Genomic DNA, 54,352 nt, shown 5'->3' with positions numbered 1-54,352 from the left:
CGCCGAGGAGCACACCTTCCACTAGGCGCCACAGGTACGCGCAGACCACTGCGGCACCACCCGACAGCCCGCCGACATCCCCCATCGGCGGGCTGTCGGTCGTCTGTAGGAGGCTTGTCGGTGGCGCCTGGTCTAGTGAGGGCCATGACGCGATCACACACCAACGCCGTCGAGGTCCGGGGCCTCGTGAAGCACTTCGGCGACACCAAGGCCCTCGACGGGGTCGACCTGGACGTACGGGAGGGCACCGTCCTCGGCGTGCTCGGCCCGAACGGCGCCGGGAAGACCACCCTCGTCCGCTGCCTCTCCACCCTCCTCGTCCCGGACGCCGGGACCGCCACCGTCGCCGGGTACGACGTGGTGAAGCACCCCCGCCAGCTGCGCCGCACCATAGGGCTCACCGGTCAGTACGCCTCGGTCGACGAGAAGCTGTCCGGCTGGGAGAACCTGTACATGATCGGGCGGCTGCTCGACCTCTCCCGCGCCGACGCCCGCCGCCGGTCCGACGAGATGCTGGAGCGCTTCTCCCTCACCGACGCCGCCAAGCGGCCCGCCATGACCTACTCCGGCGGCATGCGGCGCCGACTCGACCTGGCCGCCTCGATGATCGGCCGGCCGGCCGTCCTCTACCTGGACGAGCCGACCACCGGCCTCGACCCCCGCACCCGCAACGAGGTGTGGGACGAGGTCCAGCGAATGGTCTCCGAGGGCGTCACCGTCCTCCTCACCACCCAGTACATGGAGGAGGCGGAGCAGCTCGCGAGCGAGCTGACCGTCATCGACAAGGGCAAGGTCATCGCCAAGGGCGGGGTCGACGAGCTCAAGGCCAAGGTCGGCGGCCGGACCCTGAAGGTCCGCCCGGTGGACCCGGACCAGCTGCCGGCGATGGCCGCCGCGCTCCGCGAGACCGGTCTCGACGGTGTCGCCGGCTCGACCGTCGTCCCCGACGACGGCGCGCTGTACGTGCCGATCCTCACCGACCAGCAGCTGACCGCCGTCGTGGCCCTGCTCGGCGCACGCGGCTTCGGCATCGCCCACATCGGCACCCATCTGCCCAGCCTGGACGAGGTGTTCCTGGCGATCACGGGCGAGAAGACCGCCGTTTCCGACGAGATCAACGAGGAGGTCGCGGCGTGAGCACGACCACGGTCACCAAGTCCCCCGTCGGCACCCCGAGTCCGGCTGCGGCGCGGCGCGCGCCCTCGGCCGAGGGCCGGATCGGCCTGCGGGCCAACCTGCGCCACATCGGCGCTCTGGCCCGTCGCAACGCGCTCCAGATCAAGCAGGACCCGGAGTCGATGTTCGACGCCGTACTGATGCCGATCATCTTCATCCTGCTCTTCGTGTACGTCTTCGGCGGCGCCATCTCGGGCAAGGGCAACAACGAGGTCTACGTGAACTACGTGACCCCGGGCCTGATGGCGATGATGGGCATGAACATCTCGATGGCCGTCGGCGTCGGCATCAACGACGACTTCAAGAAGGGGGTCATGGACCGGTTCCGGACGATGCCGATCGCCCGGTCCTCCGTCCTGATCGCGAAGATCGTCGTCGAGGTCGGCCGGATGCTGATCGCCACCACGATCCTGCTCGGCATGGGCTTCCTGCTCGGCCTGGAGATCCACACCTCGTTCTTCCACCTGCTCGCCGCCATCGGCCTGTCGATGGTCTTCGGAGCGTCGCTGATGTGGATCTTCATCCTGCTCGGTCTCACCATGAAGACCGCCCAGGCCGTCCAGGGCATGGCCATGCTGGTCCTGATGCCGCTGCAGTTCGGTTCCTCGATCTTCGCCCCGCCGACGTCGATGCCCGACTGGCTGAAGGCCTTCACCGACTACAACCCGCTGTCGAACCTCGCCGACGCCGCCCGGAACCTGATCAACGGCGGCCCGGTCGCCCACTCCGTGTGGATGACCCTCGGCTGGGCGCTGGCGATCACGGTCGTCACGGCCCCTCTGGCGGTGGCCAAGTTCCGCAAGAAGACCTGAGTCCGCCACAGGGGTCCCCGCGGGGATCCCCACGGGGGTTCAGGACTCGGCGCGCTCACTGATCGCGTCGGCGGCGCGACCGAGCAGGGCGGCGGCCTCCTCCAGGGAGAGGCCGCCGCCTTCGGCATGCGCCGCCTCGAACGCGTCCTCGCCGAGCACGGACCGGGTCAGCTCCGTCGCCCGCGTCAGGTTCTCCGCTTCGAGCGGCGACAGCAGGTGCCCCGGCGGGGCCAGGCCCTCCCGGGCGCCGAGCAGCACCGCACCGGTCCGCGCCCCCGGCCCGCCGAGACCGGCGAGCGCCCAGGCGGCCCCGGTCAGATGGACCGAGGGCATCTGCGGGGCGACCATCATCGAGAGGGAGCCCAGGGAGCGTTCGTACGCCTCCCTGGTGAAGGCGAGCGCGGAGGCGTACCGCTTGTCCACGTTGTCCAGCCAGCCCAGGCTGCCGAGGGTGAAGCCCTCGAAGATCGAGAGGGTCTCGGAACCGAACTCCTGTCGCAGCGCCTGCAGATGCTCCCGGGCCTCGGCGGTGCGCCCGCTGCGGCCCAGTGCCAGGCCGAGGAACAGCCGGGCGCCCAGCAGCGGTTCATGCCCCAGGGTGGTTCCGCCGTCGACGATCTCGCGGAGGATCGCCTCGCCCTCGTCGATCCGCCCGGTCTCGACGAGCACGCTCGCGTAGCGGGCCCGCAGCAGGGCCATCTGCGACTGGGCGCCGATCCGTTCCGCGCAGCCGATGGCGGCGGCATAGTCCTCGGCCGCGCCGCCGAACTCGAGCCGGCGCTCACGGGCCTCCGCGCGGGAGGACAGCGCCTCTGCCGCACCCCAGGCGTCACCGAGGCGTTCGAAGATCTCCAGACTCTCGTCGGCGTCCGCGCCGGCCTGGTCGGCCCAGTCGGCCCGGTTGGCGAGCATGTTGGCGCGCAGCTGGAGGGCGTTGCCGAGTTCCCAGTCGTAGCCGTGGCGGCGGCAGGCTTCGACGGTCGTGTCGAGCAGTTCGCGCAACCGGCCCGCCTCGCCGATGAGGAGGACCGCGAAGACGGCGAAGGAGCCGGGCAGTCGGCAGGTCTGGGGCAGGCCGGGGGTGTAGACGGCGGTCATCTCACGAAGCCGGCGCACCCCCTCCGGGCTGGTCCACCGTCCTGTCTCGTGGTCCATGTTGAGGAGTTCGACGAGCCGCACCCCGCGCCGGGCCTCCCAGCGCTGCTCCTCGGAGAGCGGTGGCGGCGTGGCCGTGCACGTCTCGTGCAGCGGTACGACGGGGGCGGCGGGCGCCGCGAACGGGTCGGGTCCGAGGGCGGCGGCGGCCCGCGCCCAGTGCAGGGCGTCGGTTCTCAGGTCGCGCATCTGCCAGTACCAGAGCAGGGAGTGGACCAGGACGAGCGTCTCGTCCTCGTCGCGGGCGGCGACAGCCCGGCGCAGGGCGGTACGGAGGTTGCCGTAATCGGCTCCGAGACGCGCCATGGCGGCGACCTGCCCCGCGCCGCGCAACTCCGGGTCGGTGGTACGGGCGAGTTCCCGGTAGTACGTGAGATGCCGCCGCTCGGTCGCGGCCCGCTCCCCGGACTCCTCCAGACGCTCCCCCGCATACTCCGCCACCGTCTCCAGCAGCCGGAACCGCATCCCCTCACCGTCCCGCCCCGGCCCCGCCACCACCAGCGACTTGTCGACCAGAGCACCAAGGAGATCCAGCACCTCCGGACCACCACCGTCCGCGCACACCGCCTCCGCCGCCGACAGATCCGCCCCACCCGTGAACACCGCCAACCGCCGCAGCACCACCCGCTCCGGCCCCTCCAGCAGATCCCACGACCAGTCCACCACCGCCCGCAGAGTCTGCTGACGCGGCAACACCGTCCGCGCCCCCGACGTCAACAACCGGAACCGGTCGTCGAGACGCTCCGCGATCTGCCGCACCGACAACAACCGCAACCGCGCCGCCGCCAGCTCGATCGCCAACGGCAACCCGTCCAGACGACGACACACCTCCTCCGCCGCCCCCACGTCCTCCGCCACCACGAACCCAGGACGCGCCGCCCCACCCCGCTCACCCAACAACCGCAACGCCATCCCCATCGGCAACGGCCCCAACGGCCGCACCACCTCCCCCGGCACCCCCAACGGCTCCCGACTCGTCGCCAGGACCCGCAGGTCCGGGCAGCGGGCGAGGAGGGCCTCGGCGAGTGCGGCGGCGGCCGCCACGAGGTGCTCGCAGTTGTCGAGGAGCAGCAGCATCCGCCGCCCCGCGCAGTGCTCGACGAGCCGGGCGAGCGGGTCGTCCCCGGCCCGCAGCTCCTCGGCTCCGGCGCCACGCAGCACCGTCTCCCGGGCGCCGACGGCCGCGAGGACGGCCTCGACCACCGCCTCCGGGTCGGTGACGGCCGCAAGTTCGGCGACCCAGACGCCGTCCGGCCATGCCCCGTCGGCGGCCCCGCGCTCGGCCGCCTCCTGGGAGAGCCGGGTCTTCCCGGCGCCCCCGGGTCCGAGCAGGGTGACGAGCCGGGCCGTGCGCAGGTCGTCCCGGAGGGCGGCGATCTCCTCGCCGCGCCCGACGAAGCTGGTGAGCCGCGCGCGCAGGTTGCCGCGGACGGGGGTCGTCTTCCCCGTCGCCGGAGCCTCCTCCTGCGCGTGCTTCGGGGCGGGAGTGCGCTCGGGCGTCTTCGGGCCCGCGAGCAGCTCCGCGTGGAGGGTGCGCAGGGCGGGCGACGGGTCCGTACCGAGGCGGTTGGCGAGCGCACGCCGGACCGCCTCGTACGCGGCGAGGGCCTCGGCGGCGCGCCCGGTGTCCCGCAGGGCGCGGATCCGCAGTGCCTGGAGGGTCTCGTCGAGGGGGTGCGCGGCGCAGAGGGCGGTCAGTTCGGGGAGGGCCGTGGGTGCCTCGCCGAGCCCGAGGGCCGCGTCGAGCCTGGCCCGGCGGACGTCGAGACGGCGGGCCTCCCAGCGGGGGGCCTCCGTGTCCCGGTCCGGCAGGTCGGCGAGGGCGGGCCCGCGCCAGAGCCCGAGGGCCTCGTCGAGGAGGGCGGCGGCACGGGCCGGGTCCCCGGTGCCGAGCGCGGCGACGCCCTCGACGGCGAGCCGCTCGAAGCGGCGGGCGTCCACGTCCTCGGGCCGGGCGTCGAGCCGGTAGCCGCCCTCGGCGGAGACGATCCGGTCCCGGCCGACGGCCTTGCGGAGCCGTCCGACGAGGGCCTGGAGCGCGGCGACCGCGTCGGCGGGCGGCTCGTCGCCGTGCCACACCTCGTCGACGAGCTCCGGTACGGGCACGGTCCGGCCGGCCCGCAGGGCGAGGACGGTGAGCAGGGCGCGGACCCGCGGACCGCCGACGGCCACGTCGGAGCCGTCGGGCGTGCGGGCGAGGGTCGGGCCGAGGACGGAATAGTGCACGGGCCCATTCTCCGTGAGTGGGTCCCCGACTCCGGAACTCCCCCCGCCGCCCGGTACGTTTCCCGCACATCGGGCTCGCGCACCGGGCCCGTACGCCGGGCCCTGTCCGGACTCCGTCAGTCCTCCGTCCTTGGGAGCTTCCGCGATGACCACGGCCACCACCCGGCGCCACGAGCGGCGGATCAGCCCCGTCTTCCTGGCGATCCTCGCCGTCATGGCCGTCACCGGCTGGGCGGTGTGGACGGACTTCGCCGCCTCGCCCGGCCTGGCGATCTTCCTCTTCGTGACCTCGGCGTGGGTGGTGTCGCTCTGTCTGCACGAGTACGCGCACGCCCGTACGGCGCTGCACGGCGGTGACATCACGGTCGGCGCGAAGGGCTATCTGACCCTGAACCCGCTCGCGTACACCCATGCCGTCCTCAGCATCATCCTGCCGGTGCTGTTCGTGATCATGGGCGGGATCGGTCTGCCGGGTGGCGCGGTCTTCATCGAGCAGGGCCGGATCAAGGGCCGCTGGAAGCACAGCCTGATCTCGGCGGCGGGCCCGCTGGCGAACGTGCTGTTCGCGCTCGTCTGCACGGCCCCGTTCTGGCTGGACGCGCTCGACGGGGTACCGCTCGCGTTCCAGTTCGCGCTGGCCTTCCTTGCGTTCCTCCAGGTGACCGCGGCGCTCCTGAACCTCCTGCCGGTGCCGGGCCTGGACGGGTACGGCGTGGTGGAGCCCTGGCTGTCGTACAAGGTGAAGCGGCAGATCGAGCCGTACGCGCCGTACGGCTTCTTCATCGTGATCGCGCTGCTGTTCGTGCCGGCGATCAACAACGGCTTCTTCGACGCGATCGACGCGCTGATGCGGTCGCTCGGGGTGCCGGAGCTCTCGCGCTACTGCGGCTCACAGCTGTTCCGCTTCTGGCAGGACGCGCCCGAGTTCTGCCAGGTCTGAGCCCCTACGCCTCGACGGCGTCCGCCGCGGCGGCCTTCTCGACCTTCGCGCGGCGGATGTAGTACCAGGCCATGTTGGAGGACAGGCCGGCGAGCAGGACCCAGACGACGCCGAGGAAACTGCCCTCGACGAAGGAGACGACGGCCGCGGCGACGGCGAGGGCGCAGACCACGAGGGCGTAGAGGGCGAGGCGGGGCATGGGGGTCGGCTCCTGTCCGGGTACGGCTGCTGTGCCCGTCCAGTGTCCCCCATGCCCACCGCCCTGCCGGGACCGGCTCGGACGTCCTGTCTCGAACCGGACCGGACGTCCTGCCCGGGACCGGCTCAGACGTCGGTGACGCGGAGCCCGGCGTGGGCCTTGTAGCGGCGGTTGACCGAGATCAGGTTGGCGACGAGCGACTCGACCTGGTGGGCGTTGCGCAGCCGGCCGGCGAAGACACCGCGCATGCCGGGGATGCGGCCGGCGAGGGCCTGGACGAGCTCGACGTCGGCGCGCTCCTCGCCGAGGACCATCACGTCCGTGTCGATCTCCTCCAGGGAGGTGTCCTGGAGGAGGACGGCGGAGAGGTGGTGGAAGGCGGCGGCGACCCGGGAGTCCGGGAGGAGCGCGGCGGCCTGCTCGGCGGCGGAGCCCTCCTCGGGCTTGAGGGCGTAGGCGCCCTGCTTGTCGAAGCCGAGCGGGTTGACGCAGTCCACGACGAGCTTGCCGGCCAGGTCGTCGCGCAGGGACTCCAGGGTCTTGGCGTGGCCGTCCCACGGCACGGCGACGATCACGATGTCGCTGCGGCGGGCGCACTCGGCGTTGTCGGCGCCCTCGACGCCGTGGCCGATCTCCTCGGCGGCCGCCTGGGCCCGGTCGGCGGCGCGCGAGCCGATGATCACCTTCTGGCCGGCCTTGGCGAGCCGGTAGGCGAGGCCGCGGCCCTGGTCGCCGGTACCGCCGAGGACGCCGACGACGAGGCCGGAGACGTCGGGAAGGTCCCACGGGTCCTTGGGCGCGGCCTTGGGGGCGGGGGTGCTGGGAGTCGAGGAAGTCATGGCCCCGACATTACCGACCGGTCGGGGCCGCCGGGCCGCTCCCGTACGGGTGGATCCCCCGCAACCGGCCGCGCGCGGGCCGCGGTCTGGTGCAGGATGCGGGCCCATGGATGCCGTACGGGTCGCGTTGCTGCGGGAAGTGCTCGCCGGGACGGAATGGCCGCGGGCGGCCCGCCGGTTCGCGGGCGCGCTCCGGTCCTCGGTCGTTCCGCACCGGGGCGGGCTGCTGCTGGTCGGCACGGAGGAGTACGAGCCCTGGCACCTGGCGGCGCATCTGGTCGACGAGTCGGCCTGGTCGGGGATCCCGGAGCTGGCGCCGACCCTGGTACGGCACCGGGTGCGGCCGGGCGATCCGGCCCATCTGGCGGTCGGGCTCGGCCGGCTGGAGGTGGCGGGGCGGGGGGCGACGCTGCTGATGGTGGCACCGGAGCGGCCGGACGCGGGCGTGCTCCAGCGGGTCCACGACGCCCGGCGGGCGGGGGCGACGGTGCTGTCGCTCGACGGGGGCGACGAGGAGGTGCGGGGGCTCGCGCACGAGACGCTCACGGTGGCGGAGGGGGCGGAGGTGGACCTGGACACGGTGCAGCACCTGGTGAGCGCGGCGGCCGGCGAGAACAGCCTGCCGTCACCACGCGGAACCCGCCGCTTCCGCGACCGCCTCTCGGACCTCGCGGACCGCCTGACGGCACCGCCCCCGGCGCGCTGGTAGCGCGGACGCACCGGCGGGAGCCGATGGGTCCCGGCAGATGCGGGTAGGTCCCCGGCAGGCCCCAGCCTGTCCTGGCACGGCAGGTCCCGGCAGGTCCCGACTTCCCGCCCCCGACCCCCGCCCCCGGACCCGGCCCCGGCCTCCGCCCCCGGCGGTAAATCGTTTGCCTCCGGCAGTGGGCCGCCGGAGCATGGCCCCTCGTGTCTCCTGCCCTCGCGAAGCTTTCCGCGCTCCTGCCCGATCCGGCGCCGTGGCGTGCCTCCCGTGACTTCCGGCTCCTGTGGATCCAGGGGCTCGTCACGTACTTCAGCAGCGCGATGGCGATGATCGCCCTGCCGCTGCAGATCAAGGATCTGACGGGTTCGCCGCTCGCCGTCGGCGCGATGGGCGCGGTCGAGCTGGTGCCGCTCGTGGTGTTCGGACTGTACGGCGGGGCGCTCGCCGACGCGGTCGACCGGCGGAAGGTGATCCTCCTGACCGAGGCGGGTCTGGGTCTGTTCGCCGGGATCCTGCTGGTCAACGCACTGCTCCCGGACCCGATGCTCTGGCCGCTGTACGTGGTCGCGGCCGGTGTCTCGGCGCTCGCGGGGCTCCAGCGTCCGGCCCTGGACTCGCTGATGGCCCGGATCGTGCCGCACGAGCACCAGACGGCGGCGGCCGCGCTGAACTCGCTGCGCTGGCAGATGGGCTCGATCGCGGGCCCGGCGCTCGCGGGCCTGGTCGTGGCGTTCGCGGGCCACGCGCCCGCGTACGGGGTGACGATCGTCGGCTTCGCCGCCTCGGTGCTGCTGTGCCGCCGGCTCTCCCCCGCGCCGCCCGCGCACGACGCGGAGAAGCCCTCGTTGCGGGGCATCGCGGAGGGCGCGCGGTACGCCTGGTCGCGGCCGGTGCTGCTCGGCACGTACGCGATCGACCTCGCGGCGATGTTCTTCGCCTTCCCGAACACGATCTTCCCGTTCCTCGCGGACGAGCTGGACGCGGACTGGTCGCTGGGCCTGATGTACGCGGCGGGTTCGGTCGGCTCCCTGGTGCTCGGGCTGACCAGCGGCTGGACGTCGAAGGTGCGTCGGCACGGGCTGCTCGTGGTCGCGGGCGCCGCCGGCTGGGGTCTGGCGATCGCGGCGGCCGGCTGGTTCGGGAACGTCTGGCCGGTCCTGCTCTGTCTGGCCTTCGCCGGGGCCGGGGACATGCTGAGCGGTCTGGGCCGGGCGACCATCTGGAACCAGACGATCCCGGAGGAGCTGCGCGGCCGGCTGGCCGGCATCGAGGTGCTCTCCTACAGCGTCGGCCCGCAGCTGGGCCAGGTCAGGGCGGGCGCGATGGCGGGCTGGACCGGCACCCGGTCGGCCGTCTGGACGGGTGGTGTGGCCTGCGTCGCCTCGGTGGGCCTGCTCTGCCTCGCGCTGCCGAAGCTCCTCACGTACGACTCCGAGACCGACGAGGACTCGCTGCGCCGCAAGGCCCAGCAGGAGGCGGCACAGAAGGAGGCGGCCGGGACCGTGTGAGCGGTCCCGGCCGGGTCCCCGTGTGTCCAGGGCCGCTGGACAGGCGCTAGTCCGGGGGCTCCTGCGCCTCCGGCTTCCCCGCCTTGTCGTGCCAGCGCGGGTCGGTCTCCCACTCCAGGTTCCGCTCGCGGGCGGTCTCCATCGCGTGGGAGGCCTCCTCGCGGGTGGCGTACGGGCCGAAGCGGTTCTTGGCCGGGCACTCGGGGCCCTCTTCGACCTTCTTGTGCTCCAGGCAGTAGTACCACTCGCCCGGTTTGCCCACGGTGCGCTTCTTGAACAAAGCCATCGTCGTCGGCTCCTTCCTCCGAGACCATGCTGCCCCAGACCCGGTCGTTAGACTCGCTGGCATGTCTGGCCAGTCGCTTCTCGTACCGGGGGAGCTCTCCCCCCATCGTTCCGTTCCGGGCTCCATCCGCCGTCCCGAGTACGTCGGGAAGCCCGCCCCGACCCCGTACAGCGGGCCCGAGGTGCAGGACTCCGACACCATCGAACGGATGCGGATCGCCGGCCGCATCGCGGCTCAGGCGATGGAGGAGGCCGCCAAGCACATCGCCCCGGGTGTCACCACCGACGAGCTCGACCGGGTCGCGCACGAGTTCATGTGCGACCACGGCGCCTACCCCTCGACCCTCGGCTACCGCGGGTTCCCGAAGTCGCTGTGCGCCTCGGTCAACGAGGTCATCTGTCACGGCATCCCGGACTCCACCGTCCTGCGGGACGGCGACATCGTGAACCTCGACGTCACGGCGTACATCAACGGCGTCCACGGCGACAACAACGCCACCTACCTCTGCGGTGACGTCGACGAGGAGTCGCGACTCCTCGTCGAGCGGACCCGGGAGTCCCTGAACCGGGCCATCAAGGCCGTGAAGCCGGGCCGCCAGATCAACATCATCGGGCGGGTCATCGAGTCGTACGCCAAGCGCTTCGGCTACGGCGTCGTCCGTGACTTCACCGGGCACGGCATCAACTCGTCCTTCCACTCCGGCCTGATCGTCCCGCACTACGACTCGCCCCACCACACCACCGAGATCAAGACCGGCATGACCTTCACCATCGAGCCGATGCTGACGCTCGGCACCCACGACTACGACATGTGGGACGACGGCTGGACGGTCGTGACCAAGGACCGGAAGCGGACGGCACAGTTCGAGCACACGCTCGTGGTGACGGAGACCGGGGCGGAGATCCTCACGCTTCCCTGACTCCCGCCGAATCCCACGGATCTCCCGCGTTGGCCCGCGTGCTCAAGTGGGTAGCTCTTTTACCGACAGGACGTCGGGAACCAGTTGACTTAGGTAAGCCTAACTTGGCAGGATCGTCACTGGTTCCCGTCCCATCGGTCACGGAGGCACGCCTTGGACACGCCCTTCTCCACGCTCATCCGTACGGCTTCGCACGAGCAGCACACGGAGGCGGAGACGTCGTCCTTCATGGGCGACCTCCTGGGCGGACGTCTGGCCGTCGACGCCTACGCCCGCTACACCGAGCAGCTCTGGTTCGTGTACCGGGCCCTGGAGGACGGCGCGGAGGCGCTGCGCGAGGACCCGGTCGCCGGGCCCTTCATACAGACCGAGCTGTTCCGCACGACCGCCCTGGAGCAGGACCTCGCCCATCTGCGGGGCCCCGACTGGCGCGCCGGGGTCTCCCCGCTGCCCGCGACCGTCGCGTACGCCGAGCGGGTCGCCGAGTGTGCCCGTGAATGGCCCGCGGGGTACGTGGCCCACCACTACACGCGCTACCTGGGCGACCTGTCGGGCGGCCAGATCATCCGCGACAAGGCGGAGCGCACCTGGGGCTTCGCGCGCAAGGGCGACGGCGTCCGCTTCTACGTGTTCGACGCGATCTCCAACCCGGCCGCGTTCAAGCGGGGGTACCGGGAGCTGCTCGACGGGGTGAACGCCGACGACCTGGAGAAGCAGCGGATCGTCGACGAGTGCAAGCGCGCGTTCGCCTTCAACAGCGCGGTCTTCCACCAGCTGGGCGGGGAGTTCCCGCTCACCGCGTGAGACCTCCCGAAGCGGGCCTCGGCGCGTGAGCGTTCCCGACGGGGACCTCGGCGCGTGAGCGTTCCCGACGGGGACCTCCTTGTTCCCGAAGGGGACCGCCCCGCGCTCAGCGCGTGAGCGTTCCCTCCAGGCGGACCCGTCCGCCGAGTTCCACGATGCCGTCAGGGCCGGGGGCAGTGAGCAGCTGCGAACCCCGGCCCTGCGTGATGTTCAGGGCCCGTCCCAGCTCCGCCGTGAGCAGCAGGGCCGCCGCGCCGGTCGCCTCGTCCTCGTCGATGCCGTCGCCGCGCCCGGGGAACGCGCGCGCCCTGATCCGGCCCGCGGCCTCCTCCTCCCAGGCCCAGGCGTAGATCCACTCGCCCGGCTCGGGCACCTCCAGGGCCTCCACCTCGGCGGCGGAGCCGTACTGGCGCAGGGTCCGCGGCGGCGCCCACTCGGCGCGCGCCTCGATCCAGGTGAACTCCCCGTCGCCGCGCACCCACACCTCGCCCGCGGGCGGACGGATGACCTCCAGGTCGAGCAGCCAGGCGGCGCCGACCAGCGGGTATCCGGCGAACGGCAGCCGCAGCCCGGGGGTGTAGATGTCGACGATCCCGCGCTCCGGGTCGTCCACGAACACCGTCTCGCTGAAGCCCAGCTCCTTGGCGAGCGCCTGCCGGGAGGCCTCGTCGGGGTGGTCACGGGTGTCCCGTACGACTCCGAGGGCGTTGCCGTACCGGCCGTCGCCCGCGCAGAAGACCCGGAGGACGTCGATGTCGGGGCCGGCGCTGTGCTCGGTCGTGTTCATGGCGGAAATTGAACCATTTCACGATGCGCCGGCAGGGCCGCACCCGCGAATCGGGTGCGGCCCTGCCTCTTTCGGGGGGGGCGCGGGACGGTTCAGGACCTGCTCAGGACTCCGCGGCCCGGCGGCGCACGGCGACGACGACGGCCGCGCCCGCGGCGGCGAGGGCGCCCGAGGCGCCGAGCAGGAGGCCGGTGGGGGCGCCCGATCCGGTCGCGGCGAGCGCGCCGGAGCCGCCCGCGGAGCCGGCGCCGCCGACCGTGCCGCCGCCTCCGACGGTTCCGCCGCCGCCCGTGGTGGACGATCCGCCGGCCTCGCCGCCGCCGGTGGTGCCGGAGCCGCCCGAGCCGGTGGTCGAGGGGAGCGTGGCGTCCTCGTCGAGCGAGAGGGTCAGGGTCAGCGGGTCCATGACGGTGCCGGTCGGGTAGCCGCCCTGGCCGCCGGGAGCGGAGAAGGTGGCGGAGCCGGCCGCCGTCAGCTTCGCCGGGACGTTCGCGAGGGTGACGACGCCGTCGTGCGCCGTCCAGTCGGACCGGGACAGGTCGAGGTCGGCGAAGGCAACGTCGTTCTCGGTGCCCCGGGCGCTGGTGACGTCGGCGGTCAGGGTGCCGGTGGAGCCGGTCGCCTTCACCTTCACGTCGCCGACGGTCCAGTCGATGCCGTGCGCGGCGCAGACGAAGGCGAGCCTGCCGGAGAAGGCCGCCTCGGCCTTGCGTGCGTCGGCGTCGAGGTCGGCCTTGACGAAGCCGAACTCGTAGGCCGAGCCCTGCTTCCTCGCACCGCCCGAGGGGGTGACGGAGCCGCCGCACATCTCGCCGACGTACTTCTGCCAGCTCTGCTTCACACCCCACGTCAGCATGCCGTTCACGATCCCGGACGGGTCGCCGGTCGGCGCCGTGGCGGTCGGGTCGGTCGTGGTGGGGGCGGTGGTGGCGGGGCCGGTGGGCTGCGTGCCGGTCGGGGCCGGGCCGGTGGGCGCGGTGGTGGTCGGGGCCGGGCCGGTGGGCGCCGTCGTGGTCGGGGCGGTCGTCGGGGCCGTGGTGGTCGGGGCCGTGGTCGGCGGAGCGGTGGGGGGCGTGGTCGGGGGCGCGGTGGTCGGGGGCGCGGTGGTCGGCGCGCCGCCCGCCTTCACCGTGAGGGTGGCGGCGTCGAGGTCGTCGCCCTCCTTGTAGAAGCCCGCGAACGCCGCCGCGCCGTCCTTCGTCAGCTTCGCCGGTATGTCCTTGAACGTCATGACGCCGCCCGCGCCCTGGCTCGGCCGGACGCCGGTCATGTCGAGCGCGGCGACGGCGATGTCCGAGCGGGTGGAGACGGAGCCGTCCTTCTCCTTGGTGACGACGTCGGCGGTGATCTCGCCGGTCGGCGCGGCCGTGCCCTTCGTCGACAGCCTGACGTCCGAGAACCGGATGTCGAGCGCGCCCTGGTGGGCCTCGAAGCGGACGCCGCCCTTGAAGGAGTTGGCGGTGGCGTGGGTACCCGTGTCGTACGTGCCGGTGCCGTCGACGAAGGTGAAGACGCCGTTGTCCGCCGCCTGCCTCGCGCCTCCCTCCAGGGTGGTCTTCCCGTGGGCGAAGCCCCCGGCCAGGTAGGTGCGGAAGGACTGCTTGATGCCCCAGTCCAGTGTGCCGTCGCTCAGCGTCATCGGGGGCGCGGCGTCGGCCGCGGCGGGCAGGGCGAGGGCTACGGCGCCCGTGCCGAGGGCGGCTGCCGTGGCGACGGCGGCGGCCAGCGTGACGGAACGGTGACGCAAGGGGGTGGCCATGACGGGGTTCTCCTAGAGGGACTTGGGGCGCGGGGGGGGGCGGGGCGCAAGGGGGGTGCGCGGGGGATTTCAGGCCGAGGGAGTGCGGGTGGGAGTACTGCCGCTACGGCCACGGCGTACGGCGACGAAGACCGCGACTGCGGCGGCGAGCAGCGCACCTGCCCCGATCGCGACGTACAGCCCGGTGGGGGACGAGGAGGGTTCGGAGGCCGCCGCGGGAGCGGGTGCGGCTGACGTGGAAGGAGTGGCGGGGGCCGCCGGGGTGGGCTTCGCGTCGCTGCCGAGGTCAGGGAGCGCGGGCAGCCGGGCCTTGGTGTCGACGGCGACGGCCAGGGACACCGGGTCCATCGCGGTCCCGGCCTTGTACATGCCGCCGAAGGCCTTGGCGCCGCCCTCGGTGAGGGTGGCGGGGGCCTCGATGACGGCGGCGAGGCCGTTCTTCGGGGTGAGGCCGCGGGCGGTGAAGGTGACGAGGGGGACGGCCTTCTCGGTCCGGCCCGCGCTGGTGACATCGGCGCCGAGGGTGCCGGTGCCGCCGCTCACCTTCACGGTGACCTTTCCGAGGGTGAGGTCGAGGTGGGCGCCGGTGAAGCGGACGCTGCCCGCGAAGGCGGCGTCGAGGGTGCCCTTCCTCGGGTCGTACGTGCCCTGGCCGTCGGGGAAGCGGAAGAGCGCGCCGCCGTCCTGGGCGCCGTCGGCGAGGGTCCACGTGCCCTGGGAGATGGATCCGGTGACGTACTCGCGGAAGGTGCGGCGCACGCCCCAGTCGACGGCGGCGGCGCGGAGGCTTCCGGCGGCCGGGGCCGACGGGGTCGAACTCGCCGTGGCGGAAGGCGCCTCGGAAGGGGCGCCGGTGGACTCGGTGGTGGGCGTGGCGCTCGGTGTGGCCTTCCGCGGCGAGCGGACGTCGACGGTGAGGCTGACGGGGTCGAGCGAGGTACCGGCCGGGTAGTAGCCGGCGAAGGCGGTGGCGCCCTGGGCGGTGAGCCTGGCGGGCACGCCGGCGAGGGAGACGGGGCTGCCTCCGCCGCGCATGTCGATGCCGCCGACGTCGAGCGTGGCGAGCGGCACCCGGGAGGAGACGGTCGTCCGGCCGCTGCCCTTGGCCTTGCTCGCCATGTCGGCGTAGAGGGTGCCGCTTCCGCCCTGGATCCGGATCCGGGGGCGGCTGATGGTGAGGTCGAGCTCGTTGCTGCCGTCCGCCTTGCGGTGGCCGGTGAAGTGGACGCCACCGGAGAAGGCGGCTTCGAAGACGCCGGTCTCCGGGTCGTACGAGCCCTGCGCGGAGTGGAAGCGGAACTGGCTGCCGCCGACCGTGGCGGCTCCGCCGGTGAGGCCCCAATCGCCTTGGGCGATGGGCCCGGTGACGTAGCTCTGGAAGGAGGACTTGATGCCCCAGTCGAGCCGACCGCCCTGCACCGTGCGGCTCTCCGCGTGGGCGGCGCTGGCCGGGACGAGGGCGGCGAGCAGGGCCGCGAACAGGGTCACGGCGAGCGCGCGGGCGGGTCTGGACAGCAGCATGGAACCCCTCCGAGGGCTAGCAAGTGAGGTAAGGCTAACCTAAGCTACATCCAGCCTCGGTCGGAATCCCCCCGGCGCGAAGCCGATGAACCAGAACCACGGCAGTACGAAGCGGAACGAACGACAGGACGGTGTCCGGTGCGCAGAACTCGCCTCGCGGGAGCGCTGACAGCAGTGCTCGCCCTCGCCTTCATGGCGACCGGCTGCGGTGACGGAGGCGGAAACGGAACCGGCACCGGGGCCGCCCCGGCGAGCGCGCCCGCCGCAGCCCCCGACCGGGTCGAGCCGCTCGCCGACCCGGTCGGGCCCCGACTCCCCGTCACCGTCCCCTCGGCCGACGGCCGCACGGTCACCGTCACCTCCACCGACCGGATCGTGCCGCTCAGCGGCTCCCTCAGCGAGATCGTCTTCACCCTCGGCCTCGGCAGGAAGGTCGTCGCCCGGGACATCACCGCCACCTTCGAACAGGCCGGGAAACTCCCGGTGGTGACCCGCGCCCACGACGTCTCCGCCGAGAGCGTGCTCTCCCTCAAACCCACCCTCGTCCTCGCCGAGGGCACCACAGGCCCGGCCGAGGCCATCGCCCAGATCCGGGACGCGGGCATCCCGCTCGTCGTCGTGAAGCCCGCCAAGGCACTCGCCGACGTCGGCACCCGCATCGACGCGGTCGCCGCGGCCCTCGGCGTACGGGAGTCCGGAGCCGCGCTCGGGAAGCGCACCCAGGAGCGGATCGACGCCGTACGGAAGGAGATTCCGGCCCGCGAGGAGAAGCCGCGGGTGGCCTTCCTGTACGTACGCGGCACCGCCGCCGTCTATCTGCTCGGCGGGGCCGAGTCCGGCGCGAGCTCGCTCCTCGAAGCCGCCGGAGCGATCGACGCGGGCAAGGAATCCGGCCTGACCAAGGACTTCACCCCGATCACCAGCGAGGCCCTGGCGAAGGCCGCGCCCGACGCGATCCTCGTCATGAGCAAGGGACTCGACTCCGTCGGCGGGATCGACGGCCTGGTGAAGATCCCCGGCGTCGCCGAGACCCCGGCCGGCGCCGACCGCCGGGTCGTCACCGTCGACGACGGCGTCCTCCTCAACTACGGCCCGCGCACCGACCGGGTACTGAAGTCCCTGGTCGGCCAGTTGTACGGGGCGAAGAAGTGACGGCACTCCAGGAGACCCCACCGGCCCTCGGCAAGGACCCTTCGCCGCAGGCGCCTCCCGTCGCGCCGCCACGTACCGCCGCCCTCCTCACCGCCGGCCTCCTCGGCGTCCTGCTCCTCCTCGCCCTGCTCTCCGCCGGGATCGGGGCGTACGAGATCCCGCTCGGTGACGTCCTCACCTCCGCGCAGCACCGGATCGGGCTCGGCGGACACGCCCTCGACCGCACGGCCGAGAGCGTCCTGTGGAACATCCGGCTCCCCCGGGTCGTCCTCGCCGTCCTCGTCGGCGCCTCGCTCGGCTGCGCGGGCGCCCTGATGCAGGGCGTGTTCGGCAATCCGCTCGCGGAGCCGGGCGTCATCGGCATCTCGGCGGGCGCGGCCGTCGGCGCGGTCGGCGCGATCGCGCTGGGGCTCACCTTCCTCGGCAACTGGACCGTGACGGTCTGCGCGTTCGTCGCCGGGCTCGCGACCGTGCTCCTCGTGTACGCGATGTCCCGCTCCGGCGGCCGTACGGAGGTGGTGACACTGATCCTCACCGGTATCGCCGTGAACGCCTTCGCGGGCGCTCTCATCGGCCTCTTCCTCTTCTTCGCCGACAACGCGCAGGTCACCCAGATCACCTTCTGGCAGCTCGGCTCGCTCGCCCAGGCCACCTGGCCCAAGGTCCTCGCCGTACTGCCGTGCGCGCTCCTCGGCCTCGCCGTCGCCCCCTTCTACGCCCGCCGGCTCGACCTGCTCGCCCTCGGCGAGCGGCCCGCCCGCCATCTCGGCGTGGACGTGGAGCGGCTGCGGGTCGCCCTGATCCTGGTGGTGGCGCTGCTCACGGCGGCGGCGGTCGCGGTGGCCGGCATCATCACCTTCGTCGGTCTGCTCGTCCCGCATCTGCTGCGGATGGCGAACGGCCCCGGGCACCGCTTCCTGGTGCCGGGCAGCGCGCTCGGCGGCGCGGTCGTCCTCGCGGCCGGCGACCTCGCGGCCCGTACGGTCGCGGCCCCGGCCGAACTTCCCCTGGGCGTCCTCACCGCCCTCCTCGGCAGCCCGTTCTTCTTCTGGCTGCTGCGCAGGACCCGTCGCAGGCAAGGTGGTTGGGCATGACATCCGTACGCCTCCGGGGACTGCTCCCCGCACTCGCACACCGGCGCACGCGCGCAATGCCCTCCCCCGCCGCGCCCGGCGATCCGGTCGCCGAGGCCGTCGCCGTACGGGTCGAGCGCGGCGGCCGGACCGTGCTCGACGGGGTCGGGATCGGGGTGCGGGCCGGAGAGGTGCTCGCCCTGGTGGGGCCCAACGGGGCCGGGAAGTCGACGCTGCTCGCCGCGCTCGCCGCCGATCTCGCGCCGAGCGCCGGAGAGATACGGATCGGGGGGCGGTCGGCGGCCGGCTGGACGCCCGGGGAACTCGCCCTGCGGCGGTCGGTGCTGCCGCAGGACGCGGCCCTCTCCTTCCCCTTCGCCGTCGCCGACGTGGTGCGGATGGGCCGGGCCCCGTGGGCGGGCACCGAGCGGGAGGACGAGGACGAGGCGGCCGTCGCCGAGGCGATGGCGGCCACGGAGGTCGGAGCCTTCGCCGAGCGTCCGTTCTCCGCGCTGTCGGGAGGCGAGCGGGCCCGGGTCGCGCTGGCCCGGGTCCTGGCCCAGCGGACCGGTCTCCTGCTGCTCGACGAACCGACGGCCGCCCTCGACCTGCGCCACCAGGAACTGGTCCTGCGGGTCTGCCGGGAGCGCGCGGCAGCCGGGGACGCGGTGGTGGTCGTCCTGCACGACCTCGGGCTCGCGGCGGCCCACGCGGACCGGGTCGGGGTGCTGCACGAGGGCCGGATCGCGGTGGCGGGGCCGCCTTCGGACGTCCTCGAAGCGGAATTGCTGAGCCGGGTCTACCGGCAGCCGGTGGAAGTGTTCCCGCACCCCCGGACCGGCGTGCCCCTGGTCGTACCCAGGCGTACTCACGAGTAAGAGGAATGCGGACAATTCCCCTTCCTTGACCTGCCCTTGACCACCCCATGAGAACCCCATGAAGCCCCTGTGATCCCGCCGTGTCCGGTCCGCCGGACCTGAGAGCTGAATCACTGGACGGCCGGGTATGGCTGAGGTAAGCCTCGGTTAAGTTAGGTCCGCCTCAGTCCCCGTCCCCGCGTTTCTGGAGTCCCCATGCGAGCCGTTCGCCTCTCCGTCGTCACCGCCGCAGCGACCGCTGCGGCCCTGGCCGCCGTCACGGGCTGCACCGAGAAGAGCGACGCCAAGGCGGACGACGGCGCGGTCACCGTCGTCGCCAAGGACGACTCCTGCGAGGTCTCGAAGAAGGAGTTCCCGGCCGGTCACCTGAAGCTGGCCGTCGAGAACCGCGGCTCCAAGGTCACCGAGGTCTACGTCCTCTACCCGGACGACCGGATCGTCACCGAGCGCGAGAACATCGGCCCCGGCACCAAGGCCACCATCACCGCCGAGATCAAGGCCGGTGACTACGCGATCGCCTGCAAGCCCGGCATGGTCGGCGACGGCATCCGCCAGCAGGTCAAGGCCACCGGCGGGGCCGCGGGCACCAAGCGCTCCCCCGAGATGGACGCGGCCGTCGCCTCCTACCGCCAGTACGTCCAGGCGCAGGCCGACGCGACCCTCCCCAAGGTGAAGGTCTTCACCGACGCCGTCCGCGCCGATGACATCGAGGCCGCCAAGAAGGCCTACGCCGAGTCCCGCATCGGCTGGGAGCGCACCGAGCCGGTCGCCGAGTCCTTCGGCGACATCGACCCCAAGGTCGACGTCCGCGAGGACGGCCTGGAGGCCGGCCAGGACCCGGCGAAGGACTGGACCGGCTGGCACCGCCTGGAGAAGGCCCTCTGGAAGGACAAGAAGCTCGGCCCCGCCGAGAAGACCCTCGCCGACACCCTGGACAAGGACCTCGCGGACTGGGTGAAGCGGGTCGGCAAGGCCGAGATCACCCCGACCTCGATGGCCAACGGCGCCAAGGAGCTCCTCGACGAGGTCGCCACCGGCAAGGTCACCGGCGAGGAGGAGCGTTACTCCCACACCGACCTCGTCGACTTCAAGGCCAACGTCGAGGGCGCGCAGAAGTCCTTCGACCTGCTCCGGCCGGTCGCCACGAAGAACGACCCGAAGCTCGTCGGCGAACTGGACAAGCAGTTCGCCGCGCTGAGCGCGCTGCTCGACAAGTACCGCACGGACAAGACCAGCTACGTCTTCACCTCGTACGACAAGGTCACCCCGGCCGAGCGCAAGGAGCTGTCGGACGGCGTCAACGCGCTGGCCGAGCCGCTCTCCAAGCTCGCCGCCGCCGTCGTCAAGTAATCGTCTAGCCAACAGGGACGGAGAGACGGACATGTCCGAGGAGACCCAGGAGCAGCAGGCGGCCGAGGGCGACGCGCCCTCCCGCCGTACGGTCATCGGCTGGGGCGGTGCCGGGCTCGCGCTCGGTGCCGCCGCGGCCGGCGGCGCCGCGCTGCTGAGCCGGGACGGGGACACCCCCGTGCCGGTCGCCGACAGCGGGGCGGCCGTGCCGTTCCACGGCCCGCACCAGGCCGGTATCGCCACCGCGGTCCAGGACCGGCTGCACTTCGCCGCCTTCGACGTGAAGACGACGGACCGCGCCGAGCTGGTCCAGCTCCTCAAGGACTGGACGCGGGCCGCCGAGCGCATGACGGCCGGCGCCGAGGTCGGCGAGGGCGCGTACGGCGGTCTTCCGGAGGCTCCGCCGGACGACACCGGCGAGGCCCTCGGCCTCAAGCCCTCCCGTCTCACCCTCACGATCGGCTTCGGCCCCTCGCTCTTCGACGGGCGTTTCGGGCTGAAGGACAAGCGTCCCGGGGCCTTGGTGGAGCTGCCCAAGTTCCCGGGCGACAACCTGGATCCGGCGCGCAGCGGCGGCGACCTGTGCGTGCAGGCGTGCGCGGACGACCCGCAGGTCGCCGTGCACGCCATCCGGAACCTGGCGCGGATCGGCTTCGGCAAGGTCGCGGTGCGCTGGTCGCAGCTGGGCTTCGGCAAGACGTCCTCGACGACCCCCGACGCCCAGACCCCCCGCAATCTCTTCGGCTTCAAGGACGGCACCCGCAACATCGCGGGCACCGAGACCGAGCGGCTCGCGAAGCACGTGTGGGTCTCCGGCAAGGACGCCGAGGGCGCCACGGCCTGGCTGGACGGCGGCTCGTACCTCGTCGCCCGCCGCATCCGCATGAACGTCGAGACCTGGGACCGTACGCCGCTCGCCGAGCAGGAGGACATCTTCGGCCGCGACAAGCGCGAGGGTGCGCCCGCCGGCAAGGCCAAGGAGCACGACGAGCCGTTCCTGAAGGCGATGAAGCCCGACTCGCACGTCCGGCTCGCCCACCCGGACAGCAACGCCGGGGCGACGATCCTGCGGCGCGGCTACTCCTTCACCGACGGCACCGACGGACTCGGCCGCCTGGAGGCGGGCCTGTTCTTCCTGGCGTACCAGAAGGACGTCCGGACCGGCTTCATCCCGGTGCAGACCTCCCTGTCGCGGGCCGACGTCCTCAACGAGTACATCCAGCACGTGGGTTCGGCGCTGTTCGCGATCCCGCCGGGCGTCCGGGACAAGGACGACTGGTGGGGCCGGGCGCTGTTCGCGTGACGCTCCACGTAACCCCGGGAGGGAACCGGCGTGTTCGGTAACTATCTGATCGGCCTGCGCGAGGGCCTTGAGGCCAGCCTGGTCGTCTGCATCCTCATCGCCTATCTGGTGAAGACCGGCCGGCGGGACGCGCTGAAGCCGATCTGGATCGGCATCGGCGTGGCCGTCGGCGTGGCCCTCGCCTTCGGCGCCGGTCTCGAATTCGGCTCCCAGGAGCTGACCTTCGAGGCACAGGAACTGCTCGGCGGCTCGCTGTCGATCGTCGCGGTCGTCCTGGTGACCTGGATGGTCTTCTGGATGCGGCGCACGGCCCGGCACCTCAAGGCCGAGCTGCACGGCAAGCTGGACGCGGCCCTTCAGATGGGCACGGGCGCGCTGGTCGCCACCGCCTTCCTGGCGGTGGGCCGCGAGGGCCTGGAGACGGCGCTGTTCGTGTGGGCGTCGGTCCGGGCCTCCTCGGACGGCACGTCCGCCCCGCTGGTCGGTGTCCTCCTCGGACTGGCCACGGCGGTGCTCCTCGGCTGGCTGTTCTACCGGGGCGCGCTGAGGATCAACCTGGCCACGTTCTTCACCTGGACCGGCGGGATGCTGGTCGTGGTGGCGGCGGGCGTCCTCGCGTACGGCGTGCACGACCTCCAGGAGGCCCGCTTCCTCGACGGCCTCGCGAACAAGGCCTTCGACATCTCGGCGACGATCCCGCCGGACAGCTGGTACGGCACGCTCCTCAAGGGCGTCTTCAACTTCCAGCCGAACCCGACGGTCCTTCAGGTCACGGTGTGGGCGCTGTATCTGGTCCCGACGCTCGCGCTGTTCCTGGCCCCGATAGGGTCGGGTCCGTCCGTGCGGGTGAAGAAGCAGAAGGCGACCGATGAGAAGGCTGACGCTGAGGCGAGCGCCGAGACGACCGCTTGAGCGGCTGTCGGCACGACGGTCCACCGGATCCATGCGACCCGCGCGGCTCCTCGCCGCGACGGCGGCGGCGACCGTCCTTGCACTGACGGCGAGCGGCTGCGTGACGGTGCACGGCGAACTCGCGCTGATGCCGCCGGCCACGCAGGCCGAGGCGGCGCAGGCCCTCGCCGATTTCACGAGCGCCTACAACAAGGCCGACAAGGCCCACGACCCGGCCCTGGACGCGGGCCGGGTCACCGGCCCGCTCGGGGAGATCAACCAGGCGGGTCTGCGCGCGCGTGCGGTGACCGCCCCCGGCGGCAACCCGAACCACCAGCCCCTCGAACTGACGGACGCGCGCTTCGTGCTGCCCCGCAAGGCGGGCTGGCCGCGCTGGTTCCTCGCGGACACGGACTCCAACCGGGACACCGACGAGGGCCGCGGCGACCAGCGCTGGCTCCTGGTCTTCGTGCGCAACGGGCCCCAGCAGCTGTGGGAGGTGGCCCACCTGGTGGTCACCAGCCCGTCCGCGGTGCCCGAGTTCGCCGAGGAGGACGGGTACGCGGTGCCGGTCGCCGCGGACGCCGACGGGCTCGCGGTCGCGCCCGAGGACCTCGGCGAGGAGTACGTCTCGTTCCTGAAGGACGGGCAGCCGGGGCCGTACACGGCGGGGGCGCACACGACGCTCCTGCGGGAGGAGCGGCAGAAGGGCGCCAAGCGGCCGGGGCTCGCCACCCAGTACCTCGACCGGGTCACGGACCAGGGCGACTTCGCTCCCCTCGGGCTGCGGACGAAGGACGGCGGCGCGTTCGTCTTCTTCGCGACGCGGTTCTTCGAGCGGCAGACGGCGGCGCCCGGCTACCGGCCCAAGGTCGGCCCCGACGTCAAGGCGCTGCTGACCGGCGAGGTCAAGAACACCGTCACCAAGGAGTGGGTGTCCAACCAGGCGGCCCTGGTGAAGCCGGCGGGCACGGACCGCGACGGCGTCACGATCAAGGCCCGGCTCCAGGGCGTGGTGGGCGCGCAGGGCTCGTAGCAGCCTTCGCAGGGGCCGGTCGGATCCTCTTACCGGCTCCGCCGGACCCTCGTACGGCCCTGGTCCCGCCCCGGAGGTCAGCGGGTCAGGGGCCAGGCGATCTCGTGGGCCGTGTGCTCGCCGTCGCCCTCCGCCTCGCGCGCGGCCGCGTGGCGGGCGCAGGCGTCCTGGAGGGTCTCCAGGAGGTTCAGCGGGTCGGGCAGCGGGTGCTCGGGGCCGCGGAGCCAGGCGACGACCGGATGGGCGCTCTCGTCCCCGGGGAGCCGGGCGGGCGGTACCAGGACGTAGCTGCCGCGGCAGTGCCAGCGGAGTCCCGGGTGCTCGTCCATGGTCTCGGGGTGGCAGTCGAGCTCACACGGCCACCACTCGTCCTCGTCCTCGGGGGTGCCGCGGGTGGCGGTGAAGAAGAGCATCCGCCCGCCGACCGTGTCGACGTCGGCGGACTCGGCGACGGGCCCGACCTCGACGCCCTCGGCGAGGAGGCGCTCCAGGGCGGCGCGGCCGGCGGCGAGCGGTACGTCGAGGACGTCGTGGACCATGCCGGTGGCGGTGACGAAGTTCGCCTCGGGCTCGTTGCGGGCCCAGCGCTCGATCTGGGCGCGGTCGGTGGTCGACTGCGTCTGCCAGGCGAAGGAGACGGGGTGCCGGGCGGGGGTGGGACAGCCGATCCGCTCACAGGAACAGCTGTAGCCGACGGGGTACGCGGCGGGGGCGAGGGGCAGCCCTGCGGCGGCGACGGCCAGGAGCAGCTTCTCGCGGTCGTTCTCGTCGTCGGCCGCGGTGCGTTTCGGGCGCCTGCGCAGCCACTGCGCGAGTTTGCTCTCCGTGCCGCGGTAGCGGCCGATCCCGTCGCCCATCTATCCCCTCACACCTCATGCTCGCCCGTTCGGCTCTGCCCATGGTCCCACCATCCTGCGCCTCAGGTGACCGGAGTGTGGAACCGGGGTGCCGATCCGGTGTGCGGAAACGTCGCGGAGAGGTCGCGGAGAGGTCGCGGGGACGTTTCAGCCGCGCGGTGCGAGGCCGCGCAGGGCCAGGTCGACGAGGCTGTCGGCGTAGGCGTGGGTCAGCGGCAGGGTGCGGTGGAGCCAGCGGTGGTGCAGCGGGCCGACGAGGAGTTCCAGGGCGATGCGGGGGTCGACGTCGGGGTCGACGTGGCCCGCGGCCTGGGCGGTCTCGATGCGGCGGGCGTAGTACGCGAGCTGGGGTTCGAGGAGCGCCTCGGTGAAGCGGGCGCCCAGCTCGGGGTCGACGATGCCCTCGGCGGCGAGGGCTCGGGTGGGGGCGTCGAAGGCGGGGTTGTTCATCTCGTCGACAGTGGCGCGCAGGACGTACTTGAGGTCGGCGGCGAGGTCCCCGGTGTCGGGGATCTCACTGTCGGCGTCTCCGCCGAGCGCTTCGTTGGCCTGCGCGGCGAGGTCGAGGAAGGCGTCGAGGAGGACGGCCGCCTTGGAGGGCCACCAGCGGTAGATGGTCTGCTTGCCGACGCCGGCGCGGGCGGCGATGCCCTCGATGGTGGTCTTCGCGTAGCCGGTCTCGGAGACGAGGGCGAGGGCGGCGTCGAAGATGGCGCGGCGGGAGCGTTCGCTGCGGCGGGAGGCGTCGGGGGCCTTGGTCTCGGACATGGCTCCAATCTAGCAGCACGCGAGACGCCGCGTCTCGCCACGTGTGGCCCGGTGCGACCGGGCGCGGCCGGGTGCGCCCGTGTGCGAACCACCCGAACGGTCCACTGCGCGCGGGGCCCGGAAGGCGGACCATGGGGTCCACCGATCCGGCGGATCTTTCCGGCGCCTCGGTCTTCGCCTTCCGTCCGCCCGTCCGTGAGGAGCCCTCATTGCGCACCACTCCGCGCACGTCCTCGCCCCGCCGTTATCTGATGTGCCCACCCACGCACTTCAAGGTGACGTACTCCATCAACCCCTGGATGGACCCCACGAAACCGGTCGACCTGCCGCTCGCCCTCGCCCAGTGGGAGGACCTGCGCGACCGCTACCGCGCGCTCGGCCACAGCGTCGAGCTCCTCGACCCGGACCCGGCGCTGCCGGACATGGTCTTCGCGGCGAACGGCGCGACCGTCGTCGAGGGCCGGGTCCTCGGCGCCAGGTTCGCCCACGCCGAGCGCGCGGCCGAGGCCGGGGCACACGTGTCCTGGTTCCGCGGAAACGGTTGGGCAGAGGACGCGGTACGAGTCCCGGAGCACATCAACGAGGGCGAGGGCGACTTCGCCGTCACCGCCTCCTGGATCCTCGCCGGGCGCGGATTCCGCTCCAGCCCGCTCTCCCACGACGAGGCGCAGGAGTTCTTCGGCCGCCCGGTGATCGGCCTGGAACTGGTGGACCCGCGGTACTACCACCTGGACACGGCGCTCTGCGTCCTGGACGACGCGGCCGACGAGGTCATGTACTACCCGGACGCCTTCTCCCCCGGCAGTCGCGCGGTGCTCGCCCGACTCTTCCCCGACGCCCTGATCGCGACGGACACGGACGCGGCGGCCCTCGGCCTGAACGCGGTGAGCGACGGCCGGCACGTCCTCCTCCCCCAGGCGGCGGTGGGCCTCTTCGACCCCCTGCGCCGACGCGGCTTCGAACCGATCGGCATGGACCTGGGCGAACTCCTCAAGGGCGGCGGCAGCGTGAAGTGCTGCACCCAGGAGCTGCGGCCCTAGGGCGGGGAGGGCGGGCGGCCCCGGGGGTCGACGGCCCTGAACCGCCTCCGTAAAGTGCCCCTCCTGGTCTGCGGAAACGTGACTTCGGGGGGCATTTTCGGTGGGTACGAACGGCAGGTCTCGGTATGTGTACGCCTCGGCGGCGGTCGCGACCGTGCTCCTCGCGGCCGGCTGCCAGAGCGAGGGCCGGATCAGATGCACCCTGATCCACTCCGAGTCCGGGGTGACCCTCACCTGGAAGCCCGCCGACTTCCCCGCCGGGGCCCACTACCGGTTCTGCGTCGACGAGGTCTGCAAGGAGCGCCAGGACGTGGCCGCGAGCGACCCCTTCGTCGTCTTCAGCCTGCACATGCCCGAGGTCACCGGTGAGAAGCGGGTGACCGTACGCCTCCGGGTCACCGACCCGGCGGCCGACCGCACGGTCTACGACCGCAGCGCGCCGTTCACCCTGCGCAGGAGCGCCCCCAACGGCGAGGCCTGCGGCCCCGTCGTCTGGCAGGCCGGGGTCCGCGCCGACCCCGTACGCGGCCTGGTCTCCCCCGTCTGACCGGGGCCGGAAGGTCAGTCCTGGTCCTCCGGCGGCCAGGAGTCGCCCCACTCGGCGTCACGGGCCTGCTTGTAGAGCGAGCCGTGGCGCTTGGTGACCGTGTCGCGACCGAGGCCGTCCGGGCCGCACAGTTCGAGGAGGACCAGGCCCTTGCGGATCTGCGGCCTGCGGGTGATGCGGGAGGCCGTCGGCGTCGGCGGGAACCGGGTCGCCGCCACGTAGCTGTACTTCTCGTCCTCGTACGGCAGCGAACCGCCCTTCACCTTCCGGTGCAGCGAGGAACGGCTGACCCGCGCCGAGAAGTGGCACCAGTCCGTGCCCGGCTCGATCGGGCAGGCCCCGCTGTGCGGGCAGGGCGCGGCGACGGTGAACCCGGCGTCGACGAGCAGGGTCCGGGCCGCGATGATCCGCTCGTAGCCGTCGGGGGTGCCGGGCTCGACGATCACGACGGTCTGCGCCGCGCGCGCCGCCTCGGCCACCAGCGCCGTCCGGTCGGCCTCGGTCAGCTCCTTGAGGACGTACGAGACGGTGACGAGGTCCGCGTCCGCGAGCCGCAGCGCGCCGCCGATCCGGGCCGTGCGCCACTCGGCGTCCAGGTTCCCGGCGGCGAGTTCGCGCCCGAGGGCGAGGGCGGGCTCCGCCCAGTCCAGGACGGTGGTGCGGGGCGGCTCGTCCCCCCAGGCCTCGGCCACGGCCCAGCTCGCCGCGCCCGTACCGCCGCCGACGTCGGTGTGGGTACGCGGCTCCCAGTCGGGTGCGGCCGCGCGCAGGGCGTCGAGGGCGCCCCGTACCGCCTCGAAGGTCGCCGGCATCCGGTACGCGGCGTACGCGGCGACGTCGGAGCGGTCGCGCAGCACGGGGGCGTCCGTCGGGGTGGTCCCCCGGTAGTTGGCGATCAGCCGCTCGACGGCCTGGGCGGCCTGCTTGGGCGGCAGCCCGTCGAGGAGCCCGGCGAGGGCGGCGCGCAGGGAGTCGGCGGAGGGAGCGGAGACGTTCACCGAGTCAGTCTAGGCGGCGGGCACGGGGGCCTCGGCGGGCCACCGGACCGGAGGGCCACCGGAACGGCAGCCCCGCCTTCACCGGCGCGACCCGTCAGCCGGCCGGTCGGTCAGCCCGGTCGGCCTGTCAACCCGGTCGGCCGGGCAGCGGGTCCCGGGAGTGGACCGTCCTCCAGGCGTCGATGGAGCGGTCCCACTGCTCACCCGTGAGTTCGGTCAGGGAGGCCGGGAAGAGGCCGTCCTCCTCCTTGGCGATGTGCGTGTGCAGCTCGTCGACGGCGCGGACGAACGCGGCCCGCTGCTCGGCCGAGTCGAGGTCGAGGCCGTCCAGGAAGGCGGCCAGTTCCCGGTGTTCCAGGGCGAGGGCGTCGACGTACGCCGTGTACTCCTCGTTCTCCCGCATGACCGCGAACAGCCCCCGCTCCTCCCCCGCCCAGTGGGCCCGGAGCTCGACGGCCATCCGCGCGGCGAGCGTCCGGGCGCGGTCGCGGTCGCCGCCGTCGAGGGCGCGCACCGCGTCTCCGGCGAGGTCGGTGACCGATTCGTGCTCGGCGATGAACTCCTTGATCAGCGGGATCTCGCGGCACCCGCAGTAGTGGCACATCCCCGGTCCTCCCGTCCGTCCGGGAGATCGTGACACCGCCGTCGACGGAACGACCGGCGGCACACCGGCGGACAGGACGCCCGCTAGATCCCCGTGGCCGCCTTCGCCGTCTTCGCCGCCTGCCACGGCCTGCACAGGCCCAGGAAGCAGGCCAGGGCCAGGACGGCGCAGGTCAGCTGGACGACCGCCATCGGGACGGCGGTGTGTTCGCCGGCGATGCCGACGAGGGGGGAGGCGACGGCGCCGACGAGGAAGGACGTCGTGCCGAGCAGGGCGGACGCGGACCCGGCGGCGTGCGGGGTGCGCATCAGGGCCTGGGCGTTGGTGTTCGGCATGGCGAGGCCCATCGCGGACATCAGGACGAAGAGTCCGGCCGCGATCGGCACGAGTCCGACCTCTCCGAAGACGCCGCTGGTCATGAGGAGCAGCGCGAGCGAGGAGACGAGGATGGTCCCGAGGCCCCAGCCGAGCGCCTTGTCGAGGCTGACGCGGCCGACGAGCAGCTTGCCGTTGATCTGGCCGACGGCGACGAGTCCGATCGAGTTGAGGCCGAAGAGCAGGCTGAAGGTCTGCGGTGAGGCCCCGTAGATCTCCTGCACGACGAACGGCGACGCCGATATGTAGGCGAAGAGGGCGGCGAACGCGAGCCCGCCGGTCAGCATGTACCCGGCGAAGACCCGGTCGGCGAGCAGGCCCTTCATGGTGCGCAGGGCCTGACCGACACCGCCCTCGTGCCGGCGCTCGGGCGGCAGCGTCTCGGCGAGGAAGCGCCAGACGACGAGGGTGAGGAGGATGCCGATGACGGTGAGGACGTAGAAGACGCCCCGCCAGTCGGTGATCCGCAGGATCTGGCCGCCGATGAGGGGCGCGATGATCGGGGCGACGCCGGAGATCAGCATCAGGGTGGAGAAGAACCGGGCCATCTCCACGCCGTCGTACAGGTCGCGGACGACCGCGCGGGCGATGACGATCCCGGCGGCGCCGGCGAGGCCCTGGAGCAGCCGGAAGCCGATGAGCGTCTCGGCGGTGGGGGCGAGGGCGCAGACGGCGGTGGCGAGGACGTACACGATCATGCCGATGAGCAGCGGGCGGCGGCGGCCCCACTTGTCGCTCATGGGGCCGACGACGAGCTGGCCGAGGGCCATGCCGGCGAGGCAGGCGGTGAGGGTGAGCTGGACGGTGGCGGCGGGGGCGTTCAGCGCGCCGGTGACCTCGGGCAGGGCCGGGAGGTACATGTCCATGGAGAGCGGGGGCAGGGCGGTCAGCCCACCCAGGACGAGGGTGACGAGCAGCCCGGTCCGCCGGGTGGCGGTGACGACCGGGGAACTTTCGGTTATGTGTCCTTGTGTTGTTTTCTGGCCGCTCTCCGGCATCAACCGCTCCATTTCGTTGAATCCTTGCCTATGCTCTCAGCTCGATCGGCATGGTCGAGACCTCTGTGGGACGGATGGGACGGGTGGGGAACATGAGCGACACGGTGCGCTGGGGAATCCTGGCGACGGGCGGCATAGCGGAACGGTTCACCACGGACCTGCTGACGCTCGACGGTGCGGAGGTCGTCGCGGTGGCGTCCCGTACCGAGGCGTCGGCGAAGGCCTTCGCCGACCGGTTCGGGATCCCGCGGGCGTACGGCGAATGGGACGGGCTCTTCGCCGACGAGGACGTCGACGTCGTGTACGTGGCGACCCCGCACCACGCGCACCGGGAGGCGGCCGGGCGCGCCCTGGAGGCGGGCAAGGCGGTGCTCTGCGAGAAGGCTCTCACGCTCAACGCGCGCGAGGCAGCGGAACTCGCCACCCTGTCCCGGGACCGTGGACTCTTCCTGATGGAGGCCATGTGGATGTACTGCAACCCGCTGATCCGGCGCCTCACGGAGCTGGTCCGCGACGGGGCGATCGGCGAGATCAGGACCGTACAGGCGGACTTCGGGCTCGCGGGCCCGTTCGCGGCGGACCACCGGCTGCGGGACCCGGCGGTGGGCGGCGGTGCACTGCTCGACCTGGGCGTGTACCCGGTGTCGTTCGCACAGCTGCTGCTCGGTGAGCCGGACAAGGTCCACGCGCACGCGCTGCTCTCTCCGGAGGGCGTCGACCTCAACACCGGCATGCTGCTCGGCTGGTCGGACTCGGGGGCCTCGGCCCTGCTGTCCTGCTCGCTCGACGGGGACACGCCGCTGACGGCCTCGGTGACGGGTTCGCTGGGCCGGATCGACGTTCCGCGCGGCTTCTTCTTCCCGGAACGGTTCACGCTCCACCGCAACGGCCAGGAGCCGGAGGAGGTCGTCTCGGACAACGACCCGCACTCCCTCCGGCACGAGGCCACCGAGGTGATGCGCTGCCTGCGGGCGGGCGAGACGGAGTCCCCGCTCGTCCCCCTCGAAGGCTCCCTCGCGGTGATGCGGACGCTCGACGCGGTACGGGACCGCATCGGCGTCCGCTATCCCCAGGAACAGCCGGTCGAGCAGGCGTGATCAAGCGGGCGTGAGGCCCGGGGTCACGTCCGCTGGAGGCCCGGGGTCACGCCCGCTCGCGGCCAGGGGTCACGCCGGCTTGAGGCCCGGGGTCACGCCGGCTTGAGGCCGGGGTCGCCCGCCTCCGTGACGAAGGAGGCGGCCGTGGTGACGGGTGCGCCCTGGGTCGTCACGTACGGCACCGTGCGGAAGTCGGCCCGGGCGCTCTCCTCGCCGAGCGCGACCGTCACGTAGCCGCGCCGCCCGTTGAAGAACCTCAGGTGCGGGTTGGACTGCATGAGCTTGTCGTAGTTCGACGGGCGGTCGGCGCCGTCCTTGCCGCTGCTGATCGAGGTGGCGACGATCTCGGTGCCGACGGTCCGCGAGGCCGGGTCGCGGAAGTCGGCCTTGATGTCGAGGCCGTAACCGACGTGGACGTCACCGGTCAGCACCATCAGGTTCTCGACGCCGGCGGCCTCCGCCCCCGCGAGGATCCGCTGCCGGGAGGCCGGGTAGCCGTCCCAGGAGTCCATGGAGAGCTTGAAGTCGGCGGTGGGCCGGTCGCGGCGCTCGGCGAGGACGACCTGCTGCGGCAGCACGTTCCAGCGGGCCCGGGACCGGCGCCAGCCGTCCAGCAGCCACCGCTCCTGCGTGGCGCCGGTCATCGTCCGCGCCGGGTTCTCGGACTCCGGTCCCGGCACCTGCCAGCCGTCGCCGTACGCCTGGTCGGAGCGGTACTGGCGGGTGTCGAGGATGTCGAACTGGGCGAGCCGCCCGAAGCCCAGCCGCCGGTAGAGCCGCATGTCGGGGCCCTCGGGCCGCTGGGGCGCGCGGAGCGGCTGGTGCTCCCAGTAGGCGCGGTAGGCGGCGGCGCGGCGGAGCAGGAACTCCTCCGGCGGGACGCTGTTCTCGGGGATGCCGCCCGCGTAGTTGTTCTCGGTCTCGTGGTCGTCCCAGGTGACGACGAAGGGGTGGGCGGCGTGCGCGGCCCGCAGGTCGGGGTCCGACTTGTAGAGCCCGTACCGGAGCCGGTAGTCGTCCAGGGTGAGCGTCTCGCGGTTGAAGACGGCCGGGAGGGTCCGGTCGGTGTAGGCGCGGGCGCCGCCGGTGGCGTTCACGGCGTACTCGTACAGGTAGTCGCCGAGGTGGAAGACGACGTCGACGTCGTCCTGCGCGAGGTGGCGGTAGGCCGTGAAGTACCCGTCGTGGTACGCCTGGCAGGAGACGGCGGCGAGCTTCAGACCGGCCTTGTGGGCCCAGGGGGCGGGCGCGGTGCGGGTGCGGCCGACGGGGCTGGTCCAGTCGCCGACCCGGAAGCGGTAGAAGAACTCGCGGTCCGGGTCGAGGTGGTCGACCTCGACGTGGACGGTGTGCGAGAACTCCGGATGCGCGGTGGCGCGCCCGCGCCGCACGGTCCGGCCGAAGCGCTCGTCGCGGGCCAGCTCCCAGTGCACGGAGACCCGCTCGGCGGGCAGTCCGCCGCCGGGCTCGAAGGGGCGGGGCGCGAGCCGGGTCCAGAGCAGGACGGACCCGGGCAGCGGGTCGCCGGACGCCACGCCGAGGGTGAACGGGTCCTCGGTGACACGCCGGCCGTCGAGCTCGGCGGCGGCCGCGGCGCCGGCGACGGGCAACTGGGTCGCGAAGGCGAGCGCGGCGGCGGCCCCGGTGACGGTGAGGAACCGGCGCCGGCCGAAGTGCCGTGCGGCGGCGCGGAGTTCCTCGGAATGTTCGTGGACGTCGTGTACGCGGTTCATGTGGCCCTCCCCAGACGGATGCTGTCCGTCCGTCATTCGAGGGGGGCGGGACGACCTCACGTTGTCGGGTACAGAACATCCACGTGTCGGGACAATGAGTTCATGGGGCACGCGTCTCGCGTACGCTGCGCGCCCATGAGCATCGCAGTGGTGACGGGAGCGGGTTCGGGCATCGGCCGCAGCGTGGCCCACGCCCTCGCGGCGGCCGGCTGGTCGGTGGCCCTGGCAGGACGCCGGGCGGACGCCCTGGAGGAGACGGCGGCGGCCCTGCCCGCCGGGGACGCCGGGCCGGGCGACTTCCTGGTCGTCCCGACGGACGTGACGTCGGCGGAGCAGGTGGCGGCCCTCTTCACGGCGGTACGGGACCGCTACGGCCGCGTCGACCTGCTCTTCAACAACGCCGGCACGTTCGCGGGCGGCGGCGTCCCCGTCGAGGACCTGGACCCGGACACCTGGCGCGCGGTCGTCGACGTCAACCTGACGGGCGCGTTCCTCTGCGCCCAGGCGGCCTTCCGGACCATGAAGGAACAGGACCCGCAGGGCGGCCGGATCATCAACAACGGATCGATCTCCGCCCACGTACCGCGCCCGCACTCGATCGCGTACACGGCGACGAAGCACGCGATGACGGGCCTGACGAAATCCCTGTCGCTCGACGGACGCCCGTACCGGATCGCCTGCGGTCAGCTGGACATCGGCAACGCGGCGACGGAGATGACGGCCCGCATGCAGACCGGCATCCTCCAGGCCAACGGGGAACTGGCCGTGGAGCCGGTGATGGACGCGGCGGACGTGGCGGCGACGGTGGTGCACATGGCGGCACTGCCGCTGGAGGCGAACGTGCAGTTCGCGACGGTGATGGCGACGGGGATGCCGTACATCGGGCGGGGATGACCCCGCCCGACGCACGGACGGTGGGCGGGGACGACCGACGCACGGACCTGGGCGGGGACGGCCCCGCCCGACGTGCGGACGGTGGGCGGGGTCAGGCCTGACCGGTCTCGAAGCGGGAGATCTTGCCGCCCTCGACGACGAAGTGCCAGCGGGTCTTCATCTCGCCCCAGGTGTCGTTCCGGAAGCGTGCGACGAGATCGAGACCGCCGCCCTTCTCGGACTCGATCTCCATGTGCCCGCGCGAGGCGAAGATCTCCTTCTCCGTCCATTCGCCCAGGTCCCGGTCGGACCCGTCGTCGGACATGGTCGCTCCTGGAGCCAGGGTCTCCAGGAAGGCGGTCTGGTCATTGGCGTTGAGGGCCGTGACGAACGCACGCACGGCCGGGTCGGTGAGCCGGTCAACGGGAAGGGTCATGCCCTAGCCGTACACCGCGCGGGGCCCCCGGCGCGTGTCGCACGCCGAAGGGACCCGGCAGGCTGCCCCGGATGACCGACACGGGTCGGGGGCGGGCGGCCCGTCAGGACCAGTCGCAGGCCTTGCCGTCGTTGTCGCGGTCGAGGCCGGAGCGGTAGCCGGGCTGCCCCCGGTAGATGGGGGCCTTGCCGGCGGCACGGACGGCGTCGCAGTTCTTGTAGTAGGCGAGGCCGCCGCCGGAACCACCGGAGCTGCCGGAGCTGCCGGAACCACCGGAGCTGCCGTTACCGCTGCCGTGGCGGTTCGGGTCGGAGTCGCGATCCGAGTCCCGATCCGAGTCCCCGTACAGACGGGCGTAGTCCTCGCTCGGGCAGGACAGACCGGGCCGGGCCAGGGAGAGGCGTACGGACATGTGGGCGGGCCGCTCGACGTCCTCGCCCGCCTCCGGGTTCTGGAAGCAGATCCGCCAGTCCTCGTGCCGGGCGCTCAGCTCCACGTCCGTGTACACGCTGGCCCCCCGGATCTCCGTGAGGCCCACCTCGCGCAGTTCGGCCGAGCCCTTCGCGAAGGTCATGCCGACCACGTTCGGCACCTCGGGGAAGACGACGGCCACCCCGTCCCGCGCCGGGCACGGGCTGCTCTTCTCGACGACGGCGAACTCGATCCTGATCCGCCGCCCCTGCGAGGCCGTGGCCGTCTCCCCGGCGGCCGGATCCTGGAAGCACACCTTCCAGTTGCCGTCCACGAGCTGCATCTTGTCGTCCTCGGTCGCGTCGTGCGACCGCGCACGGAACCCGGCGTCGTACGCCGCCCGCGACGCCGTCTCCAGATTCTGCCCCCGGTAGTCGGCCACGACCCGCCGCACCGTGGGGGTCGGGGTGGGCGTGGGCGGGATGTAGGGGGCGAAGGCCGTCGGACGCGTGCCGACGAGCGGCCTGGCGTCGGCGACGGTGGGCTTGTCCGTGGACGAATCGCTCGTGCCCACGGCCACGAACCAGACCCCCGAGAGGACGGTCGCGAGCACCTTCCGACCCGGCGACCACCGGGTCCGCCAGGCCAGCACGATGCCCGCCGGCGGCATGAGGACGAGACAGAGGACGACGAACCCGGGCCGCCGCCACCAGCGTTCCCCGGTCGGCCTCACGGACGCCGGGCCGTTCGTGCCCCGCGACACCTCCGACCGCCCCCGAGACCTGCCCCGAACCCCACCCTGATCCTGACTCCGATCGTGCTCCACGGCGCGCGGAACCTTCCCCTCCCTGACGACTTCTCAGCGCCACACAGCCTATGACCTGCGTGTTCACTGGCCTCGGGCAGGGCCGTACGGGCAGTGTCCGCGTAACTGCCGTACCCACCCCAGGAGGAGCGATGTCGAACGCCGGCAAGGTCGTCAAGCTGTACGCGAAGGGGGCCCCCGTCGGAGCCCAGGACGGGGCCCTGGTCGGCTTCCTCGCCGACCCGACCCGGGCCGGGGAGTGGCTGGTCACCCGGGAGGACGGGGGCTTCCGGATGAGCGCGAAGGGCACGGAGGAGACCATCGCCTCGGCGGGCACCGAGCGCGCCCCGGCGGTCGTCCGCCCCGACGACTCCCCCGCCTCCGTCTGGCGCCTCCAGCGCGTCGACGCCGACGGCACCACCACGATCACCTCGCTCGTCGACCTCAAGGACGGCATGTACGTGATCGACCAGAACGGCCTGGCCCTCGGCCGCGACCTCTTCGAGGACCGGTCCCTGCTCCCCAAGCGCGTCTTCGTCCGCACGGACGACCGGGACCCCCAGTGGAGGATCGAGGTCCTCGCCTGAGTCGATCGCTCTGCGGCGCGTCCCCTCCGGACGGTCCGCGTGCGTCGCTCTCCAGGTCGCGACCCGGCCTGAGTCCGGGCACCTACACCCACGCGCGCGAGGGTCCGGCCAGGTGTCCCCCTGGCCGGACCCTCCCGGGCCGGGAACACACGGGCGGCCGCGTCAGCCGGTGAACCCCGGCACCACCAGACCGGACTCGTACGCGATGACCACCGCGTGGGTCCGGTTCTGTGCGCCCAGCTTGGTCAGCACGTTCCCGACGTGCGTCTTCACCGTCTCCAGGCTCACCGTCAGCGACTCCGCGATCTCCGGGTTGGACAGACCGGTGGCCATCAGCCGCAACACCTCCTCCTCCCGCCCCGTCAGCGCCGCCTTCGGCAGCGCCGCTGCGGAGTCCAGCGGACGGGCGGCGACCATCCGGCGCAGCGTCGCCGGGAAGAGGATCGCCTCCCCCGCCGCCACCACCCGCACGGCCTCCGCGATCTGCCGGACCGGAAGCCGCTTGAGCACGAAGCCGCTGGCCCCCGCGCTGAGCGCGGCGGTGACGTAGTCGTCGTTCTCGAACGTGGTGATGACGACGACCTTCGGCGGCGCGAAGGAAGGGCCGACCGAATCCGCCGACTCCGGAGAATGCGGAGACTTCGTCAACTCCGGAGACTCCGACAACTCCGGTGACTCGGCGAGGAGTTGCCGGGTGGCCTCGATCCCGTTGCGGCGTGGCATCCGTACGTCCATCAGGACCACGTCCGGACGCAGCCGCCGCGCCCGCTCGACCGCCTCCACACCGTCGGCGGCCTCCCCGACCACCGCGATCCCCGGCTGCGCCGCGAGCAAGGTACGCAGACCGCTGCGGGTCACCTCGTCGTCGTCCGCGATCAGGAGGGTCGTCACGGTCTCGCCGGAGTCGGGGCCTGTCATGCCGACAACCGTACGGGCAGCCTGACCGCCAGTCGCCAGTGCCTCGGCCCGTCCGGGCCCGCCTCGATCTCCCCGTGCAACAGGCGCACGCGCTCGACGAGACCGGGCAGCCCGTGCCCGGAGGTGGGAAAGGCCTTCCGTCGGCCCGGCCCCGCACTCACCTCCGTACCGGCCCCGGTCTCGTTGACCACGCCGAGCTCAAGAACGTCCGGTCCGGCCGCCACCCGCACCTCGATCGGACCGCCCGCTCCGTGCCGCATGGCGTTGGTCAGCCCCTCCTGCAGGATCCGGTACGCCGCCCGGGACAGCGTCCCCTGCACCTGCGCCAGATCCCCCGACCGGTCCCACTCCACCGCCGCGCCCGCGTGCCGCAACCGGTCGAGCAGCTCGGGCAGATCGGCCAGGGTGCGGGTCGGCGCCGTCTCGGCCTCCTGCTCGCGCAGCACCCCGAGCACGTAGTCCAGGTCTTCGAGCGCGGCGCGGGCCGACTCCTCGATGCTGCGCAGGGCGGCCCGCGCCGCCACCGGGTCGGCGGACATCAACTCGCTCGCGACAGCGGCCTGGATCGTGGTCGTCGTCAGGGTGTGCCCGATGGAGTCGTGCAACTCGTGGGCCAGCCGGTTGCGTTCGGCCAGCCGCAGTTCCCGCTCGGCCGCGAGGGCGAGCCGCTCGGCCGTCGACGGCCCGAGCAGCCTCGGCGCCGACCACCGCAGGGCGTTGGTGACCAGCACGCAGACGGCTGCCGCGAGCAGCAGACAGCCCGACGCCACCGCCCAGCTCTGCCAGCCGCCCTCCACCCGCACCGACCGGCCGAACAGGCTCAGCGCGAACTCCGCGCCGAGCCAACCCCCCGGGAGGGTCAGGGCCACGAAGAGCAGCACACCGCTCGCGAGCGCACCCGTCCAGCCGAGCGTCACATGCAGCAACAGCCAGAGCGGAGTCCGCCAACGGTCGGCGACGGACGGGACGGAGGAGGGGACGGACGAGGGAACGGCGGCCCTCGGGGCGGCCGGGGTCGGCAACGCCACCCTCAGCAGCCGACGGGCGGACACGACCAGTACCCGCCGAGTGGTGCGGGCCAGACCGATCAGGCCGATCAGTGCCGCCCAGACGAGCAGGACCACGACGATCTGGACTCCCTCGGGAGCGGATCGCCACGCCAGCGCCGGCAGCAGCGCGAAGGACAACAGGGGAAGGCTGGCCAGAACGGCGCCGTAGGCGAACAACGCTCCCGAGTACGTGGAACGGCGCAGCAGCGGCCGGAGTCCCTTGATCATAATCGGCCAGTATGTACGGGCGGTTCACGAGCGGCCTCCCCCGATCGGGGGAGCAAAAGCTCCCGCCTTCCCGCGATGCGCATCCGCCCCCTGGAAAACATGATCGTGTCCTGCCCGATCGACGGAAGGACAGCTGATGAACACGCAAGCGAAGAAGGCATCGAGGTTCCGCTTCTCCCGACGGCAGGTGGGAGGCCGCCGCGGAGGAGCGGCCGCTGCGGCCGCGGTGGTCGTCGCCGTCATGACGGCGGGAGCCCTGGCGCCGCCCACGGCGTTCGCCGCCCCGAAGCAGGACACCGTCCAGCAGGGCCTGAACGCGCTGGTGAGGGAGGGCCAGCCCGCCGCGCTGGCGAGCGTCGAGGACGGTGAGGGCCGCACTCGTACGTACGTCGCCGGGGTGGGGAATCTGGCCACCGGAGCGAAGGTGCCGAGGGACGGTCAGGTGCGGATCGGCAGCAACACCAAGACGTTCACGGCGGTGGTCGTCCTGCAATTGGTCGGTGAGGGAAAGGTCGACCTCGAAGCGTCGGTCGACACGTATCTCCCGGGCCTCGTACGCGGGGAGGGCATCGACGGAGGTCGCATCACGGTCCGTCAGCTCCTGCAGCACACGAGCGGAATTCCGGAGTACGGGGACGACATCAGCGACGAGGAACTCCCGCACCGGTACTTCGAACCCCGCGACCTCGTCGACATCGCGCTCAAGCACAAGGCCGAATTCGAGCCGGGGAAGAAGTGGAGTTACAGCAACACGAATTACGTACTGGCCGGCCTGATCATCCAGAAGGTCACCGGCAGGCCGTTGGCGGAAGAGATCGACCGGCGCATCATCAAGAAGATCGGGCTGCGGCACACGTACTTCCCCGCTCCTGGTGACAAGAGCATCCGGGAACCCCACCCGAGGGGCTATCACAGGACGAAGGCGGGGGAGCCGCTGCGCGACTTCACGGAACTCGACCCGTCGGTGGCCTGGGCGGCGGGCCAGATGATCTCCACCAACTCGGACCTCAACCGCTTCTTCGGCAAGCTCCTCGGCAGCGACCTCCTCCTCGCCGAGGCGCAGCGCACCCAGATGCGCACGACGGTGCCGATCGAGGGCACCCGGTTCCACTACGGCCTGGGGCTCATGAGCAGGCCGCTGTCGTGCGGCGGCGTCTACTGGGGCCACGGCGGTGACATCGCGGGCTACGAGACCAGGGGCGGAGTCACCGACGCCGGCCGGGCCGCAAACGTGGCGGTGACGAGCATCCCGATGGAGGAGGCGGGCATCAACGGTGTGCTGAAGGTGGTGGACACGGCTTTGTGCGGTTGAGCGGGGGGTGGGGGGGTGCGGGGGGTGCGGGGGGTGCGGGGGCCTGGGAGGTGCGGGTCTGTGAGGTGTCTGGGGTGAGCCGGGTACGTGGGCTTCTGGTGCGGCCGCCCTCTTTCCGAGTGTGGCGGCCTCCACCACCGCGTCAAGGGCAAGTCGGCTTCGCCGATGGGCTGCGCCCACCCTTGACCCGGCGGCGGAGGCCGCCTTTTCACACTCGGAGGGCGGCCGGGGGACCCGGCCTACGCAGAGCCCCGGGCAGTATCCGGGGTCGGTGCGTGCGTCTGGCGGCCGGTGGGTGGGGGCTCGGTTCGCGGCGGGGCTGGGTGGGTGCAGTTCGGTGGGTTCGGGGTGCGCGGCAGTGCGATGGGGCGGTCGGGCTTGGCTTAGCGGGTTGCGGTCGGTGGTTGGTCGGGCTTCAGGCCCCGCTGGTCTGTGTTCGTGGGTGGTGGGAGCGGCTGGCGAGAGTTTCTTGCAGTTTCATCGCCCGGAATGGGCGAAGTGCCCCCTTTGGGTCTTAATCCGAGACGTGCTACTCGGAGTAATGCAGGGTTTCCACTCCTCCCACCCACCGGGAGCGACCAGCGGGGCCTGAAGCCCCACCCCGAACCGGCCGCCGGCCGCCGAGCCGAGCCCGACTGCCCCATCGCACGGCAGCGCGCCCCGAACCCATCGGAACTCCACCCACCGACCCCCGCCGCGAACCAAGCCCCCACCCACCGGCCGGCAGACGCACGCCGTCCCCGGATACTGCCCGGGGCCCGGCGGTGACCCCGCCCCCCGGACCGCCCTCCGAGAGGTCTTTCGCTCCTGGAGGCGGTGGGTCAAGGGTGGCCGAAGGCCATCGCGCAGCGACGCGACCGCAGGGAGCGCCCTTGACGCACCGCCGGAAGGAGCGACTCTCGGAAAGAGGGCGGTCCCACCCGACACTCCCGAACCCGGCCCACCCCTCGCGCCTAGGAGACCCCACCCACCAGACCCCTCAGTCCAAACAGAACTCGTTGCCCTCAGGGTCCGCCATCACGATCCACCCGGTACTCATCGGCGGCTCCGGCTCGAAGCGGCGCAGCCGCTTCGCCCCCAGCGCGACCAGCCGCTCGCATTCGGCCTCCAGCGCCGCCATCCTCTCCTCCCCCTCCAGTCCGGGCGCCGCCCTGACATCGAGGTGCACCCGGTTCTTGGCCACCTTGTCCTCCGGCACCTGCTGGAAGAACACCCTCGGTCCCTGACCCTCCGGGTCCTCCAGCGCCGACCGCGTGTTGCGCTCCTCCTCCGGCACCCCGAGTTTCGCGAGGAAGTCGTCCCACGCGGCCAGCGGGTCCGCGCCCTCCGGCAGTTCCACCCCGGGCGGGGCGGGGTGGACGTAACCCAGTGCGTCACGCCAGAAGGTCGACAGCGCCCCCGGGTCGTGTGCGTCGAACGTGACCTGGAATCGGCGGCTCATCATGCTGCTCCGTTCGTTGCGCTGTGCAGGTAGCGGTCACGCAGATCCGTGTCCGCGTCGCGTCCGCGTCCGTCTCTGCGTCCGCCTCCGCGTCCGCGTCCGCCCTCTGCGTCCATGGATCCACCCTGGCACCCAAGGCGGACAGGATCGGTCCGCCATCTCTGGCAGGCTGAGCCACATGGACGAGCGGGGTACGACCGAGCGGGTACTCACCCTCCTCGGGTTGCTGCAGCAGCGTCACCTCTGGACCGGCCCCGAGCTCGCCGAACGGCTGCGCGTCACGCCCCGCACGATCCGGCGCGATGTCGAGCGGCTGCGCACGCTGGGCTATCCGGTCCATGCCGGCCAGGGAGTGGGCGGCGGCTACCGTCTCGGCCGGGGCCAGGCCCTGCCCCCGCTCCTCCTCGACGACGAGGAGGCGATCGCCACCGCGGTCTCCCTGCTCGCCGGCGCGGCCGCGGGCACCGGCGACGCCGCGCTCCGGGCGCTGACCAAGCTCGACCAGGTCCTGCCGACCCGGCTGCGGCACGAGGTGCGCACCCTGTCGGGCTCGGTGGAGTTCTTCGGCGCGGGCGGCCGCACGCCGGTCGATCCCGAGGTGCTCATGATGCTGGCCGGCGCCTGCCGCGCGGAGGTCGAGGCGGGCTTCGACTACCCCTCCGGAGACACGCCGCGACCTCGCCGGGTCGAGCCCCACCGTCTGGTCGCCTCCGACCGGCGCTGGTACCTCCTCGCGTACGACCTCGACCGGGACGACTGGCGCACCTTCCGCGTGGACAGGATGACGGCGGTGACGGCCCGGACGTGGCGCTTCCGCCCCCGTGCGGCGCCGGTCGCGGCGGAGTACGTACAGGAGGGTGTGGCGAGCCGGGTCTACCCGCATCAGGCGCGTTTCCTCGTCCACGCCCCCGCGGACACGGTCCGCGCGCAGATCCCGCCGTCGGCGGCTCTCGTGCGAGAACGGGGCGAGGACCGTTGCGAGGTCCGGAGCGGCGCGGCGAGCCTCGACCGCGTGCTCATGCACGTACTCCTCTTGGGGCACGAGTTCGAACTGCTCGACCCTCCGGAGCTCAAGGCCCGCTGCCAAGTCCTGGCGGAGAAACTCCTGTCGGCCGCCGCAGCGGCGGCTCCTCCACGACCGGGCGACGGGCAGGCGGAGGCATAGGGTCGGGGAATGGCGAGCTGGGACGAGACCGAGGTGCGCGCTCGGATACGGCAGCTGTCGGCGCGGGACCCCGAGTGTGCGCGTTTCGGGTCCGGCATGCACAGGTACGAGCTGCGCCCGGCGCTCCCCGAGGCGGAGATCCGCGCGTTCGAGGAGGAGCACGGCATCCGACTCCCCCCGGACTACCGTGACTTCGTGGCGGGGGTGGGCGACGGCCCCGCCGGCCCGGCCTACGGGTTGCTGCCGTTGACGACTCCCCGCCCGGAGGCGGGGGACGACTGGGCCGTGGACGGCGAGTGGGAGGAGGACCGTCGACCGGGCCGGCTCGCCACGCGGTTCCCCCTCACCGATCCCCTTCCCGGCGTGATCGGCGGCAGGGAGGAGGAACTGACTCCGGGCACGCTCACGCTGGGGGAGGAGGGCTGTGGCATGTACGTCCGGCTGGTCGTGACGGGGCCGCGGGCGGGCGAGATCTGGCGACTGGATCCGGACTGGGGCGGCTTCGTCCCCGCGTACCCCGATTTCCGGGCCTGGTACACCGACTGGCTGCGCATCCCTGCCTAGACTGACGGACATGGCATGCCGCATCAGTGAACTGGTCATCGACTGTGCCGACCCCGAGCGGCTCGCCGCGTTCTGGAGCGAGGTCCTCGGTTACGTCGAGCTCGGCCGGGAGGACGACGGAAGCATCGAGATCGGTCCGCCCGACGCCGGCTTCGGCGGCCCGCAGCCGACCCTCGTCCTCAGCCCCAGCAGCGACCCGCGCACCGGGAAGCTCCCGCTCCACATCGACGTCAATCCCACCGACCGTGACCAGGACGCCGAGTTGGAGCGGCTGCTCGCGCTCGGCGCGAGGCCGGCGGACATCGGTCAGAGCGGCGCCGAGAACTGGCACGTCCTGGTCGATCCGGAGGGCAACGAGTTCTGTCTCCTGCACCGCCGTCTCCAGCCGCTCTGACCCTCCGACCCTCTGACCCTCCGACCCTCTGTCGCTCTGCCCCTCTGTCCCTCTGCCCCTCACGGACCTATGAGGGGTTCACGGACCACTCGTTGTTCGAGCCGAGGGTGGCGTGCATCGCGTACGTGCCGTCGAAGGGGACGAGGGCCGCGTTCGTGATCTCCTCGATGTCCAGCACCTGGCCCTGGAGGAAGGTGCCGGCCGTCACCCAGTACTCGGGATGCGGCGTGAACGGCAGGATGGCGCCGGGCTCCGCCTGCACCGCGAAGACCGGGGCGTCGGTCATGCCGATGCCGACCGAGGCGGTCCCCTCCGGTACGTCGTCCTGCACGTCGATCTCCAGGACGCCCACCGGCGCGGGTCCCGCGGCGGCCACGAACCCGAAGTCGCCGTTGCCGTGGTCGAACCCGATCCGGTTCTGGATCTGGGCGGCCGGGTCGGCGGCGATCTGCTCCCACGCCGAGAAGTGCCCGCCGGGTTCGAGCGGGCCGGTCATCGACCAGGCGAAGTTGTAGCTCGGGGACCACGTGAAGGGCACGGTCCGCGTCGGCCAGGCGGGCGCGGTCAGCCAGGCGAGGGACAGTGCGTTCGGGACGCCGAGGTCGACCGGCTTCTGGTACACGCAGATCTCCTGGAACTGCGACGAGTCGATGGTGACGGTGAGGGTGTAGTTCGCCGGCACCGCTGCCCGGGATCGCGGTTGCGCGCCGGCGACGGAGGGCACCGCGAGGACACCCGCGCACGCGGCCCCGCCCATGAGGAACCCCCGCCGGGAGAGTGCGGAACCTTGGTCGTGAGCCGGCACGTTCGCCTCCATGGGACGCATCGCCGGCGCCTCGGGTCGGCGCGGACGGCGCGGAAAGTGACCACCAGACTGGCCGCGGGGGTCCCGCCGACCGTGGTGATCGACGTGTCGGTCGTCCGGACGGTCCCGCGTCTTCACCCGCCGGGGGATCGCGGACCCGTCGGCCGCCCCAGGGTCTCCACCCGCAGGCCGGCCCAGGGTCTCTCCCCCCAGGCCGACCCGAGTCTCTCCCCCCGGCCGACCCGGTCTCCGCCCGCACCGCCGCGTCCGAATTCCGCCAGCGGCCGAGCCACCCCCGCGCGACCCTGGCCGTATGAGCACCCAGACCACCACCACGACCGCCTACGGCGCCCGCGCCATCGTGCCCTCCGCCCTCGCCGAACTGCGCGTCACCGACGACGCGGGCCGCGCCTGCGTTCCGTACTCCGCCGACGAGGGCGGCGACCCCCTCCGCTGCTGTCTGCGCCTCTCCGTCCCGGGCGAGCGGATCGCGCTCGTCTCGTACGCGCCGCTGCGTCGCTGGGCCGCCGAGACCGGGGCCGAACCGGGCGCGTACGACGAGCAGGGGCCCGTCTTCGTCCACGCCGAGGAGTGCGGCGGGCCCGCGCCCTCGGAGACGTACCCCTTCGCCCGTGCGGAAGCGCTCCGGACCCTGCGTCGCTACGACGCGGCGGGCCGCATCGTCGGGGGCCGGCTCCTGGAGATTCCGGAGGCGACGTCCGAGGGCTTCGACCTGGCCTTCGACGAGGCCTTCGCCGACCCGGCCGTGGCACTGGTGCACGTCCGGGCGGTCGAGTACGGCTGCTTCCACTTCGAGGTCCGTCGCCCCTGAACGGCAGGCCCCGCCGGCCGGTTCAGCGGGACCGCGGGTCCAGCCAGGGCCTGCGCCCCGGTCCGGTCGGGTGGGTGCCCGTGACGGCCATGACCACCGAGTAGAGGCTGGTCTCGGCGGCGATGAGGAGGCGGTTGCGCTTGGCTCCGCCCCAGGCGATGTTGGCGACCGCCTCGGGCACGTTCAGCCGGCCGATCAGGGTGCCGTCGGGGTCGTAACAGTGCACTCCGTCGTTCATCGCGGCCGCCCAGAGCCGGCCGCCGTCGTCGAAGCGGAGGTTGTCGAAGCGGGCCGCCCCCCGGGCGCCCGCTTCGGCGAAGATCTCGCCGTCCGACAGCGTGCCGTCCTCGCGTACGTCGAAGACCCTGATGAAGCCCGCCCGGGTGTCGGAGACGAAGAGCTGCCGCTCGTCGGCCGAGAAGACGAGGCCGTTGGGGGCGGCGAAGCAGTCGGCGACCAGCCGTACTTCGCCCGTGGCGGGATCGATGCGGTAGACGTTGTTGGAGCCGATCTCGCTCTCCGCGCGGTAGCCCTCGTAGTCGCTGGTGATGCCGAAGTCCGGGTCGGAGAACCAGATGGAGCCGTCGGACTTGACCGCCGCGTCGTTCGGGCTGTTCAGCCGCTTGCCCTGCCAGCGGTCGGCGAGGACCGTGATCGTGCCGTCGTGTTCGGTGCGGGTCACCCGGCGGTTGCCCTGCTCACAGGTGATCAGCCGGCCCTGGCGGTCGAGGGTGTTGCCGTTGGTGTGCCCGGCGGTGCGGCGGAAGACGCTGACGGCGCCGGTCTCCTCGTCCCAGCGCAGCATCCGGTCGTTGGGGATGTCGCTCCAGACCACCTGCTTCCAGGCGGGCAGGTAGATCGGTCCCTCGGCCCAGCGGCAGCCGGTGTAGAGGACCTCCAGGCCGTCGTCACCGTTCATGCACCGTCCGGTACGGAACCGGTCGTCGAACATCTCGTACAGTGCGGGGCGCTCGCTGGTCATGCGGGTTCCTTCCCATCCACACGGATGCCGTCCGAATGCTGTACGGCCTGATGAGAAGACTGCCGAATGAGGTACGGTCTCGGCAAGATCAGACCGAATGGAGAGTTGTGGATCACATCGATCGCGCCCTGCTGGCCCACCTCCAGCAGGACGCCGGCCAGTCCTACGCCGCACTGGGCCAGGCCGTGGGCCTCTCGGCCGGGGCGGCCCACGAGCGCGTACGGAAGCTGAGGGAGCGCGGTGCGATCCGCCGCACCACCGTCGAGGTGGACCCGGCGGCGGTGGGCGGTGCCGTCCTGGCGTACGTGATGGTCGACTCGGTCTCGTGGATGGGCGATTCGGCACAGGACTTCGCCGCGCTCCCCGAGATCCTGGAGGCGCACGTCATCGCCGGCAGCGCGTCGGTGCTCGTGAAGGTCAGGACGGCGACCACGGAGCAGTTGCAGGACGTGCTGCGCCGTATCTACGCGATCGACGGGGTCAGTGGAACGCAGGCCACGGTCGTCCTGGAGACCTTCTTCGAGCGGCCGGTCTCCCCGGAGCTCGGCGCCGGGTGAACGAGAAGGGACCCTGCCCGGGCGTAGCGCCTGGGCGGGGGCCCTCCCCACGTGGGCCGACAGACGAGTCGGGCTGTACGCCGGGTTCTGTGCCCCGGGACCTCGCGGTCGTCGGGGCGACGGCCATCCATCTAGGACCGGCGTTGCCGCCGGCCTCCTGCGGTCTACCCGCGGACTCGGGCGAGCAGCCCTCGAACATCCGCGCAGGGACACCGAGGTGTCCCCTCTTGACCTTGCTCCGAGTGGGGTTTACCTAGCCGCCTGAGTCACCTCAGGCGCTGGTGGTCTCTTACACCACCGTTTCACCCTTACCGAGGACCGAAGCCCCCGGCGGTCTGTTTTCTGTGGCACTGTCCCGCGGGTCACCCCGGGTGGCCGTTAGCCACCACCCTGCTCTGTGGAGCCCGGACGTTCCTCGGGAAGATCCGAGGATCTCCACGCGGCCGCCCGCCCGGCTCGTCTGCCGTGCCGACCATGCTACCCGCCGTTTCGGAGGCGGCCGGCCTCGGAGGAAGTCGGCCTCAGAGGAAGTCGGCCGTCTCCAGGTCGAAGCCGAAGGGGGCGGGGAGGGGGAGGGACTTGCCGAAGGGCGCGAGGTCCCGCCGGAGGTACTCGCCGTCCTCCGGGTCGCTGAAGAGCGTCACCGTCGATGTGTCCCGGTCGACGAGCAGGTAGAGCGGGATGCCGCCACGGGCGTAGCAGCGGCGCTTGATGTCACGGTCGACGTTCGGGCGGCGCGAGGTGACTTCGAGGACGAGGGCAACGCCCTCGCAGGGCATCCAGGAGTCCGCGCCCCGGAACAGGCGCCGGGCCTCCGGCGCGAACGTCCCGTCGGGGATGACGTGGTCCCTCGGGGCCCCGGGGGCCTCCTTCAGGGTCAGCCCCTTGTTCCCGGAGAAATCCATCCCGGTCACCGACTTGCGGATCACCTGCGTGACGATCCGGCTGATGTAGTCCTCGTGGTCCCCGTCCGGCGGCGGCGTCACGACGATCTCCCCTTCGATCAGCTCCGCCCGGAAGCCCTCCGGCGTCTCCAGCGCCAAGAAGCCCTCCAGCAGGCGGTCGGCCTGCGTGAGTGGTGCGTGCGGCATGGCAGTCATGTCGTGATCGTCGGACATCGAGGCACCCGCCGTCCCTGTGATCGAGGTCGTTCCCCCGATCGTGGCACATGATCGGGGACGGTCCCCGGAGTGACCGCTTGACCTTGCCGCAGCGTCAGGGTTTCTACTGGGCGCATGCGTATCGGCGAGATCGCCGCCCTGGTCGGGGTCACCCCCCGCGCCGTGCGGCACTACCACCAGTCGGGCCTGCTGCCCGAGCCCGCGCGGCGGGCCAACGGATACCGGGAGTACGGCGTCCGGGACGCCGTGCTGCTCGCCCGTATCCGGCGGCTCACCGAGCTGGGGCTCGGGCTCGACGAGGTACGGGGCGTGCTCGCCGACGACGAGGGGCGGGGGCTCGCCGACGTGCTGGAGGAGCTCGCGGAGGACCTGGCACGACAGGAGGCGGAGATCCGGGCGCGCCGGGAACGTCTCTCCGCGCTCCTCGACGAGGCCCGGGCCGGGCGGCTGCCCGCCGACGGGCCCATGTCGCCGGAGCTCACCGCCCTGCTCGCGGGCCTGGGCGAGCTGCCCGAGTCCCCGATGGCGGCGAAGGACCGGCAGATCCTGGCCCTGCTCGACGTCGTCGTGCCCGAGGAGGAACGGGCGCGGCTGATGGGCCTGATGGAGGGGGCGGCGGAGCACGCGCACGAGGTGTACCCGCTGCTCGACGCCCTCTCCGGGGCGGAGGCGGACGACCCCCGGGTCGCCGAGGCCGCGCGGGTGCTCGCCGCCTGCCTGCCGGACGAGCTGGGGGTCGAGATCCCGGCCGCCGCGCCGGGCGGCACCACCACCGGTACGTCCGACACCTCTCTCGCCGACGCCCTCTTCGCGGACCTCGCCCCGGCGCAGTCCGCGGCCATCCACCTGGCGATGCGCCTGGTCCGGGACCGACGGGAGCAGGGCCGATGACCGGAGCGGGGCCGATGACGGGAGCGGGGCCGATGGCCGGAGCAGCGATGACCGGAGCTGGAGCGATGACGCCGGCAGAGCCCATGACCGGCCGCAGAAGTGGCGGCCTCCGGCTTCTCCGCCTCGTCGCCTACGTCGCTCTCCCCGCCGAGGTCGTCCTCGCCGTCCTTCTCGTCGGCGGGGTCCGGATGTCCGCCGCCGTGTGGGCCGGCGCCGAGCTCCTCATGGTCGCGCTTCTCCTCGCCGAAGGTCTCGCCTATCTGCGGCTGCGCCGGAGGGGGTTCTCCCGGCGGGCGGCCGTCCACGAGCTCGTGCCCGAGCCGGTGCTGCGGATCACGGGGCACGAGCTGCGGATCATGACGAGTCTGGGGCGGTGGGTGGCACGGCGCCCGCACGGGGTCGACGGCGTCGACGGGGTGTTCCCGCACGCGCGGGACCAGGCGGCGCTCATGTACGGCTTCGCGTTCGTGTGCCTGGTCGAGAGCGTCGGCATGTCGTATCTGCTCGCCGACTGGCCCGTCGTCCACGCGATCGTGCTCGTCCTGGACGTCTACACCGTGCTCTTCGTCCTCGGGCTTCACGCCGCCTCCGTGACCCGCCCGCACACCCTCGCCGGGGACGTCCTGCGGCTGCGGCAGGCCGCGCACGTCGACGTGTCCGTGCCCCTCGACCGGATCGCGTCCGTCCGTCACGAGCTGGTGTTCTCGCACGAGAAGGCCGAGGGCGAGCTGAACCTCGCCGTCGGTTCGCAGACCTCCGTCACCGTCGAGCTGACCGAGCCCGTCGACGCGCCCCGCTTCTTCGGCGCGCCCCGGCCCGTACGGCTGATCCGGTTCCACGCCGACGACGCGCGCGCCCTGTACCGCGAGCTGGGCCCGGCCGTCACGCGGGCGCGAACAGCACCTTCGCCGTCCCCGGGTCCGCTTCCGCGAGCCTGACCCGCAGCCACTCCCCCAGCGGCAGGCGGGAGTCGCCGCCCTCGATGCGGGCGACGACCGCCGGGTCGTCGAGGTGGACGGTGCCGACGGCCGGTTCGCGTTCCTTCACGTCGATCACGTACGCGTCGAAGATCTCGCCGACGCGTTCCCGCAGGAGCGCCGCCTCGACGATGTCGACGCTCTCGCGTTCGACGGTGTTGGCGCGGCGCGAGCCGTCGGCCATCTCGTCGGGCAGGGCGGGCAGGGCGGCGCGTACCCACTCGGGCGGTTCGTCGCCCGCGACGGCCGCCACGCACAGCTCGCCCGCGTACCGGTCGACGAGGCGGCGCAGGGGCGCGGTGCAGTGGGTGTACTCGTCGGCGACGGCGGCGTGCACGGCGGGGGTGGGGATGTGGCCGTCGGTGAAGACGGTGTATCCGGCGCCGCGGAGCAGGGTGGTGCACTCCTGGAGGAAGGCGGCGTGGCGCGGGTCGGTGGGGTCGGCGGCGCGGACGACGTCGGCGTACGAGACGTGGTGGGGCCAGTCGACGCCGAGGGCCTGCGCGGAGCGGCGCAGGCGGGCGACGGCGCCGTCGGGGGCGGTGGGGAGGGTGCGCAGGATGCCGGTGCCCGCGGCGGTCATGAGGTCGGCGGCGGCCATGCCGGTGAGGAGGGAGATCTGGGCGTTCCAGCCGTCGGCGGGGAGCGGGGCCCGGTAGGCGAGGGAATAGGTGTGGTCCTGCTCGACGACCTCCTGCTCGGGGACGTTGAGGGAGATCCCGCCGCGTTCGGCTTCGAGGGCTTCGCGGAGGCGTCCGATGTCGCGGAGGAGGGCGACGGGTTCCTCGGCGGTGCCCGTGTCGATCTGCTTCTGCACGCCCGCGTAGTCGAGTTTGGCGCGGCTGCGGACGAGGGCGCGGCGGACGTCGGTGGCGACGCGGCGGCCTTCCGCGTCGAGGTCGATGCGCCACAGGAGGGCGGGGCGGGGCTCGCCGGGGAGGAGGCTGGCGGCGCCCTCGGAGAGAACGGCGGGGTGGAGGGGGACCTTGCCGTCGGGGAAGTAGAGGGTGAGGACGCGCCGGTGGGCCTCGGCGTCGAGGGCGGAGCCGGGGGTGACGAAGGCGGCGACGTCGGCGATGGCGTAATGGACGCGGTAGCCGCCGTCGGACCTGCGGGCCAGGTGCATGGCCTGGTCGAGGTCGGTGGAGGTCGGCGGGTCGACGGTGAAGAAGGGCAGGTCGGTGGCGTCGTAGGCGGGGAGTCGGGGGGCTTTCGCGGCGGCCTCGGCTTCGGCGAGGACGGCGGGCGGGAAGTCCTCGGGGATCGCGAGCTCGGTACGGAGTGCGCGCAGGGCGGCCCGCAGCGGAGCCTCGGCTGCGCCGGTCACGTGAATGTGGCGGCGGGGCATGGACCGAGCGTATGGGGAGGGGCGGGGGGCGGCACCTCGTAGGGGGTGGGCGCGGCGCCGCGTAAGGGGTGGGTGCGGTGCCTTTCCGTACGGGGAGGGGTGCGGCACCTCGTACGCTGGGCTCCTGGGGCCGCACCCCCATCCCCGTACGGACGAAGGAGAACCACCGTGCTCGTGCTGTTGCCGCCCTCCGAGGGCAAGGCCTCCTCGGGGCGCGGGGCGCCGCTCAAGCCGGAGTCGCTGTCCCTGCCGGGGCTCGCGGAGGCGCGGGCGGCCGTCCTGGACGAGCTGGTCGAGCTGTGCGCGGCCGACGAGGAGAAGGCGCGCGAGGTGCTGGGTCTGAGCGAGGGCCTGCGCGGCGAGATCGCGAAGAACGTGGACCTGCGGACGGCGGGCGCGCGGCCGGCCGGGGAGATCTACACGGGTGTGCTGTACGACGCGCTGGGTCTGGCGTCCCTGGACGCGGCGGCCAAGAGGCGGGCGGGGCGGTCCCTGCTCGTGTTCTCGGGGCTGTGGGGCGCGGTGCGGGTGACCGACCGGATTCCGTCGTACCGCTGCTCGATGGGGGTCAAGCTGCCGGGGCTCGGCGCGCTCGGCGGGCACTGGCGGGACGCGATGGCGTCCGTCCTGCCCGAGGCGGCCGGGGACGGGCTCGTCCTGGACCTGCGCTCGTCGGCGTACGCGTCCGCGTGGAAGCCGAAGGGGGAGGTGGCGGCGCGGACGGCGACGGTGCGGGTGCTGCACGCGCCGACCCGGAAGGTGGTCAGCCACTTCAACAAGGCGACGAAGGGCCGGATCGTCCGGAGTCTCCTTGAGGCGGGCGCGGTGCCGCGTTCGCCGGAGGAGCTGGTGGTGGCGCTGCGGGACCTGCGGTACGTGGTGGAGGAGAGTGGGAAGCCGGGGGCGCTCGACGTGCTGGTGGACGAGATCCACTGACCGTCCGTTGCACCCTGCGCAACGCTCGTTGCGTGTGACGCTCGTCGTGGGCAGGATGACGCCCATGACGAGCGTGTTCGACCTTGCCCCGGAAGCCTCCCCTGCCCCGGGAACCCCCGGCGTCCCCGTCGTCCCGGTGGTCGTGATCGAGGACGCCGTCGACGCCGTGCCGCTGGCCCGGGCCCTGGTGGCCGGCGGGCTGCCGCTCATCGAGGTCACCCTGCGTACCCCGGCCGCGCTCGACGCCGTACGCGCGATCGCGGCCGAGGTGCCGGACGCGGTCGTCGGCGCGGGCACGGTCGTCTCGGCGGCCGGGGTCGCCGACGCGGTGGGCGCCGGGGCCCGGTTCCTGGTCAGCCCCGGGTGGACGGAGCGGCTGCTCGGCGCGATGCGGGAGTCCGGAGTGCCGTTCCTGCCGGGGGTGTCGACGACCTCGGAGGTCGTGGCGCTGCTCGAACGGGGCGTGGAGGAGATGAAGTTCTTCCCGGCCGAGGCGGCGGGCGGCGTTCCGTACCTGAAGTCCCTGGCGGGGCCGCTCCCCCAGGCCCGTTTCTGCCCGACGGGCGGAGTCTCCCTGGCCTCCGCCCCCGCCTACCTCGCCCTGCCGAACGTCGGCTGCGTCGGCGGTACGTGGATGCTGCCGCCCGACGCCCTCGCCGCCCGCGACTGGGCCCGGGTGGAGACGCTGGCGCGGGAGGCGGCGGCGCTGCGGGGGCCCGTCAGCGGGCGGGTCCGTTGAACGCGACGCCCAGGTGGTCGGTCACCGGGCGGTAGCCGAGGCGCTGGTAGAGGGCGTTGCTGGTGGGGTTGGAGAGGTCCGTGAAGAGCAGGACCTGGGTGGCACCGAGGGCGTCGGCCGCGAGCCGGCTGACGGCCTCGGTGGCCCCCGCCGCGTACCCGTGGCCGCGCTCGGCGGGCGGGGTGTAGACGAGGTGGACGCGGGCCTGACCCTCGATCGTGCGGGAGACGGCGGCCATCGAGACCGCGCGGCCGCCGGGCGTCTCCCAGAGGACAAGGCGGCCTTCGGAGATCCGCTCGGTGACGAAACCGGTGTAGTCCTCGGCGGGCTCGTCCCCGATGGCCGACGCGAACTCGCTCGTCCAGGCCGCGACGAGCGGGACGTCGGCCTCGGTCGCGATCCGGTGCCGGCCGGCCGGGGCCGGGTCCGGCGGGGTCAGCTCGCCGAGCCGGAAGAGCCGCATCCGGACGACCGGCGCCCAGGGGCGGCCGGAGGCCTCGGCGTACGCCTCCACCGTGCCCGTCTCGCCACGGACCTCCGTGGGCTCCTGCCCCGCTCGGAGGGCGAGGACGGGCGCCTCCCCCGCTCGGAGGGCGAGGGCGAGGGCCGCCTCCTCCGTGGTCGCCCCGAGGTCGAGGGCCCCCGACGGGGAGACCGCGAGGACCCCGGTGACCCGGCCGTCCGGCTCGGCCCACCAGCCCAGTCGGTCCGCCCGGTCCATGAGGGTGAGCACGGCGGTGTTACGGGCGGGCTCGGCGGCGAGGTGTCTCCCCGCCGCGGCACGGAAGGCGGCGGTGTCTTCGGTGAAGTGCCAGGTCATGACGGGATGGTGGTACGCGGAGCGGTCCCCGCGCCACCCCTTTGCGGGAGCTCGCCGCCCCTGCCCGGCTACCGCAGGTGGGAGGTGTCGTTGAGGAGCCGTACGGACGCGTTGCCGTCGGCGTAGTAGGCGACCGCCGAGATCGACGCGGCTGACAGCTCCATCCGGAACAGCGACTCCGGCGGGGCGCCGAGCGCGAGCCGGACCAGGGTCTTGATCGGCGTGACGTGGGTGACGAGGAGGACGGTCCGGCCCGCGTGGGCGGCGGTCAGCCGGTCCCGGGTCGCGGCGACGCGCCGGGCGACGGTCGCGAAGCTCTCGCCGCCGCCGGTGGGCGCGGCCTTCGGCGAGGCGAGCCAGGCGTCGAGGTCCTCGGGGTGGCGCTCCCGCACCTCGCCGAAGGTCAGCCCCTCCCACGCGCCGAAGTCGGTCTCGCGCAGCCCCTGATCGACGCGCACGTCGAGCCCGAGGCGGGCGGCGACGGCGGCGGCGGTCTGGCGGCAGCGGGTGAGCGGCGAGCTGACGATCTCCTGGACGGTCCCGCGCGCGGCCAGCGCCTCCGCGACGGCCTCGGCCTGCCGGAGCCCGGCCGCCGAGAGCTCGGGATCGGTCCCCCCGCTCCCGGAGAACCGCTTCTCGGGCGTGAGCGCCGTCTCGCCGTGGCGCAGGAGTACGAAGGTGGCGGGCGCGCTCATGTCGGGCCCGCCGGACCAGCCCTGACCGGGGGCGGCCGTGGTGGCGGGGGCCGGCTGCCCGGCCGGTGCGGTGGGCGCGGGTGCGGACCCGGCGGACACGGCGGGGGCGGGTGCTGCGGCGCTCCCCGCCTCCTCGGGCCCGGTGGGCTCGGCGGGCGTCCCCGTGGGCGCCGCCTCGGGCTCCGGCGCGTGGGTCCGCGCGGCGCGGCCGGTCGGGGCCGTGGCGCCCGCCTGCGCCTCGAAGTCTCCCGAGGCCGGTGCCGTGAGGGCCTCCTCGGCGGCGAACAGGCCGTCGTCCGGCTCGGCGGCGGGGCCGGACGGGCGCGACGCGCCACTCGGCCAGGCGGCCGTGCCGAGGGATCCCCCGGTCGTGCCCGTACGGCCGACGGCGCCGGAGGGCCCGGTGGCCTCCGTGACGCCCGGCCGCGCACCCAGCGCCGCGCGGGCGCGGGCCGCGCCCGCCGTCGCGTCGCCGGGCGGGCCCGACGGGGGCGGGGCCGCGGCGTTGCGGGCGGCCGAGGTGTCCAGGGCGGCCGTCGACGCGGACGGCTCCCACTGGCGGCCCTGCTTGCCCGCGTCCATCGCCTCGTTCGCGAGCCGGTCCGCGTGCTTGTTGCGCTCGCGCGGGATCCACTCGTAGCGGACCCGGCCCGCCGGGAAGACCCGGCCCGCCTCGGCCGCCAGCGGCTTCATGTCCGGGTGCTTGATCTTCCAGCGGCCGGACATCTGCTCCACGACCAGCTTGGAGTCCATCCGGACGTGGACGGTGACGTCGGGGAACAGTGCCCGCGCCGCCTTCAGGCCTGCGACCAGGCCCTTGTACTCGGCGACGTTGTTCGTCGCCACGCCGATGTACTCGGCCGCCTCCGCGAGCGTCTCGCCCGTCACGGGGTCGAGGACGACCGCCCCGTACCCCGCGGGCCCCGGGTTGCCCCGGGAACCCCCGTCGGCCTCGACGATCACCTCACGCGAAGACGGGGACGGAGACGTCATTACAGGCCGGACTCCGAGGTGCGGACGAGGATGCGGCGGCAGTTCTCGCAGCGCAGGACCTCGTCCTTGGCGGCGGCACGGACCTCGTTCACCTCGGTGATGTTGAGCTCGATGTGGCAGCCCTCGCACTTGCGCT

At 72.9% G+C, this 54,352-nt stretch carries 55 protein-coding genes and 1 other RNA gene (2 of these 56 cut by a window edge); 30 read left to right on the top strand and 26 right to left on the bottom strand.

The window, feature by feature from the left end; all coding sequences use genetic code 11:
* The 3 genes from panB to OG259_RS29315 all read left to right on the top strand — a co-directional run.
* Positions 1 to 25, top strand: partial view of a 3-methyl-2-oxobutanoate hydroxymethyltransferase gene (panB, locus tag OG259_RS29325; RefSeq protein ID WP_030314175.1) — the final stretch only. It extends 839 nt beyond the left edge of the window; 25 of the gene's 864 nt are visible here — the last part of the coding sequence; its start codon lies beyond the left edge, outside the window; it ends in the stop codon at positions 23 to 25.
* Between the two features lie 119 nt (positions 26 to 144).
* Entirely contained in the window at positions 145 to 1,137 is a 993-nt protein-coding gene (locus tag OG259_RS29320; protein ID WP_328944980.1) for an ATP-binding cassette domain-containing protein, read from the top strand.
* On the top strand, positions 1,134 to 1,988 hold the full coding sequence (locus OG259_RS29315; protein WP_328944979.1) for an ABC transporter permease: 855 nt from the start codon (positions 1,134 to 1,136) through the stop codon (positions 1,986 to 1,988). Before OG259_RS29320 ends, OG259_RS29315 begins: the two co-directional genes overlap by 4 nt.
* Positions 1,989 to 2,027: 39 nt before the next feature.
* Here OG259_RS29315 and OG259_RS29310 read toward each other — a convergent pair whose 3' ends face one another.
* A complete protein-coding gene (locus OG259_RS29310) occupies positions 2,028 to 5,369 on the bottom strand; it encodes a BTAD domain-containing putative transcriptional regulator (protein ID WP_328944978.1) in 3,342 nt (1,113 codons plus the stop codon).
* A gap of 145 nt (positions 5,370 to 5,514) precedes the next feature.
* On the opposite strand from OG259_RS29310, the gene OG259_RS29305 reads away from it, so the two are divergent.
* The gene (locus tag OG259_RS29305; RefSeq protein ID WP_328944977.1) at positions 5,515 to 6,309 is read left to right on the top strand and encodes a site-2 protease family protein; all 795 of its coding nucleotides are present in this window, start codon (positions 5,515 to 5,517) and stop codon (positions 6,307 to 6,309) included.
* A gap of 4 nt (positions 6,310 to 6,313) precedes the next feature.
* On the opposite strand, the gene OG259_RS29300 is transcribed toward OG259_RS29305, so the two are convergent.
* Positions 6,314 to 6,508: a hypothetical protein gene (locus OG259_RS29300; protein ID WP_443052040.1), complete on the bottom strand. Its 195-nt coding sequence runs from the start codon at positions 6,506 to 6,508 to the stop codon at positions 6,314 to 6,316.
* A 125-nt stretch (positions 6,509 to 6,633) separates the two neighbouring features.
* Entirely contained in the window at positions 6,634 to 7,347 is a 714-nt protein-coding gene (npdG, locus tag OG259_RS29295; RefSeq protein ID WP_266891206.1) for an NADPH-dependent F420 reductase, read from the bottom strand.
* 106 nt (positions 7,348 to 7,453) lie between these two features.
* On the opposite strand from npdG, the gene OG259_RS29290 reads away from it, so the two are divergent.
* Positions 7,454 to 8,056: a hypothetical protein gene (locus tag OG259_RS29290; protein WP_328944976.1), complete on the top strand. Its 603-nt coding sequence runs from the start codon at positions 7,454 to 7,456 to the stop codon at positions 8,054 to 8,056.
* A gap of 200 nt (positions 8,057 to 8,256) precedes the next feature.
* Complete coding sequence (locus OG259_RS29285; RefSeq protein WP_328944975.1) at positions 8,257 to 9,561, top strand: MFS transporter; 1,305 nt, start codon at positions 8,257 to 8,259, stop codon at positions 9,559 to 9,561.
* A 46-nt stretch (positions 9,562 to 9,607) separates the two neighbouring features.
* On the opposite strand, the gene OG259_RS29280 is transcribed toward OG259_RS29285, so the two are convergent.
* Entirely contained in the window at positions 9,608 to 9,847 is a 240-nt protein-coding gene (locus OG259_RS29280) for a hypothetical protein (RefSeq protein WP_266891212.1), read from the bottom strand.
* 61 nt (positions 9,848 to 9,908) lie between these two features.
* On the opposite strand from OG259_RS29280, the gene map reads away from it, so the two are divergent.
* Together map and OG259_RS29270 are read left to right on the top strand one after the other, a co-directional pair.
* Positions 9,909 to 10,766 (top strand): type I methionyl aminopeptidase, encoded by an 858-nt coding sequence (gene map / locus OG259_RS29275; protein WP_328944974.1) that lies wholly within the window; start codon positions 9,909 to 9,911, stop codon positions 10,764 to 10,766.
* A gap of 153 nt (positions 10,767 to 10,919) precedes the next feature.
* A complete protein-coding gene (locus OG259_RS29270; RefSeq protein WP_328944973.1) occupies positions 10,920 to 11,570 on the top strand; it encodes a biliverdin-producing heme oxygenase in 651 nt (216 codons plus the stop codon).
* 106 nt (positions 11,571 to 11,676) lie between these two features.
* Here OG259_RS29270 and OG259_RS29265 read toward each other — a convergent pair whose 3' ends face one another.
* The 3 genes from OG259_RS29265 to OG259_RS29255 form a co-directional block, all read right to left on the bottom strand.
* Positions 11,677 to 12,357 (bottom strand): PhzF family phenazine biosynthesis protein, encoded by a 681-nt coding sequence (locus OG259_RS29265; RefSeq protein WP_328944972.1) that lies wholly within the window; start codon positions 12,355 to 12,357, stop codon positions 11,677 to 11,679.
* A 103-nt stretch (positions 12,358 to 12,460) separates the two neighbouring features.
* Positions 12,461 to 14,116: an HtaA domain-containing protein gene (locus OG259_RS29260; RefSeq protein WP_328944971.1), complete on the bottom strand. Its 1,656-nt coding sequence runs from the start codon at positions 14,114 to 14,116 to the stop codon at positions 12,461 to 12,463.
* 69 nt (positions 14,117 to 14,185) lie between these two features.
* The gene (locus OG259_RS29255; RefSeq protein WP_328944970.1) at positions 14,186 to 15,637 is read right to left on the bottom strand and encodes an HtaA domain-containing protein; all 1,452 of its coding nucleotides are present in this window, start codon (positions 15,635 to 15,637) and stop codon (positions 14,186 to 14,188) included.
* A gap of 192 nt (positions 15,638 to 15,829) precedes the next feature.
* On the opposite strand from OG259_RS29255, the gene OG259_RS29250 reads away from it, so the two are divergent.
* From OG259_RS29250 to OG259_RS29220, 7 genes are all read left to right on the top strand, one after another.
* Positions 15,830 to 16,789 carry a heme/hemin ABC transporter substrate-binding protein gene (locus tag OG259_RS29250; protein ID WP_328947214.1) on the top strand — a complete coding sequence of 320 codons (960 nt, stop codon included), beginning with the start codon at positions 15,830 to 15,832 and terminating at the stop codon, positions 16,787 to 16,789.
* Positions 16,786 to 17,883 (top strand): FecCD family ABC transporter permease, encoded by a 1,098-nt coding sequence (locus OG259_RS29245; RefSeq protein WP_328944969.1) that lies wholly within the window; start codon positions 16,786 to 16,788, stop codon positions 17,881 to 17,883. The genes OG259_RS29250 and OG259_RS29245 overlap by 4 nt, the downstream gene beginning before the upstream one ends.
* Positions 17,880 to 18,740: a heme ABC transporter ATP-binding protein gene (locus OG259_RS29240; RefSeq protein WP_443052039.1), complete on the top strand. Its 861-nt coding sequence runs from the start codon at positions 17,880 to 17,882 to the stop codon at positions 18,738 to 18,740. The genes OG259_RS29245 and OG259_RS29240 overlap by 4 nt, the downstream gene beginning before the upstream one ends.
* 195 nt (positions 18,741 to 18,935) lie before the next feature.
* Positions 18,936 to 20,090: an iron uptake system protein EfeO gene (gene efeO, locus OG259_RS29235; RefSeq protein WP_328944968.1), complete on the top strand. Its 1,155-nt coding sequence runs from the start codon at positions 18,936 to 18,938 to the stop codon at positions 20,088 to 20,090.
* Between the two features lie 31 nt (positions 20,091 to 20,121).
* Positions 20,122 to 21,393 carry an iron uptake transporter deferrochelatase/peroxidase subunit gene (gene efeB, locus OG259_RS29230; protein WP_328944967.1) on the top strand — a complete coding sequence of 424 codons (1,272 nt, stop codon included), beginning with the start codon at positions 20,122 to 20,124 and terminating at the stop codon, positions 21,391 to 21,393.
* Between the two features lie 30 nt (positions 21,394 to 21,423).
* On the top strand, positions 21,424 to 22,305 hold the full coding sequence (gene efeU, locus OG259_RS29225) for an iron uptake transporter permease EfeU (protein WP_328944966.1): 882 nt from the start codon (positions 21,424 to 21,426) through the stop codon (positions 22,303 to 22,305).
* 31 nt (positions 22,306 to 22,336) lie between these two features.
* Positions 22,337 to 23,320: a hypothetical protein gene (locus OG259_RS29220; RefSeq protein ID WP_328944965.1), complete on the top strand. Its 984-nt coding sequence runs from the start codon at positions 22,337 to 22,339 to the stop codon at positions 23,318 to 23,320.
* 77 nt (positions 23,321 to 23,397) lie between these two features.
* On the opposite strand, the gene OG259_RS29215 is transcribed toward OG259_RS29220, so the two are convergent.
* Positions 23,398 to 24,177, bottom strand: coding sequence for a bifunctional DNA primase/polymerase (locus OG259_RS29215; protein ID WP_266891236.1), 780 nt, complete (start codon positions 24,175 to 24,177; stop codon positions 23,398 to 23,400).
* A gap of 147 nt (positions 24,178 to 24,324) precedes the next feature.
* The gene (locus OG259_RS29210) at positions 24,325 to 24,945 is read right to left on the bottom strand and encodes a TetR/AcrR family transcriptional regulator (RefSeq protein ID WP_328944964.1); all 621 of its coding nucleotides are present in this window, start codon (positions 24,943 to 24,945) and stop codon (positions 24,325 to 24,327) included.
* 251 nt (positions 24,946 to 25,196) lie between these two features.
* Here OG259_RS29210 and ddaH point away from each other — a divergent pair, with 251 nt between their 5' ends.
* Positions 25,197 to 25,985 carry a dimethylargininase gene (ddaH, locus tag OG259_RS29205; RefSeq protein WP_328947212.1) on the top strand — a complete coding sequence of 263 codons (789 nt, stop codon included), beginning with the start codon at positions 25,197 to 25,199 and terminating at the stop codon, positions 25,983 to 25,985.
* Between the two features lie 127 nt (positions 25,986 to 26,112).
* Positions 26,113 to 26,532: a hypothetical protein gene (locus OG259_RS29200; protein ID WP_328944963.1), complete on the top strand. Its 420-nt coding sequence runs from the start codon at positions 26,113 to 26,115 to the stop codon at positions 26,530 to 26,532.
* A gap of 14 nt (positions 26,533 to 26,546) precedes the next feature.
* Here the strand turns inward: OG259_RS29200 and OG259_RS29195 are convergent, their stop codons facing one another.
* From OG259_RS29195 to OG259_RS29185, 3 genes are all read right to left on the bottom strand, one after another.
* The gene (locus OG259_RS29195; RefSeq protein WP_328944962.1) at positions 26,547 to 27,530 is read right to left on the bottom strand and encodes a small ribosomal subunit Rsm22 family protein; all 984 of its coding nucleotides are present in this window, start codon (positions 27,528 to 27,530) and stop codon (positions 26,547 to 26,549) included.
* 127 nt (positions 27,531 to 27,657) lie between these two features.
* Entirely contained in the window at positions 27,658 to 28,134 is a 477-nt protein-coding gene (locus OG259_RS29190) for a hemerythrin domain-containing protein (RefSeq protein WP_328944961.1), read from the bottom strand.
* A gap of 83 nt (positions 28,135 to 28,217) precedes the next feature.
* Positions 28,218 to 29,507, bottom strand: a complete 1,290-nt coding sequence (locus tag OG259_RS29185; RefSeq protein ID WP_443052146.1) for a Bcr/CflA family multidrug efflux MFS transporter — start codon at positions 29,505 to 29,507, stop codon at positions 28,218 to 28,220.
* Positions 29,508 to 29,599: 92 nt separating this feature from the next.
* Here OG259_RS29185 and OG259_RS29180 point away from each other — a divergent pair, with 92 nt between their 5' ends.
* The gene (locus tag OG259_RS29180; RefSeq protein WP_328944959.1) at positions 29,600 to 30,604 is read left to right on the top strand and encodes a Gfo/Idh/MocA family protein; all 1,005 of its coding nucleotides are present in this window, start codon (positions 29,600 to 29,602) and stop codon (positions 30,602 to 30,604) included.
* 92 nt (positions 30,605 to 30,696) lie between these two features.
* Here OG259_RS29180 and OG259_RS29175 read toward each other — a convergent pair whose 3' ends face one another.
* Positions 30,697 to 32,337 (bottom strand): alkaline phosphatase D family protein, encoded by a 1,641-nt coding sequence (locus tag OG259_RS29175; protein WP_328944958.1) that lies wholly within the window; start codon positions 32,335 to 32,337, stop codon positions 30,697 to 30,699.
* 102 nt (positions 32,338 to 32,439) lie between these two features.
* Between OG259_RS29175 and OG259_RS29170 the strand changes: the two genes are divergently transcribed.
* On the top strand, positions 32,440 to 33,231 hold the full coding sequence (locus OG259_RS29170) for an SDR family oxidoreductase (RefSeq protein WP_328944957.1): 792 nt from the start codon (positions 32,440 to 32,442) through the stop codon (positions 33,229 to 33,231).
* Between the two features lie 91 nt (positions 33,232 to 33,322).
* Here OG259_RS29170 and OG259_RS29165 read toward each other — a convergent pair whose 3' ends face one another.
* Together OG259_RS29165 and OG259_RS29160 are read right to left on the bottom strand one after the other, a co-directional pair.
* Positions 33,323 to 33,646 (bottom strand): nuclear transport factor 2 family protein, encoded by a 324-nt coding sequence (locus tag OG259_RS29165; protein WP_328944956.1) that lies wholly within the window; start codon positions 33,644 to 33,646, stop codon positions 33,323 to 33,325.
* A gap of 103 nt (positions 33,647 to 33,749) precedes the next feature.
* Positions 33,750 to 34,790, bottom strand: coding sequence for an excalibur calcium-binding domain-containing protein (locus tag OG259_RS29160; RefSeq protein ID WP_328944955.1), 1,041 nt, complete (start codon positions 34,788 to 34,790; stop codon positions 33,750 to 33,752).
* Positions 34,791 to 35,014: 224 nt separating this feature from the next.
* Here OG259_RS29160 and OG259_RS29155 point away from each other — a divergent pair, with 224 nt between their 5' ends.
* The gene (locus OG259_RS29155; protein ID WP_328944954.1) at positions 35,015 to 35,449 is read left to right on the top strand and encodes a hypothetical protein; all 435 of its coding nucleotides are present in this window, start codon (positions 35,015 to 35,017) and stop codon (positions 35,447 to 35,449) included.
* Positions 35,450 to 35,611: 162 nt separating this feature from the next.
* Here the strand turns inward: OG259_RS29155 and OG259_RS29150 are convergent, their stop codons facing one another.
* Positions 35,612 to 36,367, bottom strand: coding sequence for a response regulator transcription factor (locus tag OG259_RS29150; protein WP_328944953.1), 756 nt, complete (start codon positions 36,365 to 36,367; stop codon positions 35,612 to 35,614).
* Entirely contained in the window at positions 36,364 to 37,644 is a 1,281-nt protein-coding gene (locus OG259_RS29145; RefSeq protein ID WP_328944952.1) for a sensor histidine kinase, read from the bottom strand. Before OG259_RS29145 ends, OG259_RS29150 begins: the two co-directional genes overlap by 4 nt.
* Before the next feature lie 241 nt (positions 37,645 to 37,885).
* Here OG259_RS29145 and OG259_RS29140 point away from each other — a divergent pair, with 241 nt between their 5' ends.
* Positions 37,886 to 38,956, top strand: coding sequence for a serine hydrolase domain-containing protein (locus tag OG259_RS29140; protein ID WP_328947211.1), 1,071 nt, complete (start codon positions 37,886 to 37,888; stop codon positions 38,954 to 38,956).
* A gap of 979 nt (positions 38,957 to 39,935) precedes the next feature.
* On the opposite strand, the gene OG259_RS29135 is transcribed toward OG259_RS29140, so the two are convergent.
* Positions 39,936 to 40,397 (bottom strand): VOC family protein, encoded by a 462-nt coding sequence (locus OG259_RS29135; protein ID WP_328944951.1) that lies wholly within the window; start codon positions 40,395 to 40,397, stop codon positions 39,936 to 39,938.
* Positions 40,398 to 40,575: 178 nt separating this feature from the next.
* On the opposite strand from OG259_RS29135, the gene OG259_RS29130 reads away from it, so the two are divergent.
* The 3 genes from OG259_RS29130 to OG259_RS29120 are packed head-to-tail and all read left to right on the top strand — an operon-like array spanning position 40,576 to position 42,520.
* Positions 40,576 to 41,562: a helix-turn-helix transcriptional regulator gene (locus tag OG259_RS29130; RefSeq protein WP_328944950.1), complete on the top strand. Its 987-nt coding sequence runs from the start codon at positions 40,576 to 40,578 to the stop codon at positions 41,560 to 41,562.
* Between the two features lie 9 nt (positions 41,563 to 41,571).
* Positions 41,572 to 42,126, top strand: a complete 555-nt coding sequence (locus OG259_RS29125; RefSeq protein WP_328944949.1) for an SMI1/KNR4 family protein — start codon at positions 41,572 to 41,574, stop codon at positions 42,124 to 42,126.
* 10 nt (positions 42,127 to 42,136) lie between these two features.
* Positions 42,137 to 42,520: a VOC family protein gene (locus OG259_RS29120; protein WP_328944948.1), complete on the top strand. Its 384-nt coding sequence runs from the start codon at positions 42,137 to 42,139 to the stop codon at positions 42,518 to 42,520.
* A gap of 67 nt (positions 42,521 to 42,587) precedes the next feature.
* On the opposite strand, the gene OG259_RS29115 is transcribed toward OG259_RS29120, so the two are convergent.
* Complete coding sequence (locus tag OG259_RS29115) at positions 42,588 to 43,325, bottom strand: hypothetical protein (RefSeq protein ID WP_328944947.1); 738 nt, start codon at positions 43,323 to 43,325, stop codon at positions 42,588 to 42,590.
* Between the two features lie 313 nt (positions 43,326 to 43,638).
* On the opposite strand from OG259_RS29115, the gene OG259_RS29110 reads away from it, so the two are divergent.
* Positions 43,639 to 44,157 carry a DUF1203 domain-containing protein gene (locus OG259_RS29110; RefSeq protein WP_328944946.1) on the top strand — a complete coding sequence of 173 codons (519 nt, stop codon included), beginning with the start codon at positions 43,639 to 43,641 and terminating at the stop codon, positions 44,155 to 44,157.
* Between the two features lie 22 nt (positions 44,158 to 44,179).
* On the opposite strand, the gene OG259_RS29105 is transcribed toward OG259_RS29110, so the two are convergent.
* Complete coding sequence (locus OG259_RS29105; protein WP_328944945.1) at positions 44,180 to 45,139, bottom strand: SMP-30/gluconolactonase/LRE family protein; 960 nt, start codon at positions 45,137 to 45,139, stop codon at positions 44,180 to 44,182.
* 107 nt (positions 45,140 to 45,246) lie between these two features.
* On the opposite strand from OG259_RS29105, the gene OG259_RS29100 reads away from it, so the two are divergent.
* A complete protein-coding gene (locus OG259_RS29100; RefSeq protein WP_328944944.1) occupies positions 45,247 to 45,696 on the top strand; it encodes an Lrp/AsnC family transcriptional regulator in 450 nt (149 codons plus the stop codon).
* 60 nt (positions 45,697 to 45,756) lie between these two features.
* Here OG259_RS29100 and rnpB read toward each other — a convergent pair.
* Together rnpB and OG259_RS29090 are read right to left on the bottom strand one after the other, a co-directional pair.
* An RNA gene (rnpB, locus tag OG259_RS29095) (RNase P RNA component class A) lies at positions 45,757 to 46,155 on the bottom strand.
* A 62-nt stretch (positions 46,156 to 46,217) separates the two neighbouring features.
* Complete coding sequence (locus OG259_RS29090) at positions 46,218 to 46,796, bottom strand: Uma2 family endonuclease (RefSeq protein WP_328944943.1); 579 nt, start codon at positions 46,794 to 46,796, stop codon at positions 46,218 to 46,220.
* A 135-nt stretch (positions 46,797 to 46,931) separates the two neighbouring features.
* Here OG259_RS29090 and OG259_RS29085 point away from each other — a divergent pair, with 135 nt between their 5' ends.
* Positions 46,932 to 47,708 (top strand): MerR family transcriptional regulator, encoded by a 777-nt coding sequence (locus OG259_RS29085; RefSeq protein ID WP_328944942.1) that lies wholly within the window; start codon positions 46,932 to 46,934, stop codon positions 47,706 to 47,708.
* A gap of 65 nt (positions 47,709 to 47,773) precedes the next feature.
* Positions 47,774 to 48,646: a hypothetical protein gene (locus OG259_RS29080; protein ID WP_328944941.1), complete on the top strand. Its 873-nt coding sequence runs from the start codon at positions 47,774 to 47,776 to the stop codon at positions 48,644 to 48,646.
* Here OG259_RS29080 and OG259_RS29075 read toward each other — a convergent pair.
* Positions 48,591 to 50,033 (bottom strand): RNB domain-containing ribonuclease, encoded by a 1,443-nt coding sequence (locus OG259_RS29075; RefSeq protein WP_328944940.1) that lies wholly within the window; start codon positions 50,031 to 50,033, stop codon positions 48,591 to 48,593. The two genes, OG259_RS29080 and OG259_RS29075, sit on opposite strands and share 56 nt — an antisense overlap.
* Positions 50,034 to 50,201: 168 nt before the next feature.
* Here OG259_RS29075 and yaaA point away from each other — a divergent pair, with 168 nt between their 5' ends.
* Both yaaA and eda read left to right on the top strand, forming a co-directional pair.
* Positions 50,202 to 50,969, top strand: coding sequence for a peroxide stress protein YaaA (yaaA, locus tag OG259_RS29070; protein WP_328944939.1), 768 nt, complete (start codon positions 50,202 to 50,204; stop codon positions 50,967 to 50,969).
* 64 nt (positions 50,970 to 51,033) lie between these two features.
* A complete protein-coding gene (eda, locus tag OG259_RS29065; RefSeq protein WP_328944938.1) occupies positions 51,034 to 51,708 on the top strand; it encodes a bifunctional 4-hydroxy-2-oxoglutarate aldolase/2-dehydro-3-deoxy-phosphogluconate aldolase in 675 nt (224 codons plus the stop codon).
* On the opposite strand, the gene OG259_RS29060 is transcribed toward eda, so the two are convergent.
* From OG259_RS29060 to OG259_RS29050, 3 genes are all read right to left on the bottom strand, one after another.
* On the bottom strand, positions 51,689 to 52,528 hold the full coding sequence (locus OG259_RS29060; protein WP_328944937.1) for a GNAT family N-acetyltransferase: 840 nt from the start codon (positions 52,526 to 52,528) through the stop codon (positions 51,689 to 51,691). The two genes, eda and OG259_RS29060, sit on opposite strands and share 20 nt — an antisense overlap.
* A 68-nt stretch (positions 52,529 to 52,596) precedes the next feature.
* Entirely contained in the window at positions 52,597 to 54,216 is a 1,620-nt protein-coding gene (locus OG259_RS29055; RefSeq protein ID WP_328944936.1) for a bifunctional RNase H/acid phosphatase, read from the bottom strand.
* A protein-coding gene (locus OG259_RS29050) for a zinc ribbon domain-containing protein (protein ID WP_328947210.1) crosses the window boundary here: on the bottom strand, positions 54,216 to 54,352 show its final stretch. It continues 607 nt past the right edge of the window; the window shows 137 of its 744 coding nt (coding positions 608-744); the start codon falls outside the window, past its right edge — the gene reads right to left on this strand; the stop codon is at positions 54,216 to 54,218. The genes OG259_RS29055 and OG259_RS29050 overlap by 1 nt, the downstream gene beginning before the upstream one ends.

This window comes from Streptomyces sp. NBC_00250, assembly GCF_036192275.1.
In the GTDB taxonomy this organism is placed as follows: domain Bacteria; phylum Actinomycetota; class Actinomycetes; order Streptomycetales; family Streptomycetaceae; genus Streptomyces.
This window is presented reverse-complemented; position numbering and strand designations above follow the sequence as displayed.

Excerpts from the sequence above, each read along its gene's own strand:
- OG259_RS29075 (WP_328944940.1), bottom strand. The coding sequence starts at position 50,033 with ATGCCCCGCCGCCACATTCACGTGACCGGCGCAGCCGAGGCTCCGCTG.
- OG259_RS29215 (WP_266891236.1), bottom strand. The coding sequence starts at position 24,177 with ATGGGCGACGGGATCGGCCGCTACCGCGGCACGGAGAGCAAACTCGCG.
- OG259_RS29150 (WP_328944953.1), bottom strand. The coding sequence starts at position 36,367 with ATGACAGGCCCCGACTCCGGCGAGACCGTGACGACCCTCCTGATCGCG.
- OG259_RS29140 (WP_328947211.1), top strand. The coding sequence starts at position 37,886 with ATGACGGCGGGAGCCCTGGCGCCGCCCACGGCGTTCGCCGCCCCGAAG.
- OG259_RS29175 (WP_328944958.1), bottom strand. The coding sequence starts at position 32,337 with ATGAACCGCGTACACGACGTCCACGAACATTCCGAGGAACTCCGCGCC.
- OG259_RS29085 (WP_328944942.1), top strand. The coding sequence starts at position 46,932 with ATGCGTATCGGCGAGATCGCCGCCCTGGTCGGGGTCACCCCCCGCGCC.
- OG259_RS29110 (WP_328944946.1), top strand. The coding sequence starts at position 43,639 with ATGAGCACCCAGACCACCACCACGACCGCCTACGGCGCCCGCGCCATC.
- OG259_RS29105 (WP_328944945.1), bottom strand. The coding sequence starts at position 45,139 with ATGACCAGCGAGCGCCCCGCACTGTACGAGATGTTCGACGACCGGTTC.
- OG259_RS29130 (WP_328944950.1), top strand. The coding sequence starts at position 40,576 with ATGGACGAGCGGGGTACGACCGAGCGGGTACTCACCCTCCTCGGGTTG.
- map (WP_328944974.1), top strand. The coding sequence starts at position 9,909 with ATGTCTGGCCAGTCGCTTCTCGTACCGGGGGAGCTCTCCCCCCATCGT.
- OG259_RS29090 (WP_328944943.1), bottom strand. The coding sequence starts at position 46,796 with ATGACTGCCATGCCGCACGCACCACTCACGCAGGCCGACCGCCTGCTG.
- ddaH (WP_328947212.1), top strand. The coding sequence starts at position 25,197 with ATGTGCCCACCCACGCACTTCAAGGTGACGTACTCCATCAACCCCTGG.
- eda (WP_328944938.1), top strand. The coding sequence starts at position 51,034 with ATGACGAGCGTGTTCGACCTTGCCCCGGAAGCCTCCCCTGCCCCGGGA.
- OG259_RS29080 (WP_328944941.1), top strand. The coding sequence starts at position 47,774 with ATGACGCCGGCAGAGCCCATGACCGGCCGCAGAAGTGGCGGCCTCCGG.
- OG259_RS29155 (WP_328944954.1), top strand. The coding sequence starts at position 35,015 with ATGTCGAACGCCGGCAAGGTCGTCAAGCTGTACGCGAAGGGGGCCCCC.
- npdG (WP_266891206.1), bottom strand. The coding sequence starts at position 7,347 with ATGACTTCCTCGACTCCCAGCACCCCCGCCCCCAAGGCCGCGCCCAAG.
- OG259_RS29185 (WP_443052146.1), bottom strand. The coding sequence starts at position 29,507 with ATGCCGGAGAGCGGCCAGAAAACAACACAAGGACACATAACCGAAAGT.
- OG259_RS29145 (WP_328944952.1), bottom strand. The coding sequence starts at position 37,644 with ATGATCAAGGGACTCCGGCCGCTGCTGCGCCGTTCCACGTACTCGGGA.
- efeO (WP_328944968.1), top strand. The coding sequence starts at position 18,936 with ATGCGAGCCGTTCGCCTCTCCGTCGTCACCGCCGCAGCGACCGCTGCG.
- OG259_RS29135 (WP_328944951.1), bottom strand. The coding sequence starts at position 40,397 with ATGAGCCGCCGATTCCAGGTCACGTTCGACGCACACGACCCGGGGGCG.
- OG259_RS29305 (WP_328944977.1), top strand. The coding sequence starts at position 5,515 with ATGACCACGGCCACCACCCGGCGCCACGAGCGGCGGATCAGCCCCGTC.
- OG259_RS29320 (WP_328944980.1), top strand. The coding sequence starts at position 145 with ATGACGCGATCACACACCAACGCCGTCGAGGTCCGGGGCCTCGTGAAG.
- efeB (WP_328944967.1), top strand. The coding sequence starts at position 20,122 with ATGTCCGAGGAGACCCAGGAGCAGCAGGCGGCCGAGGGCGACGCGCCC.
- OG259_RS29300 (WP_443052040.1), bottom strand. The coding sequence starts at position 6,508 with ATGCCCCGCCTCGCCCTCTACGCCCTCGTGGTCTGCGCCCTCGCCGTC.
- OG259_RS29265 (WP_328944972.1), bottom strand. The coding sequence starts at position 12,357 with ATGAACACGACCGAGCACAGCGCCGGCCCCGACATCGACGTCCTCCGG.
- OG259_RS29220 (WP_328944965.1), top strand. The coding sequence starts at position 22,337 with ATGCGACCCGCGCGGCTCCTCGCCGCGACGGCGGCGGCGACCGTCCTT.
- OG259_RS29055 (WP_328944936.1), bottom strand. The coding sequence starts at position 54,216 with ATGACGTCTCCGTCCCCGTCTTCGCGTGAGGTGATCGTCGAGGCCGAC.
- OG259_RS29170 (WP_328944957.1), top strand. The coding sequence starts at position 32,440 with ATGGGGCACGCGTCTCGCGTACGCTGCGCGCCCATGAGCATCGCAGTG.
- OG259_RS29180 (WP_328944959.1), top strand. The coding sequence starts at position 29,600 with ATGAGCGACACGGTGCGCTGGGGAATCCTGGCGACGGGCGGCATAGCG.
- OG259_RS29060 (WP_328944937.1), bottom strand. The coding sequence starts at position 52,528 with ATGACCTGGCACTTCACCGAAGACACCGCCGCCTTCCGTGCCGCGGCG.
- OG259_RS29190 (WP_328944961.1), bottom strand. The coding sequence starts at position 28,134 with ATGTGCCACTACTGCGGGTGCCGCGAGATCCCGCTGATCAAGGAGTTC.
- OG259_RS29260 (WP_328944971.1), bottom strand. The coding sequence starts at position 14,116 with ATGGCCACCCCCTTGCGTCACCGTTCCGTCACGCTGGCCGCCGCCGTC.
- OG259_RS29120 (WP_328944948.1), top strand. The coding sequence starts at position 42,137 with ATGGCATGCCGCATCAGTGAACTGGTCATCGACTGTGCCGACCCCGAG.
- OG259_RS29290 (WP_328944976.1), top strand. The coding sequence starts at position 7,454 with ATGGATGCCGTACGGGTCGCGTTGCTGCGGGAAGTGCTCGCCGGGACG.
- OG259_RS29255 (WP_328944970.1), bottom strand. The coding sequence starts at position 15,637 with ATGCTGCTGTCCAGACCCGCCCGCGCGCTCGCCGTGACCCTGTTCGCG.
- OG259_RS29125 (WP_328944949.1), top strand. The coding sequence starts at position 41,572 with ATGGCGAGCTGGGACGAGACCGAGGTGCGCGCTCGGATACGGCAGCTG.
- OG259_RS29250 (WP_328947214.1), top strand. The coding sequence starts at position 15,830 with ATGGCGACCGGCTGCGGTGACGGAGGCGGAAACGGAACCGGCACCGGG.
- OG259_RS29210 (WP_328944964.1), bottom strand. The coding sequence starts at position 24,945 with ATGTCCGAGACCAAGGCCCCCGACGCCTCCCGCCGCAGCGAACGCTCC.
- OG259_RS29280 (WP_266891212.1), bottom strand. The coding sequence starts at position 9,847 with ATGGCTTTGTTCAAGAAGCGCACCGTGGGCAAACCGGGCGAGTGGTAC.
- OG259_RS29240 (WP_443052039.1), top strand. The coding sequence starts at position 17,880 with ATGACATCCGTACGCCTCCGGGGACTGCTCCCCGCACTCGCACACCGG.
- OG259_RS29165 (WP_328944956.1), bottom strand. The coding sequence starts at position 33,646 with ATGACCCTTCCCGTTGACCGGCTCACCGACCCGGCCGTGCGTGCGTTC.